Origin of the sequence: Aestuariimicrobium ganziense, from assembly GCF_015352975.1 — a bacterium.
GTDB lineage: Bacteria > Actinomycetota > Actinomycetes > Propionibacteriales > Propionibacteriaceae > Aestuariimicrobium > Aestuariimicrobium ganziense.
This window is the reverse complement of record NZ_JACYIZ010000004.1, coordinates 344,006-400,364: the sequence shown is the minus strand read 5'-3', so window position 1 is coordinate 400,364 and position 56,359 is coordinate 344,006. Positions and strand designations below refer to the sequence as shown.

The following is a 56,359-nucleotide window of genomic DNA, read 5'->3' as shown; positions in this document are numbered from 1 at the left end:
TGGTCGTCACCTCGGGCATGGCCGCCGCCACCCTCGTGGTCAACGCGCTGGTGCCCAACGGCGGACGAGTCGTCGCCCCCCACGACCTGTACGGCGGCTGCTGGCGGCTGTTCACCCGGCTGCACGAGCAGGGCCGGATCGTCGTCGAGTACGTCGACCTGACTGACCTGGCTGCTGCCCGTGAAGCGCTGTCGACGCCGGCCGACCTGGTCTGGATCGAGAGCCCCTCGAACCCGCTGCTGCGATTGACCGACATCGAGGCGGTGACCGGGTTGGCTCGCGAGGCCGGGGCGCTCAGCCTGGTCGACAACACCTTCTGTTCACCGCTGCTGCAGACGCCGCTCGCGCTCGGCGCCGACCTGGTGCTGCACTCGACCACCAAGTTCATCAACGGCCACTCCGACGTGCTCGGCGGCGCGGTGATCTCGTCCACCACCGACCTGGACGAGCAGGTGCGGACTTGGGCCAACACCCTCGGCCTGACGGCCAGCCCGTTCGACTCCTGGCTGGCGCTGCGCGGGCTGCGCACCCTGGACGCGCGGCTGAGGGTGCATGCCGAGAACGCCGCCGCCGTGGTCGACCTGCTGCGCAGCCACCCCGCGGCGAAGACGGTCAACCACCCCGGCTTCGGGTCGGTGCTCAGTTTCGACGTCGGTTCGCTCGACGCGGCGGCTCGACTGGTCGACGGCCTGCGCTGCATCGACCTGGCCGAGTCGCTGGGCGGGGTGGAGTCACTGATCTGCCACCCCGGGTTGATGACCCATGCCTCGATGCCTCCGCACGTGCAGGACGCCGCCGGGATCACCCCCGGGCTGCTGCGGCTGTCGATCGGCATCGAGGGAGCCGACGACCTGGTCGCCGACCTGCGGGCCGGGCTCGACCGGGCCCGAACCCTCCCGGCCTGACAGGGCCGCGTGCCACAATGAGCCGGTGCCCCGGTTCCTGTCCGCCAAGCCCGACCAACGGCTGATCCCCTTGCCGTGGGGCACCCCGCTGGCCGAGTGGCCCACCGAGCACCTGGTGGCACTGCCCCGCGGCATCTCGCGCCACGTCGTCCGGTTCATCAGGGTCGGCCACGAGGTGTACGCGGCCAAGGAGGTCATCGAACACCTGGCGATCCACGAATACCGGTTGCTGCACGACCTGACCCGACTGGACGCCCCCTGCGTGGAGCCGGTCGCTGTGGTAACCGGCCGCACCGCCGCCGACGGCACCGCCCTCGACCCGGTGCTGATCACCAAGCACCTGCAGTTCTCGCTGCCCTACCGTTCGCTGTTCCACTCCGGTGTGCGCCACGACACGGTGATGCGGCTGATCGATGCGCTGGTCGTCCTGCTGGCCAAGCTGCACCTGCTGGGTTTCATGTGGGGCGACGTGTCGCTGTCGAACGTGCTGTTCCTGCGTGACGCGGGCGCGTTCTCGGCCTATCTGGTCGACGCCGAGACCGGTGAACTGCACGACGAACTGACTGCCGGCCAGCGCGAGCACGACATGGTCATCCTGCGCACCAACATCTTCGGCGAGTTCTGTGACCTCGAGGCCGGTGGCCTGCTGGACGAGTCGCTCGACCCGCTCACCCTGGTCGACGCCATCGACACCCGCTACCGCGAACTGTGGGCCGAATTGACCGGGGTCGAGGAGTTCAGCGGCGGCGAACTCGACCGGATCGAGTCACGGGTCCGGCGACTGAATGCCCTGGGCTTCGACGTGGCCGAACTCGAGGTGACCACCACCAGCACCGGTGATCGGGTGCTGATTCAGCCCAAGGTGGTCGACGCCGGCCACCACTCGCGCCGGCTGATGCGGCTGACTGGCCTCGACACCGAGGAGAACCAGGCTCGACGCCTGCTCAACGACCTCGACACCTATCGGGCCTGGACCAACCAGGGCCACGTCAACGAGGCCGTGGTCGCCCACCAGTGGCTCAACGCCAACTTCGAGCCGGTGGTCGCCCAGATCCCGCCCGACCTGCGCGGCAAGCGCGAGTTGGCCCAGTTCTTCCACGAGGTGCTCGACCACCGCTGGTTCCGCTCGCAGCAGGAGAATCGCGACGTGCCGCTGGCCGAGGCAGCCCGCAGCTACGTCGACTCGGTGCTGCGCAACCTGCCGGACGAGGCGATGAGTACCGAGTCGATGGTGCAGGTCAGCCAGGGCAACACTGCCGGGCAGTTGCGCAACCCTTACGACCCTTCGCACGGCTTCATCGACCCCGACGAGGCCGACGACGAGGACGAGATCGACCCGTGGGAGGCTGCCGCCGAGCAGGTCGACCTGCGCACCGCGGGCATGCTCGACATCGCAGCCCTCCGGGCCAGGCAGGCCGACCAGGACTGACCCCCTAGACTGGCGCAGGTGAGCTTCCGCCTGTACGACACCGCCACCCGGCAGGTGCGCGACTTCGTCCCCCTGGTACCCGGACAGGTTTCGATCTACCACTGTGGGCTCACCGTGCAGGCCTCCCCGCACTTGGGCCACATCCGCAAGGAAGTCGTCTTCGACGTGCTGCGACGCTGGCTGACCGCCAGCGGCTACCAGGTGAGCGTGGTCGCCAACGTCACCGACATCGACGACAAGATCCTCAACCGGTCGGTCGAGCTGGGCATGCCCTGGTACGCCCTGGCCTACCGCTTCGAGCGTGAACTGCACGAGGCCTACGCCGCCCTGGGCTGCCTGCCACCCACCTACGAGCCGCGCGCCACCGGGCACGTGCCCGAGATGCTGGAACTGATCGGCGAGCTGATCGAGCGCGGGCACGCCTACCCCGCCGAGGACGGCTCGGGCGACGTCTACTTCGACGTGGTCTCGTGGCCTGACTACGGGCAGTTGTCGCACCAGCGGATCGACGACATGGAGCCCGCCGAGGACGCCGATCCGCGCGGCAAGCGTGACCCCCGCGACTTCGCGCTGTGGAAGGGCCACAAGCCCAGTGAGCCGGCCACCGCCAGTTGGCCCTCGCCATGGGGCCGCGGTCGTCCGGGCTGGCACCTGGAGTGCTCGGCGATGGCCGGCAAGTACTTGGGCGACGAGTTCGACATCCACGGCGGGGGCATCGACCTGCGCTTCCCCCACCACGAGAACGAGCTTGCCCAGTCGGCGGCAGCGGGACGAGGGTTCGCCCGTCACTGGATGCACAACGCGTTCGTCACCGCGGCCGGCGAGAAGATGAGCAAGTCGCTGTCGAACGGTGCCTTGGTCAGCGAGGTCACCAAGACCCACCCGCCGCGGGCGGTGCGGCTCTACCTGGCCGCCCCGCACTACCGCAGCACGATCGAGTGGTCATCCACGTCGTTGGACGAGGCCACCGCCCAGTTGGCCCGGATCGACTCCTTCCTCGACCGCGCCGAGTCTCTGGTCGGGATGTCGGAGACCGGTCAGGTGGTCAGCAGCGACCTGCCGGCTGCGTTCGTCGAGGCCATGGACGACGACCTGTCGACGCCCGCAGCATTCGCCGTGCTGTTCGGGGCGATCCGCGAGGGCAACCAGGCCCTCGACCGCGGTGACGACGAGCAGGTCGTCCGCATGCTGGGCCAGGTCAGGGCGATGCTGTCAGTACTCGGTCTCGACCCGCATGCCGACGAATGGCGTGCCTCGACCGGTTCGTCCACCGACCTGACCGAGGTGGTCGACGGGCTGGTCGCCGAACTGCTCAAGCAGCGAAACGACGCCCGTGCCCGCAAGGACTGGGCGACCGCGGACGCGATCCGTGACTCGCTGGGCCGGCTCGGGCTGGCTGTCGAGGACACCCCACAGGGCCCGCGCTGGACGCTGGCCACCACCACACCGACCCGGAACGGGGACAGCTGATGGCAGGCAACTCCCAGCGTCGCGGCGCCACCACCAAGGGCAAGGGCCGCACCGCCGGCTCCGGCGGGCGGATCCGCCGCTCACTCGAGGGCAAGGGCCCCACCCCCAAGGCCGAGGACCGCGTCTACCACAAGGCCCACCAGGCCAAGAAGGCCGCCGAGCGGCAGCAGGCGCGTCGTCCCAGGACGACCCGTCCGGGCAGCACCAACGAGTGGATCATCGGCCGCAACCCGGTGCTCGAGGCCTTGGAGGCCGGTCTGCCGGTGCGGCACGCCTACCTGGCCGAGGGCGCCGAGCGCGACAACCGGCTGCGCGACATCCTCACCCGGTGTGCCGAGTTGTCGATCCCGTTGATGCAGGTGACCCGGGTTGAACTCGACCGGCTCACCGGCGGCCTGGTGCACCAAGGGGTCGCGCTGCAGATCCCCCCGTTCGAGTACGACGACCCGCAGGACCTGCTCGGTGCTGCGGCCACGTCGCAGACGGCAGGGCTGATCGTGGCCCTCGACCAGATCACCGACCCGCGCAACCTGGGCGCAATCATTCGCTCGGCCGCGGCCTTCGGGGCTGATGGAGTGGTGATTCCGTCACGGCGGAGTGCGTCGATGACCGCAGCGGCGTGGAAGACCTCGGCGGGCGCGGCTGCCCGGCTTCCGGTGGCCCAGGTCGGCAACCTCAACCGCTTCCTCGAGCAGGCGTCGAAGGCCGGGTTCACGATCGCCGGCCTGGCCGGTGAGGGAGAGACCGACATCGCGGGCATCCCAGGGGTCGACGGCCCGCTGGTGCTGGTGGTCGGCTCAGAGGGCGAAGGCCTGGCCAGGTTGGTGCGCGAGCACTGTGACCACCTGGCCCGCATCCCGATCGCCAGCGAGGTCGAGAGCCTCAACGCATCGGTGGCAGCAGCGATCGCCCTCTATGAGGTCAACCGCTGCCGCGGCACCGCCTGACCCACCGGCGTTCCGTGGCAGCGGGTCATCCCCCGCCACGACTCAGCGGGTGATGGTGATGGCGAAGGTCGGCACCTTCGGGGCCTGCGTGAAAGCGGCCGATGCGGTGCCATTGGTGTAGCGCACCACCAAATCTGAAACGACCAAGTTGGCCACGATCGTGGCCGACCTCATGTAGGACGGGACCGACCACGTGACCGTGACTGGCTTGTCGTAGGAGAGCACGTAGTCCTGACCCTTGACCTTGCCGACCGACGTCTTGCCCGTCCGCTTCACACCGCTGTCGGGGGTGAGCACGTACGACTTCGACAGGTCGATGGTGCAGGTGGGGTTGAGAGGTCGCTGGGGCTTCTCGCTGTACTGGTACTGCGGCGTGAGCTGGATCTGCAACCAGAGTTGACGCTCAGGTGCCCAGCCGGCACTGGGCGTCCACGGCACCAGGGTCGTGGAGAACTGGCCGTCAAGCGCGAAGCGTAGCGTGTCGCTCTCGGCGATGAAGCGTCGGTCGTTGGTGCGGAAGGTGCGTGACCACGTACCCGACGTGGGCTTGGCGCTGACCTCTGCCCTGGTCAGGAAACCGTTGAAGGCGTTGGTGCCGGCGTCAGTGGCTCGCTTTCCCTTGCGCAGGTCGTAGAGCGCTGTCTTCCCCGCGTCGACGATGCGCAACTGGACCGGTTCGTTCCTCTTGGCCAGGATCACGACGCCGCGGTCAGGTTGGGTCCACTCCCCGACCGTCTTCGAGTAATCACCGAATGGCTTGTCGAGCCGGGTGCGCTTGGGACCGACGACGATCTCGAGCGTGGAACGGATGTCGCTGCCCCACGGCGGTTGCCCCGCGCGGAGTTGAACGCAGACGAACTCGCTGTCCGCTGGCGCGCGCATGGCAACCTGGTTGCCCTCGAGGTTGGCCACGTCGGTCAGGGTCAACCGGTCGACGCTGGCGAAGCCTGGGATGGTGAAGTCATGGTGAGCGGTGCGGATCGGTTCGCCGGCGTTGCGTCCAGCGGGACGAAGCTGCGGCTGCGTCGGCTGCGTCCAGGCGATGAAGCCGGTGGGTGCGGTCGGCTCCTGTGGGGTCTCGGGCGAGGACGGGGCCTCGCTGCTGGGCGGGGCGGTGTTCGGTCCGGGGGGGGCGCTCGACTGCGGGGGCTGCGTGGTGGGAACGGTGGGGTCGTCGCCTAGTTTGGCCTTGCCCACCAAACCGGCGGCCACCAGCCCAGCTCCGAGCAGGGCACGTCGGGTCGTCTGGTTCATGGCTCCATCGTAGGCAGTCCGGGTGCAGGCTATACATTGTGCCCGTGACGAACCCCGAAGCCACCAACGCCGAACTCGCCTCCGCCTACCGCACGATCCTGTCAGTGGTCGAGCGCACCGAGCCCAGGATCGCCGAGGCCACCAGGGCCGAACTGGCCGACCAGCGCTCGTCGCTGAAGCTGATCGCCTCGGAGAACTACGCCTCGCTGCCGGTGCTCGCCACCATGGGCACCTGGTTCAGCGACAAGTACGCCGAGGGCACCGTCGGGCACCGGTTCTACGCCGGCTGCCAGAACGTCGACACCGTCGAAGCGGTCGCCGCCGAGCACGCCCGTGAACTGTTCGGCGCCGAGTACGCCTACGTGCAGCCGCACTCGGGCATCGACGCCAATCTGGTCGCCTACTGGGCGATCCTCGCCCAGCGGATCGAGTCACCGGCGCTGCAGCAACTGCAGGCCAAGACCGTCAACGACCTCACCGAAGACGACTGGGAGCAACTGCGCCGCACCTTCGGCGAGCAGAAGGTGATGGGCATGTCGCTGGACGCCGGCGGCCACCTCACCCACGGCTTCCGCCACAACATCTCGGGCAAGATGTTCCACCAGCGCTCCTACGGCACCGATCCCGAGACCCAACTGCTCGACTACGACGTCCTGCGTGAGGCGGCGCGCGAGTTCAAGCCGCTGATCCTGATCGCCGGCTACTCGGCCTACCCGCGCCGGATCAACTTCGCCACCATGCGTGAGATCGCCGACGAGGTCGGTGCCACCCTGCTGGTCGACATGGCGCACTTCGCGGGTCTGGTCGCCGGCAAGGTCTTCACCGGGGACGAGGACCCGGTGCCGCACGCCCATGTGGTGACCACGACCACCCACAAGTCGCTGCGCGGGCCGCGCGGCGGCATGGTGCTGGCGACCTCTCAGTACGCGCCGTCGGTCGACCGGGGCTGCCCGATGGTGCTCGGCGGACCGCTGTCGCACATGATGGCGGCCAAGGCGGTGGCCCTGGCCGAGGCCCGTACCGCTGAGTTCCAGGACTACGCGCAGCGCGTGGCCGACAACGCGAAGGCGCTGGCCGAGGGCTTCCTGCGCCGTGGCGCCACCCTGGTCACCGGTGGTACCGACAACCACCTGGTACTGGTCGACGTCAGTGGCTACGGGCTGACCGGGCGTCAGGCCGAGTCGGCACTGCTGGACGCCGGTGTGGTCACCAACCGCAACTCGGTGCCCCGCGACCCCAACGGCGCCTGGTACACCTCCGGCGTGCGTCTGGGCACCCCGGCGCTGACCAGCCGCGGCTTCGGTCCGGACGACTTCGACGCTGTCGCCGGCCTGATCGTCGACGTGCTCTCGAACACGACGCCCACGGTGACGGCCACCGGTGCCCCGGGCAAGGCGAAGTACACCCTGGGTGATGGGGTCGCTGATCGGGTCAAGGCTGCCTCGGCCGAGATGCTGGACGCGCACCCGCTGTACCCCGGGCTCGAGCTCTGAGGTTCCCCGGGCAACAGTTTCGGGGATCGCCGCGACCACCCGGCGTTCCCCGAAACTGAACCAGTCTGCGGTGTGAGGAACCGAACGATCAGCGACCGAACAGGTGACCCTCGACCGAGGTGATGAAGGCGTCCATCGAGACCGGCAGGTGGTGCAGGTGCCAGGTCGACGGGGCGTGGTACCAGGGCAGGTCGGTGCCGTCGGCGTGCTCGTCGTCGTCCTCAGCGACGATCGCGTCCAGCCAGCGCTTCGACCCACCGAGCACCACCGCGTACGGCAGGATCTCGGACAGCTCGCTGTACTCGCGCCCCTTGGGCATCTGGTCGGTGCGGTGGTGCTGCAGTTCGGTGGCCAGCACGTGCAGGCCAGCCAGCAGCTCCGAGCCCTTGGACGAGCGGCGCGGCATCTCCTGCGCCACGAACACCAGTCCGAGCGCCAGCGCGATCAGCGCCAGACCCCACAGGCCCAGGGTGGTGAAGGCGACCAGCAGGCCGGTGACGACCACCGCCAGGGTCAGCGCCACCCAGCCGAACAGCGTCCAGTTGTTACGAGCGTCGTCCGGACGCTTGTCGAACCAGCCCAGTGACACCACGTCGTCGTAGAGCTTGGACTGCACCTCGGGAATGACACCGGAGATCGCGTTCGAGATGTTCGAGACGCGCACCGGCTCGCCGTCGGCAGGGGCCACGGCGTCACGCAGCAGCACCTCGTGGGGGCGAAGCTCACCCTTGCCGCCCTCGAGACGCTCGAAGTCCCAGTCGAGCGGGTGGTGCTCGCTCTCGCGGGGCAGTTCGTGGATGCGCAGGTGGCCACGCACAGCCAGGTCGAGCAGGGTTCCGGTGACGTCGACGGGGTCGACCCGCTCGTCAGCGACGGTGCCGATGTGGCCGGGGCGCACCTGCTCGAGCAGCAGGAACTCCTCCTCGCCCTCACCGACCGGAGAGAACTCCGCGATCCGGGTGGGGTGGTTGATGGCAGCGACATCACGGCCCGCGCGGCGGTGCATCAGCCACAGCACCGCACCGCCCAGCAGCAGCGACCCGAGCGTCAGCAGCAGCGACAGCGGGCTCAGGCTGAACGCCCGGTCGAGGCTCCAGTTGTGGGTGACCGACTCGGTCGAGGAGACCGACGCGGCATCGGTCTGCACGGTCAGGATGACCACCTCACCGGGGCCACGGGGACCATCACTGAAGGTGGGCTGCGGGGCATCGTGGGTGCCGGCCTGGGCCATCGAGCACACCACCGGGGCGACCGGAGGGCCGGCGAGGCACTCGATCTGGGAGACCATCGAGGGCACCTCGAGGGTGCCGCTCACCTCGGTCGCACCGACCGACAGCCCCTGCAGGAAGCGCCAGGCGATCGTGGTACGGGCCTGCTGCCCCGAGGCGACGGTCGTCTCGTGGGTGGCACCCTTGACCTTGTAGCTGATCGTGATCGGCTTGCCCTCTGCCTTGGCGGTGTCGACGGTGACCACCTGGTAGTCGCCGTCGCTCTCGACCGTGGCGCCCAGGTCGGCGCCCTCGGCGTTGGCCTTGATGTCGCTGATCTCGTAGTGGTAGGTGGCGTTGTCTGGAGCGGGTGCTGTGGTGGCCAGACGCTGGGTGACCGTCGCCGGTGTCCCTCCCTCGCCGAAGGTGATCGTCTCGTTGACGGTCAGGACGCCGTCGTTGGCGATGCTGGCCTCGTAGACCACCGTCTCGGCGGTGTCATCAGCCCTGGCCACCGGGGCCCCGACCACGAGTCCGACGCCGACGAGCATGGCCGTCAACAGGGCCAACAGGGTGCGGCGGACCCCGCTGCGAGAGTTTCGGAACACGCCTGACTTCCCCTTCTCAGCACTGGCACCGTGTGTGCCAGCCCTCACTATTCCACAGGCCAGTACCAGCGCCCGCCCTCGTGCGGACGACCCCAGTGCCCGGTACTGTTCAACCGGTGACGCAGCAGCAGTGGGGACAGCCCCAGAACTCGTGGCAGCCCCCTCGCGGGGCCCAGTCGCAGTGGGGCCAGCCAAGTGGGCAGCAGACCCAGTGGGGCGGCCAGCAGCAGGCGCCCTGGGGTGGCCAGCAGACCCAGTGGGGTCAGCAGGGCCAGTGGGGTCAGCAGGGCCAGTGGGGTCAGCAGCAGGCACCGTGGCCTGCGCAACGTCCGCAGCAGCCCTCATGGGGTGCCCCCAGCCAGCAGCAGCCCAGCGCCGCCGGTCCGTGGGGGGCGCCGCAGCCGCCTCGCCCCAAGCAGTCCGGGGGCATGTCGAAGGTCGCGCTGGGAGCGATTGCGGTCGTGGCCGCGCTCGTCCTCATCCTGGCCTTCAACGGGCTTCGAGGCGGCGGTGGTGGTGGTGGCGACATCGCCTACCAGAACGAGGACTACAAGGTTCCCCCGGTCGACACCAGCCCGCCCGACATCGTGGTGCCCACCAAGGAGTCGGAGCTCACCGAGCTGACCCAGAACAATCCGCTCTACCAGCAGTCGGTGCCCAAGCCGGTGCGCTGCGAGATGGGCAACCTCGACCTGACCCAGGCCTCGCAGTCGCAGGTGCAGGAGCACCTCAACGAGCTCACCACCTGCCTGATGCGGGTCTGGGGCAAGCCGATCGAGGACGCCGGCTGGGTTCCGGTGCACTTCAAGTCGAACGTGTACTCCGGTCCGTCGGTGCAGACCCCGTGCGGCAAGATCCCCGATCGCAATGCCGCGTTCTGCTACGCCAACCAGCAGATGTACTACTCGATGACGCTGCCGAGGATCCTGCCGGCCTCGCTGGCCAACCAGCCCTACGTGGTCGAGACCGTGCTCGCCCACGAGTTCGGCCATGGCATCCAGGGCCGGACCGGTCTGGCCGCCTCCACCATCATCGCCTCGGAGATGGAGGGCTCGAGTTCGGCCAAGCACCTGTGGAAGCGACGCCTGGAACTGCAGGCCGACTGCTTCGCCGGCCAGTTCGTCGGATCGATCGCCCAGAGCAAGCAGATGACCCAGACCGATGTCGACAACGTCAAGAGCCTGCTGCGGGCCATCGGCGACGACACCCTCACCGGTAAGCCCGACTACGACGGCGACCACGGCCATGCGGCCTCGCGGGTCTACTGGATGGAGATGGGCCTGGCCTCGACCTCGATCGGTGCCTGCAACTCCTTCGTGTCGCCCCCCGAGCGGGTGCGCTGACCGTGGGCCAGCAGGCAGGGTGGGGACGACCGCCGGCACCCGCCCCCCGCGCCGGCAACCCCGCCCAGCAGGGATGGAACCAGCAGGGATGGAACCAGCCCGAGTGGAGTCAGCAGCAGTGGGGCACCCCACCCGGCGTCGGACCTGAGGCCTACGGGCCGGCTCCGCAGTGGAACACCCAGACCACGCCCGCGCCGCAGCGTCGTCCCAACCTGAGCCTGGTGCTCGCCAGCATCGCCGCCGTCCTGTCGCTCGTTCTGGTCGCCGTGGTGGCCACCAGCCTGCACAACCCCGGCGGCAGCGACGTGGCCTACCACAACGAGGACTACCAGGTTCCCGAACCCAGCACTGTTCCCCCGCCGCTGGTGATCCCCACCTCGATGGACGAGGTGGACACCTACCTGCGCAACAACCGGCTCTACGGCCAGCAGGTGGCCTCGCCGGTGCGCTGCGACGTGCAGCCGGTCGACGTGCTCACCGCCACCGAGGTCGAGATCAAGCGCCAGATGGATGCGCTGACCGCGTGCCTGACCAGGGTCTGGGTCGATCCGCTGACCGCCGCCGACTACACCGTGGTGAGACCGATCACCAACGTCTACCGCGAGAAGGTCAACACCCCCTGCGGCAACAACATCCCCGGCGGCAACGCCTTCTACTGTCCCGCCAACCAGCAGCTGTACTACTCGACGACACTGCCGCGGGTGCTGCCCGCCGAGTTGCGGGGCAAGCCGTTCCTGTTCGAGGTGGTGATGGCCCACGAGTACGCCCACCTGCTGCAGGGACGCACCGGGCTGATCGCCTCGACCCGCATCGCGCAGCAGGACGTCTCGTCCAAGGCCGAGGTGAACCAGCTCAACCGCCGTCTGGAGTTGCAGGCCGACTGCCTGATGGGCCAGTTCATCCGCTCGGTCTCGCAGTCGATGTCGATGTCGCAGAGCGACGTCGAGACGATCATGCAGATCTCGATGGCGATCGGTGACGACACGCTGAGCAAGAAGCCCGAGGTCGACGGCGGTCACGGGCTGGGACGAAGCCGCGCCTACTGGTCGCAGATGGGTCTGGCCAGCGCCTCGGTCGGTGCCTGCAACACCTTCACCGCCGATCCGCCCCTGGTGCGCTGACCACGCTCGACCGCACTGTCAGTCGCGGGTGAGCAGCGCGGTGGCGATCGCCGCGACTCCCTCACCTCGACCGGTGAAACCCAGCCCGTCGGTGGTGGTGGCCGACACGCTCACCGGGGCCCCGAGCGCCTGTGACAGCACTGCCTCGGCCTCGCTGCGGCGCCCGGCCAGTCGCGGTCGGTTGCCGATCACCTGCACGGCGGCATTGGCGACCTGCCACCCGGCGTCACGCACCCGGCGTGCGGTCTCGGTGACGAAGGCCACGCCCGAGGCGCCCGCCCACGCCGGGTCGCTGGTGCCGTAGTTCGAGCCGAGGTCACCCAACCCAGCCGCCGACAGCAGGGCGTCGCACAGGGCGTGTGCCGCCACGTCACCGTCGGAGTGCCCCGACAACCCGGCCGGTTCGTCGGGGAAGGCGAGGCCGGCGACGTGCATCGGGGTGCCCGGGGCGAGGGCATGGACGTCGCTGCCGATGCCGGTGCGGATGATCATGGCTGCGGGCTCCCCGTGGCTCGTCGTTCGCGGTCGTCGAGCACAGCCCCGGCGACCACCAGGTCGATGCTCGTGGTGATCTTGAGGGCATCGGTGGAGCCCTCGACCAAGCTGACCGGGTGCCCCAGGCGCTCGCAGGCGGCTGCATCGTCGGTGACCACGACACCGGCGCAGGCGAGTGCCCGGTGGGCAGTGACCAGCACGTCGGGGTCGAAGCCCTGCGGGGTCTGCACCGCCCGTAGGCCCGACCGGTCGACGATGCGCGACCCGTTCTCGTCCACCGCTCGGATGGTGTCGGCCACGGCGACCACCGGGACGACGGCTGGGGCGCCCCCGCGGACGGCGGCGATCACCCGGGCCACGGCCTCAGGCGGCACCAGCGGACGAGCGGCGTCATGGACCAGCACCACACGGTGCGGTGGTGCCCATTCGCCGGCGACAGCCAGCCCGGCGGCAACCGAGTCCTGGCGTCGCGCTCCCCCGGTGGCCATCGTCCACGGCACCGGGCACCCCAGCAGGGCCACGCCGAAGGCGCGACGCTGGTCGTCCGGGACGACGACGACCAGGTGGGTCACCCCGCCGGCGACCAGGGCTTCGGCAGATCGGCGCAGCAGCGGCACACCCTTGAGCGGCACCATGGCCTTGGGCACCGAGGCCCCCAGGCGAACGCCAGAGCCGGCCGCCACCACGATGGCGACGACCGGCTCTGACATGTGTGTGATCCTAGTGGCCCCTTCAGGGCCCGGGCTCAGGAGGCGAGCACCTCGTCCAACAGCACCTCGGCGCGGTCCTCCTCGACCTTCTCGGCCAGAGCGAGTTCAGAGACGAGGATCTGGCGCGCCTTGGCCAGCATCCGCTTCTCGCCCGCCGACAGGCCACGCTCACGCTCACGGCGCCACAGGTCGCGGACGACCTCGGCCACCTTGAGCACATTGCCGCTGTGCAGCTTCTCGAGGTTGGCCTTGTACCGACGCGACCAGTTGGTCGGCTCTTCGGTGTGCGGTGCACGCAGCACCGAGAACACCTTCTCGAGGCCGTCGGCGTCGACCACGTCGCGCACGCCTACGAGGTCCAAGTTGCAGGCGGGAACCCTCACGACGAGGTCGCTCTGCCCGATGATCCGCAGTACGAGGTACAACCTGTCCTCGCCCTTGATCTGCCTGGTTTCGATGTCTTCGATGACAGCCGCCCCATGATTGGGATAGACCACCGTTTCGCCGACCGCAAAAGTCATGAGTTGCAACCCCTTTCGACCACTCATCATAGCATGGTGCGGGCCTCCGACAAAACCATATTCCCTAGCCAGAGCCCTGTTCCGGGGTGTGATCTACTCTTGACTTCCACAACCATCTGTGCCTGAACGCCTCCAACGTGGGCTGACTTGGACAAACACGATCAGTGACTTCTCCACTATGGTGTGCGCAACGACCCACAGGAAGGGGCTGCGAATGAGCATTCGCCCGTCACGATCCACCCGTTCGGTCAGGCTGGCCGTCGCTGCCGCGCTGTCGGTCGCCGTGTTCGCCGGATGCGGTGCTGCGCCGTCGGGCGACCCCAACACCCCCGCCGCCGGCGTCAACGTCGACCAGGGCCCGGTGCAGCTGCGTGGGTTGGTCATCGTCGCCAACGCCGAGGGTCGTGGCACGCTCAACGGTGTCGTGCTCAGCCGCGAGGACGACACCCTCACCAAGATCTCGGGCGCCGCCCACGACGCCACCATGACGCCGGCCGGCGCGCTCTCGGTCAGCGAGTCGACCATCCAGGTCGGGGCCAACCAGCCGGCGGCGATCAACCGCAGCCGCATCACGGTCTCGTCGCCCGACCTGAAGCCGGGCTTCACCGCACGGTTGGTCTTCACCTTCGAGAAGGCCGGCGACGTGCAGGTCACCGTGCCCGTCCTCGACTCCGAGCACCCCGACTTCCAGACCACCGGGAACTGAGCAGGCTCAGCCCTCGAACTTGTACCCCAGCCCTCGCACGGTGACCACGAGCACCGGGTGGGCCGGGTCCTTCTCGATCTTCGAGCGCAGCCGCTTGACGTGCACGTCGAGGGTCTTGGTGTCTCCGACGTAGTCCGAGCCCCACACCCGGTCGATCAACTGCCCGCGGGTCATCACCCGGCCGGCGTTGCGGATGAGCACCTCGAGCAGTTCGAACTCCTTGAGCGCCAAACGCACCGGATCGCCGTTGACCGACACCTCATGTCGCTCGACGTCGACCCTGACCCCACCGGCCTCGACCACGTCGAGGTTGAGGTCGAGTTCCTGACCGCGCCGCAGCACGGCCCGGATCCGGGCCACCAACTCGCGGTGGCTGAACGGCTTTGTCACGTAGTCGTCGGCCCCCAACTCCAGACCGACCACCTTGTCGACCTCGGAGTCGCGGGCGGTCACCATGATCACCGCGACGTTGCCGCGGCGGCGCAGCTGGCGGCACACCTCGGTGCCGGGCATCCCGGGCATCATCAGGTCGAGCAGCACCAGGTCGGCGCCGCTGCGCTCGAACTCGGCCAGACCGGCAGCACCATCGGCCGCCTCGCTCACCTCGAAGCCCTCGCGCCGCAGCATGAAGGCGGTGGCCTCGCGGTAGGAGTCCTCGTCCTCGATGATCAGGATTCGGGTCATGCCATGGCCTTTCTCGTGGGGGTGGTGTTCGGCTCGGGAAGCGCCTCGGGAACCGGGGCGGGCAGGGTGATGGTGAAGGTCGACCCCTGGCCCGGTCGGCTCCAGACGTTGATCGTGCCACCGTGCACCGACACCACGTGCTTGACGATCGCCAGACCCAGGCCAGTGCCCCCGGAGGCGCGGCTTCGTCCGTAGTCGACCCGGTAGAAGCGTTCGAAGATCCGCTCCTGGTCCTCGGGACGGATGCCGATGCCGTTGTCGGCGACCGCGATCTCGACGAACGGCTCGTCCCCCTGCTGGACGAGCCGGTGGCTGACCGCGACCCGCCCGCCCTCGTCGGAGTAGGCGATGGCGTTCTGGACGAGGTTGGTGACCGCATCGCTGAGCTGGCTCAGTTCCCCCATCACCACCACGTCGTCGTCCCCGGCGGTGACCACGTTGATCCGGCGCTTGCGGGCCTGCTCCTGGCAACGATCGATCGCCTCGGCGACCAACTCCGGCAACTGGATCAGTTCCGGGTCGAGCATCGGGTCATCGGCCTGGAGTCGTGACAGGTTGATGATCTGGGTGACCAACTGGCCCAGCCGGCCGGTCTCGATGTTGATGCGTTCGGCGAAGTGCTGCACCGTCTCGGGATCGTCGGTGGCATCGAGCACCGCCTCGGCCATCAGGCTGATGGCGCCGATCGGGGTCTTGAGTTCATGGCTCACATTGGTGACGAAGTCGCGCCGGGTCTCGTCGGCGCGCAGCATCACCGAACGGTCCTCGGCCAGGGCAACCATGGTGCCCTCGCCCAGCGGCGCCACCCGCAGGGTCAGCCGCAGGGGTGTGGTGCCGACCCCCCGGCGGATGTCGAGGTCGCGGATGACGGCCCGGTCGTCACGGCGGGCGCTGCGGACGAGGTCGAGCACCTCGGCGTGGGCGATCCGGTCACCCCGACTCAGCCCCCAGCTGCGAGCCTGCGGGTTCGAGCGCAACACGTGGTCGTGCGGACCGACAATCATGCCGCCGGAGCGCAGCACGCCCAACAACGCGGCCGCGTGTTCGTGCACCTGCGGCTCCTGCTCGGCCTGGCTGACCGCCGCACGATGGCGACGGCTGGCGACGACGGCGATGGTGACCACGACACCCACGACGATGCCGAGCACGGCAGCCAGCCAAGGATCCACAAGGTTGATCATAGGAGTCGGGCATGAGTCGGCTGGGCGACGGTTGGGCCAACGGCCGCCTTCGCGCCGCCTGTTCAGTCACTGTTCACCACCCGTTCAGGCGCCAGAAGCCGTCCCCCACCACGTCGCGGCTAGAGTCCTGCGGGAACGACAGCGGCTAGGCTTGGCGTTGGCCCAGTTCACGACTGTGACGAATCGAGGAAGTGGATGCTGCGCAACACGTACCGTGAAGAGCTCGAGACGCTGACCCATGATCTGGTCGCAATGACCCGCGCCGTGCAGACGGCCTGCGTCGACGCCACCCGGTCGCTGGTCAACGCCGACCTCGCGGTGGCCGAGCGAGTGATCGGCGACGACATCAAGATCGACGAGATGGGCGTCTCGCTCGAGCAGCGGGCCTTCACCCTGTTGGCCCGCCAGTCGCCGGTGGCCGGTGAGCTGCGCCAGGTGGTCGCCGTACTGCGGATGACCATGGAACTGGGCCGGATGGGTGACCTGTCGGCCCACGTCGCCAAGATCGCCCGGATGCGCTACCCCGAGAAGGCCGTGCCGGCCGCCCTCGAGTCGAACTTCGCCGAAATGGCCCGCGTCGCCGACCAGATGATCGGCATGGCCGCCCAGACCCTCGAGAACGCCGACGCCAAGGCAGCCCTGGAGCTGGCCACCGACGACGAGCGCATGGACGAACTGCGCCGTGACCAGTTCCGCGCCCTGCTGAGCAAGGACTGGAGCCACGGGGTCGAGGCCGCCGTCGACTGCGCCCTGCTCGGCCGCTACTACGAGCGGATCGCCGACCACGCGGTCGCCATCGGTCGCCGGACGATCTACATCGTCACCGGTGAGGCCCCCGAGGGTGAGGACTGGCCCACCACGTACTGAGTTGTTGCGGGGGATGACCCCCTGCACCCCCACGCGGGGGGAGGCCCCCTGCACCCCCCCGCGGGACCTCGACACGCGGCTCTTCCCTCGCCGCTACTCGATCAACAAAGCGAACGCCCGGCCCCTCGACTGAGGAGCCGGGCGATCGGCGTCTGGGCTGGTGAACCTACTTCTTGCCCTGGTTCTTGACGGCCTCGATCGAGGCGGCAGCGGCCTCGGGATCGAGGTAGCGGCCACCGGGGGTGACCGGCTCGAAGTTCTCGTCCAGCTCGTAGTACAGCGGGATGCCGGTGGGGATGTTCAGCCCGGCGATGTCGTCGTCGGAGATCCCGTCGAGGTGCTTGACCAGCGCGCGCAGCGAGTTGCCGTGGGCGGTGACCAGGACGATCTTGTCCTCGGCCAGGTCGGGCTTGATGTCGGACTCCCAGTAGGGCAGCATCCGGGCCACGACGTCCTTGAGGCACTCGGTGAGCGGACGCTCGTCCTCGCTGAGCTCGGCGTAGCGGGGGTCGTCCCACTGCGAGAACTCGTTGTCCTTGTCGATGGGGGGCGGCGGCACGTCGTAGGAACGACGCCACGTCATGAACTGCTCCTCGCCGAACTGGTCGCGGATCTCGGTCTTGTTGAGCCCCTGCAGCTTGCCGTAGTGACGCTCGTTGAGCCGCCAGCTGCGCTTCACCGGAATCCAGTGCCGGTCGCAACCATCCAGCGCCAGGTAGGCGGTGTGAATGGCGCGACGCAGCAGCGAGGTGTGCAGCACGTCGGGCAGCAGACCCTCTGACTTCATGAGCTCGGCGCCGCGCTTGGCCTCACCGACACCCTTCTCGTTGATGTCGACGTCCACCCAGCCGGTGAAGAGGTTCTTGGCGTTCCACTCGCTCTCGCCGTGGCGAAGCAGGATCAGCTTGTAGGTCATGGTGGGAGTCTATCGACGCCTGCCCCGTTGGCCCGGGGCCCAGTGCACAAACCCGGTCTGCACGCGGGCGGTTCCAACGGCGGTACGGTGCTTCGATGAACGCCGTCACCCTCGTCAGCGGCATCGAAGACCTGGTTCGTCCCTTCGACAACCGACCGCGAGCCCTCAAGGTGCTCAAGACCGAGTCGGCCCACGTCGTCGCCTTCGCCTTCCTGGCCGGTCAGCACCTCAAGGAACACCACGCCTTCCATCCGGTGATCATCCAAGTCGTCACCGGTCACTGCCGATTCAGCTGGGCCGACCAGAAGGCCGACCTGCGCCCCGGCGATCTGGTGCACCTGCCCGCGATGGAACGCCACGCGGTCGACGCCGTCGAGGACTCCCTGCTGACCGTCACCATGCTGGTCACCGCTCCCGGCGGGGAGGGCGCCACCGAGGTCGGCCAGATCCCTGACGCGATCGAGTGACCATGGCCACCCCTGCGGTCGCCGCCGAGGTGACCAGGATCCTTCGTCGGCACGGGCTGGGCACCAGCCACCCGATCGAGTCACTGGACGGCTTCGCCAACGTGGTCGCCGTCTGCGGATCGGTGGTGGTGAGGCTCAACACCGGACGACTGGCCGGCGCGTTCGCCCACGAGGCCGAGGTGCTCACTCACCTGCCCGACGACGTGCCGCACGCCCGGGTGATCGCGGTCGGGCAACGAGCCTCCGGCGGGGAGTACCTGGTGCTGGAGCGCCTCGACGGCCAGCCCCTGCAGACGGTCTGGAGCACCTTGGGCCGCGCCGAGCGCGACCGTGTCGGACGGGAACTGGGCACCACGATCAGCCACCTGCACGCACTCGAACGGCAACCATGGATGCACAACTCGTGGCCGACGGCGGCCGTGGCCGAGGGCCGCTGGGCCGACGCCTACCACGCCCCTGAGCAGTACGCACCCACCCTGCTGGCCAGCGCCAGGGGGCGCGTGGTCGACACCGATGGGCTGCTCGACGGGGTCGCGTGCTTCCTGGCTGACCACCCGCTGGAACCAGCCGGGAGCGAGGTCTTCGTCCACACCGACCTGCACCTGCGCAACGTGCTGCACGGCCGTGACGGGCGGTTGCACCTGGTCGACTTCGAGGGAGCCCGCTGGGGGCACCAGACGATGGAGTGGGACATGCTGCAGCGCTCATTGCGCGAGTTCGACCACCGCGGACTGGTGCCCGGGCTGCTGGCGACCTGGCCCGCGCTCGCCGCGGTGCGCTCGTCGATCAACCGAGTGGTCACCGCCGAGGCGATGTGGCACCTGATTCAGCTGCACCACTGGCAGCCCGGCCAGACCTGGACGCAGAGCCCGGTACGAGGGCTGCAGCGGGTGCTCGACGGCAGCTTCGTCGCTGAGGTGATGGACCTGGTCGACACCCCCGCCCGGTGATGGGCCAGAATCGGGGCATGCCCACTGCCCTCGTCACCGGCGCGTCCTCTGGGATCGGCGCCGCCACCGCCCGCATGCTCGCTGGTCAGGGGTGGGAGGTGATCTGCGTCGCCCGCCGCACCGAGCGGATCGAGGCCCTTGCCGCTGAGATCGGCGGTCGGGCGATCACCTGCGACGTCTCCGACGCCGACTCCGTGGCCGCGTTGGCCGACCAGGTCGGCGACCGGCTCGACCTGCTGGTCAACAACGCTGGCGGCGCCCACGGCCAGCAGCCGATCGCCGAGGCCGACTTCGATGACTGGACCACGATGTACACCTCGAACGTTCTGGGCGCCGGCCGGGTGACCAAGGCGCTGCTGCCGGCCCTGGTCGCTGCAGCGGGCACGATCGTGTTCGTCACCTCGACCGCCGCCGACGCCGCCTACGAGGGAGGGGCGGGCTACAACGCGGCCAAGGCCGGCGAGATGATGCTGGCCCGTGCGCTGCGGCTGGAACTGTTCGACCAGCCGGTGAGGATCTGCGAGATCGCCCCCGGCATGGTGCGTACCGACGAGTTCTCGCTGACCCGCTTCGACGGCGATCAGGCCCGCGCCGACAAGGTCTACGACGGGGTGGACGAGCCGCTGGTCGCCGACGACGTCGCCGACGCCATCGTCTGGGTGGCCACGCGTCCTGGTCACGTCAACATCGACCGGATCACGATTCGTCCACGGGCGCAGGCCGCCCAGCACAAGGTGCACCGGACGAACTGAGCCCAGACTCAGCCGTCAGCCCGCAGGGCCGCCGCTGCCATCGAGAAGCGGCGGTCGCCGGTCATCTGGGCCAGCACCTCCAACTGGTCGATCACCACGGTGTGGTAGTGGACGCTCGCCCGCCAACGGGCTGACTGGCAGTGCGGGTTCTCGGCGCAGTAGAACGAGCGCGCTCCGGGATCGCGGTACTCGGGGTAGGCATCGAGCATGGTCGTGGCACCGGCGTCCATCGTGATGCGAGCACGGGGGTCGCCGCTGGCCTTGTAGTAGTCGTACATGCCGAAGATCGCGAACACCTGCCCGTTGATCACCAACGGCGCCGCGACGTCACCGGCGTACTCCTCGAACCAGATCCGCCCATTGCCGTCCTCGATGGTCACCCAGGGCCGGCCCTGAATGCGGGGCACGGTGAAGGAGTTGAAGGTGCGCCGGGCGGCCTCGAGCCAGACCGGGTTGCGGTCGATCTGATACAGCCGTGAGAACACCGACAGCATGTGCCCCTGCCCCATGCCCGAGTACCACGGCGCGGGGATGTACTTCTGGGGCACCCCGCCGATCAGGACCGGAAAGTCATAGGCATAGAAGTCGGCCTCGCCCACCGTGTGCCGATTGGGGCTCTGCAGGAAGTACATCGCGTTGTTGCGCGCGATGTTGAGCTGTCGGCACCCCTCGGCAGTGGTGGGTTGTTTGGCGTAGCGGCTGATCGATCCCAGGGTCTGACCGGCCAACGAGACCGGGTGGAAGACGTTCACCCCGTCCCAGGCGCGGGTGTGGATGCCGTAGCTGGGGTCGGTGTCGTTGACGCAGTCGGTGCGCATGGGCACGGTGCCGGGCCCGACGTAGGGCATGCTGTCGACCTCGTGGAAGGTGTAGCCCGAGAACAGCTTGTAGGTGCCGCGCGAGGCGCAGGCGCGCGCTTGGTTGAGCACGGTGGCCGACACCGAGGCCGTGGAACCCAGCGCAATCACGTTGACCGGCACCGAGCGCCGCAGGTAGGTGCACACCGCCCGAGGCAGGGTGGTGGGCTGGACGAGAAGCACCGGCCCATCGTTGAGCGAGCCGGCGGCGGCGGCATCGCTGAAGACGTCTCCGCGGGCCAGGTAGACCGTCACCGGGCTCAGCCCGAAGGTGTGCTCGGCGATCGCCACCGAAGCGGTGTAGCGGTCGAACGAGCCGATCCGATCGGTGACCGGCACGTTGAGGTCGACCCAACCCAGTTGGTGACGCTGGGTGACCCCGAGGTCGCTGAGCAGCCGCGCGGTCGCGGGCTCCAGACCTCGCCGCGGATTGACCCACAGGATCGGGCCGTCCGAGACGCCGCCCGCCGACACGGCATCCGGTGAGCCCTGGCCACCGGCGCCGAACCCATGGGCCAAGTAGGCGTGCTGGGCACCTTGAGGGAAGGCGTACCTGGCCACCGCCACCGAGGTCGAGATGCGGTCGGGCCCCGCCAGCCGGGTGTAGGGACGACCGCGCGAGGCGGCCTTGGCGGTGGCGTCGCTCACCGAACCGGCGCTGCCGATGACCACGACCTTGGGGTTGCCCAGCCGGGTGATCTCGGCGTTGATGACGGCGGGCAGCGCATTGGTCTGGGTGAGCAGGATCGGCCCATCGCGCAAGGTTCCCGCGACCAGAGCATCGGTGAGCACATCGCTGCGCGCCAGGTAGACCACCGACGCACCCCTGGGAAACCCGCGCTTGGCGATGGCGACCGCCACCTCGTACCTGTTGGCGCCCCCGAGCCGCTGGGCCGTCGCCGAGTAGGTCGGCCCGACTCGCGAGCTGGTGTCCCAGAGCTCGGTCAGGTCATCGACCGTGGCGCTCTGCGGCTTCTGCTGGCCCCGGCGGCGATCAGCCTCGGGCGGCAACGGGTTGGTGGCCGCTGCCGGCAGGTCGGCGAACTCGCCGGTGGGCTCCGAGGGCGACCGCCCGTCATCCCCGATCGGGTCGCCAGCCACCGACAATGGCAGCAGGGACCCCACCAGCGCAAACACTGCGACCACGGCGGTCCGCCTGATCACAGGTCGTCCGATCACGGATCGTCTGAGCACGGACAGTCCCCTTCCCCGCTCGCCGTTGGCCTGAGCGTATCGACTAGACGCACGGCTGGTCACGTGTCCCACCCCGTGAGGGGTGCGTGTCAGTCGACGCGGATCAGCGGCTGGCCACCCTGCACGGCCTGGCCGGGCTCGACGAGCACCTCGCTCACCGTGCCGGCACTCGGCGCAGTGATCTCGGTCTCCATCTTCATGGCCTCGAGCACCAGCAGCACGGCGCCCGCCTCGATCGTGTCACCCTCACTGACGAGGATCCGGGCCACCGACCCGGCCAGCGGTGCGGTCACCGCGTTGGCCGAGGCGGCCGGCATGGACGCTCGCGTGGGGATCTGGTTCTGTCCGGTCCCGACCCCGCCGATGACGATTGGGCTGAGCGTCTGGCGCTCGTCCTCCTCGACCTCGACGTCGACGATGTAGTCGTTCCCGTTGATGGTCACCTTGAGCTTCATGGGTTGTTGATCCTCCTCGCGACGTCAGCGCCGCGCAACGGAACGGTCATGGACTCGGCCACGGTTCTCTGTGGCCCACCGGCGTCCGCCGGACAGCGAGATGGCGCGCACTTTGGCCTTGTGGCCCAGGAAGGCCGCCACGGCGGCGCTGATCGCCATCACGATGTCGTCGGGAATCACCTGCTGGGCCTTGAGTTCGGCCACCTGCGACTCGAGCTCGCCGAGGCGCTGCTGCATCTGGACGACCAGTTGCTGCAGGTCTTCGGTGCTCATCGGAGTTTCGGTCATCTCAGCACCCCGATCAGACCGGCCCGAGGCCATGCTTCTTGGCCGGACGCAACTCACGCTTGTTGGTCAGCTGGGCGAGCGCGCTGGCGATCTGGAAGCGGGTCTCGGCCGGATCGATGATGTCGTCGACCAGACCGTGGGCAGCCGCCATGTAGGGCGAGGAGAAGGTGGTGCGGTACTCCTCGACCAGTTCCTCACGACGGGCCTTGGGATCCTCGGCCTCGGCGATCTCGCGCTTGAACACCACCGCGGCGGCACCCTCGGCACCCATCACCGCGATCTCGGCGGTCGGCCAGGCGAACACCCGGTCGGCGCCCAGGTCCTTGGAGCACATGGCCAGGTACGAGCCGCCGTAGGCCTTGCGCATGACCACGGTGATCTTCGGCACCGACGCCGCCGAGTAGGCGTAGAGCATCTTGGCGCCGTGGCGGATGATGCCGCCGGCCTCCTGGGCGACACCGGGCAGGAAGCCGGGCACGTCGACCAAGTTGATCACCGGGATGTTGAAGGCGTTGCAGAACCGGATGAACTTGCTGCCCTTGTCGGAGGAGTTGATGTCGAGCACGCCCGACATCACCGACGGCTGGTTGGCGATGAGGCCGACCGTCTGGCCGACGATGCGTCCGAAACCGACCACCAGGTTGGCGGCGAAGCCGGCCTGCACCTCGAGGAAGTCCTCGTGGTCGACGATCAGCCGGATGACCTCACGGACGTCGTAGCCCTTGCGGTCGTCGGCGGGGATGATCGAACGCAGCGCCGGGTCGGGGTCGACGCTGTCGTCTGGATCGACGATCGGCGCCTCTTCGGAGTTGTTCTGCGGCAGGAAGCTGAGCAGCTTCTTGGCGATCAGGATGGCCTGGTCGTCATCGTCGGCGACGAACGAGACCACACCCGAGGCCATCTGCGCGTCGGCGCCACCGAGGGCGTCGGCGGTGACCTCTTCGCCGGTGACCTGCTTGATCACGCCGGGCCCGGTGATGAACATGTGGGCCTTGCGGGTCTGGATGATGAAGTCGGTCAGCGCCGGGGAGTAGGCCGCGCCACCGGCGCAGGGGCCGGCGATGATCGAGATCTGCGGCACCGCACCCGACAGCAGCACGTTGGCGTAGAACACCTGGCCGTAGCCCGACAGCGAGTCGATGCCCTCCTGCACACGGGCACCGCCGGAGTCGTTGATGAAGATGAACGGCGCACCGTTCTTCAGCGACTCGCGCAGGGCCTCGGCGACCTTCTTGGAGTGGGTCTCACCGGCCGAGCCACCAGCGACGGTGAAGTCCTGGCTGGCGATGTTGACCGGGCGGCCGAGCACGGCACCGGAACCGGTGACCACGCCGTCGGCGGGCATGTCGGCCTTGTCCATGCCGAACTCGGTGGTGCGGTTGCGGCGGAAGGCGCCGACCTCCTGGAAGGTGCCGGGATCGAGCACGGCGTCGATCCGCTCGCGGGCGGTCAGCTTGCCCTGCGACTTCTGCTTGTCGAGACGGGCCTGCCCGCCACCGAGCTCAACCGCTTTGCGGCGCTCGTTGAGCTGCTTGAGCAGCTCGTCCATCGACTTCTTGGTTGCAGCCATGGGTTTCCTTGTCAGCTCTCGTGGGAGTGGATGGCGGGGTCAGGCCGGCTCGACCTGCACAGTGTGGGTGCGTCCGGCCATGGTGACGTTGTACTTGATCGGGCCGCGCACAGCCTTCGACGATCCGTCGGCAGCAGCCTTCTCCTTCTCGATCTGCTCGGCGGTCTTGCCCACATTCTTGGGGCCCTCGGCGCGGCTGGCCAGGAACTTGCCCGCGACACCGGGGAACATGGCGTTGGTGAGCACGTCCTCGTCGGTGCCGTTGTAGCCGGCGAGCTTGGTGGCCTCCTCGACCAGGTGGTCCCACTCGGGGGCGAGCAGGTCTGCCGGGCGCTCGGTGATCGGATCCTTCTTGGCCTGGCCCTTGGCGATCTCGATCACCTCGGGGTTGCGCTCGCCCATGCACTCGCCGTAGTAGCCGAGCATCAGGTCGGCGAACTCGCCGGTCATCACCTTGTAGCGGCCCATCAACACGTTGAACACGGCCTGGGTGCCCACGATCTGGCTCGAGGGGGTGACCAGCGGCGGGTAACCGGCGTCCTTCTTCACCACCGGCACCTCCTCCATGACCTCACGGATCCGGTCGCCGGCGCCCTGGGCCTTGAGCTGGCTCTCCATGTTCGAGAGCATGCCGCCGGGGATCTGGGACGAGAAGATGTCGGTGTCGACCAGGGTGGCCGACTCGAACTCGGCGTACTTGGGACGAACCGTCGCGAAGTGGTCGCGGATCTTGAGCAGCCGGTCCATGTCGAGGCCGGTGGTGTACTCGGTGCCCTCGAGCATCTCGACCAGCGACTCGGTCGGGTTGTGGCCCGGGCCCAGACTCATCGAGCTGATCGCGGTGTCGACCACGTCGGCGCCGGCCTCGATCGCGCGCATCAGGCTGACCAGGGTCACCCCAGTGGTGGAGTGGCAGTGCACGTTGATCTGCACGTCGCCGTAGGTGTCCTTGATGCCCTTGACGATGTCGTAAGCGGGCTGGGGCTTGAGCAGGGCCGCCATGTCCTTCAGGGCGATCGACTCAGCACCCATGTCGAGCAGCTGGCCGGCGAGCTTCACGTAGCCCTCGGTGGTGTGCAGCGGCGAGATCGTGTAGCAGATCGTGCCCTGGGCGTGCTTGCCGGTGGCCTTGACCGCCTGCATCGCCCGCTCCATGTTGCGCGGGTCGTTGAGGGCGTCGAACACCCGGAAGACGTCCATGCCGTTCTCGGCGGACTTCTCGACGAACTTCTCCACGACGGTGTCCTCGTAGTGGCGGTAGCCGAGCAGGTTCTGGCCGCGCAGCAGCATCTGGAGCCGGCTGTTGGGCATCAGCTCACGGAAGGTGCGCAGGCGTTCCCACGGGTCCTCGTTCAGGAAGCGGATGCAGGAGTCGAAGGTCGCGCCACCCCAGCACTCGACCGACCAGAAGCCGGCGGCGTCGATGTCGGCACAGGCGTCAACCATGTCCTCCATCGCCATGCGGGTGGCCATCAGACTCTGGTGGGCGTCGCGCAGCACCAGCTCAGTCACACCAATCTTTCGCGTCATGGTGTCCACCCTGTCACGACGCGGTTCCCGACCCCACACCGGGGGTGGTTTCAGAGAGGCGCTCTGCGCACCTCGAGGCTGGGTCGCGTGGCGCCGGCGCCTTCGGCGCGGCGGCGCAGCTGGTCGGGTCCAGTCGTCGGCGAGGTCTTCACCGAAGATGGAGTGACCGGCATCTTCCTCCAGTTGGCGCAACCCTGGGTCACCACTTCCAGCACAGGCGGTTCAATGGAGTCATGAGCCTGCCCCCGACGCGTCCGGCACTGCACGTGATGAGCAAGAACTGGATCAACGATCCCAACGGCCTGTGCTGGTACCGGGGGCGCTGGCACATGTTCTTCCAGCACAACCCCAGCGGCGGTTCCTGGGGCAACATGTCGTGGGGGCACGTCAGTTCGTCCGACCTGGTGAACTGGGACGAGCACCCGGTCGCCCTGATGCATGAGGCCGACCACGGCTGCTTCTCGGGGTCGGCGGTCGTGGACGAGCACGACACCGCAGGCTTTGGGGCTGGTGCACTGGTCGCGGCCTACACCATGGACCACCAGCCCGGCAGTCCCTGGCACGGCCGCCAGACCCAGTCGATCGCCTGGAGCAGCGACGGCATCACCTTCACCAAGCTTGGCCACCCAGTGCTCGACCGCGAGTCGCAGAACTTCCGCGACCCGAAGGTTTCCTGGGACCACGAACGCGACCGGTGGGCGATGGTGGCGGTCGAGGCCCACGAGAACGCGGTCGTCCACCACCACTCGGCCAACCTGGTCGACTGGACCTACTCGGGCGAGTTCCGGTTCCCGGAGTTGGCCACCCCGACCTGGGAGTGCCCCGACCTGTTCCCCATGACGGTCGGCGGTCGGACCCGCTGGGTGCTGGTGCTCTCGGTCAACCCCGGCGCCATCCAAGGGGGCTCAGGCACCCGCTGGTTCCTGGGCGACTTCGACGGCGAGGTCTTCCGCGCCGCCGACGACGACCCGGGGCTGTGGCTCGACTGGGGCAGCGACAACTACGCCGGGGTCAGTTTCGGCGACGTGCCCGACGGACGACGGATCCTGGTCGGGTGGTTGAACAACTGGGACTACGCCCACGACCTGGCCGAGGCCGGCTTCCCCGGCATGCTCACCGTGCCCCGGCAGCTCAGCCTGGTCGTCGCCGACGGCGCGGTCGCGCTCGTCCAGCAGCCGGTGGACGAGGTGCTTGCCTCGCTGGGCGAGATGCAGGCGGTCGAGGTGGATGGCCAGGTGTGGCAGGCCCCGGCGGTGGGTTGGGTGGAACTCGACCTGGTCGCGCCCCAGGCGCTGACCATCGGCTCGCACGTGCTGACCTGGGCCGACGACCGGCTCGTCCTCGACCGGGCCCCGATGGCGGGGGTGGCACCGGCCAAGCAGGTCAGCGCGCCGCTGCGTCCCGGGTTGGATCGGCTGTCGCTGGGGCTGTTGGTCGACCACGGCTGCCTCGAGGTCTACGCCGACGGCGGCCGCACGGTACTGACCTCGTTGGCCCTGGACGACACCGGCCCGCGCGCGCTGACCTGGACCGGTCAGGTCGAGCGGCTGCGAGCCAGTTCGGCCGACTGAGGCGGTGCCACAGCCTCGACCTCGTGGACGAGGCGTCGTCCGGCCGCGACGATGACGCCCTCGCGCGCCTTGACAGCGGCCACCAGCACGAAGCTCAGGGTGACCAGCAGCGCCCACGAGCCGAACTTGTTGACGTGCACCATCGTCCAAGCCCCGGCCTGGTAGGGGTACTGCCAAGCCCCGAACAGCGTGGCCAGGTTCTCGGCCACCCACAGGAACCCGCCGATCAACACGAACGCCACCGCCAGCGGCATGCTCGAGCCCCTCTCGCCAACCCGAAAGCGCACCCAGGTGCCCCCACTGGCCACGACGATGCCGATGGCCAGGAACACCCGCAGGTCGAGGGCGAAGGCGTTGGTGAAGAAGTTGAGGTAGACACCGGCTGCCAGCAACACCTGCGGCAGCCACCGGAAGCCGTCGATCCGCAGGTCGAAGCGGCGGAAGGCCTGGCAGATGTAGCTGCCCACCGCTGCGTACATGAATCCAGAGAACAGCGGCACACCCATCACCGTGAACAGTCCCGGATCGGGGTACGACCACGATCCGACGTGGGTCTTCCACATCTCGAGCGCCAGCCCCAACAGGTGGAAGCAGCAGATCACCAGCAACTCTCGTCCGGTCTCGAGCCTGGTGGCCACGAACACCACCTGGACGACGAGCACGTAGGCCAGCAGCACGTCGTAACGGGCCACCGGCACCTCGACGACGCGCCAGATCAGCACGGTGGCGGCCAACCCGACGAAGATCGCCGCGGCGAAGGCGCAGCACTGCACCTGCGTCCATCCGAACCGCCACAACCACCGGATCACCTGTGCCAGTCGCTGGGTGCTTGCGCGTCCGGTTGCCATGGCGTCCATGCTGGTCGGCGTCGGGAGCTCGGGGCATCGGACCGTGGTCACCGTCGGCTCAGACCTGCGGATGCGCCCTCGCGGTGCGACAGACTGTCGCCCATGGCACGTGAACTCGCCTCGGGCGACTGCAAGGGCACCTGTTCGTGGGGTGCGGTGGACGACGAGATCGACGGCAGGCCGGTGTTCGCCTGTGCGTCCTGCGGCAGTGAATGGACGACCGACCAGACCTGGACGCCGCGCAACGCCGATGGCGAACTCGCCCCGGACGTGGCAGAGGCTCGAGCTGCCCATCCGGTCAGCTCGAGCCCCTGGTGACGCACCGCGTGGGTGAACGAGGGCGTCAGTTGTCGCGATCCACGGTCGCGTAGCCGACGATCACCTTGCCCGGGTTCCTCGACCCGCCGGCGACCAGCACCGAGTTCTTGGTGCTCGTCGACTGGGTGACCAGGGAGGGCGTGGTGGGTTCGCCGCAGGAACCGACGGCCACGACGGCGCGCTGCCCACCGGCGTAGAAGGCGACCAGTCCACGATCGAAGCCGATCCGCGGGATCTTCGTCCCGGTCGAGCCGCTCACCCAACCGAACTCAGAGGGACCGCACGATGCGGTGCGCGCCACGGACAGGGCCAGGGCAGAGACCCCTGCTCCGGTTCCGAGGACGAGGGCGCGGCGCGACAGCTGGTTGCTCATGGTTGACTCCATCGTCAGTGAGATGCGTGGGCTGTGCGTGTTCGACGCTAGATCAGACCGCGGTGCCCGAACGTGGGTTTGCGCCAGATCGGCCCTCTGTCACACCCCTAGGATCGGGGGTGACAACTGCGGCGAGAGGATCGGCTATGAGTGTTCTGGTGACCGGCGGTGCGGGCTACATCGGCGCCCACGTGGTGCGGCTGCTGCAGCAGGAGGGCACCGACGTCGTCGTGGTGGACGACCTGTCGTCCTCGATCGCCTCGCGCGTCGGTGAGAGCCCCTTGGTCGAACTCGACATCTCGGCCCCGGACGCCGAGAGGGTGCTGGCCGAGGTGATGCGTGAGCACCAGGTCGACGCCGTCATCCACTTCGCCGCCAAGAAGCAGGTCGGTGAGTCGGTGCAGCGTCCGCTGTACTACTACCGGCAGAACCTGGGTGGGCTGGTCAACGTGCTCGACGCCATGGAGGCGGCGGGGGTGCGCAAGATCATCTACTCGTCCTCGGCGGCGGTCTACGGCGAGCCCGAGGAGGCGGTTGTGCTGGAGGACTCGCGCACCTCACCGATCAATCCCTACGGTCGCTCGAAGCTGGTCGGTGAGTGGATCATGGAGGACTGCGAGCGGGCCTGGGGGCTGAAGTGGGTGGCCCTGCGCTACTTCAACGTGGCGGGCGCCGGCTGGGACGACCTGGGCGATCCGGCCATCATGAACCTCATCCCGATGGTGCTCGACCGGCTCGAGCGCGGGGAGCAGCCTCGGGTGTTCGGTGACGACTACCCCACCCCCGACGGCACCTGCATACGCGACTACGTGCACGTGCGTGACCTCGCCGAGGCCCACATCGCGGCGATGCGTGCGCTCGACGGTGAACTGTCGCACCACTCCTACAACGTGGGCACCGGACAGGGCGCCTCGGTCAAGCAGGTCGTCGACGCTGTCGGTGCCGTCTCGGGGCTCGACACCACCCCGGTGGTCGAGCCTCGCCGGGCCGGCGACCCGCCGAAGCTGGTGGCCTCACCCGACCGGATCGCCGACGACATGGGGTTCCGTTCGAGCACCGGCTTGGACGAGATCGTCGAGTCGGCCTGGAGCGCGTGGCAGGCGGGCCCCCGGCACATCGACGTCTGAGCTCGTCGGTCAAGACCTGCTCAGGCCTGCAGCCGACGCCGGACTGCCGGGATCAGCGCATCGCGCATCCTGCGGTGGTGGGCGCGGATCGTGGGCAGGCCGGGGGGATCTGGCAGGTCGGCGACGCTGACGAAGAAGCCGAGCTCGCCCGCCCAGAGGTTGGTGACGTCGTCGCGGGTGGCGCCGAGACCGGTGGCGTAGGCGTCCACGGCCGCATCGAGGTCGAAGTCGACCCCCTGGCCCACGGCGGTCAGCCCGAGCATCGCCCCGTCGACCCAGGCGGCCCCGCGGCAGGCCCACGGCCAGTCGACCAACCAGACCTGGCCCGACGCGTCGAGCACCATGTTGTCGGCGCGGGCATCGAGCTGGCACAGCGCGGTGCCCCGGATCGCCTGACGTGCGGCCGCGGACCGTTCGACCATCTCGTCGAGGTGCTCGGCCAGCCAGGGGTCGAGCACCGGCCCCCCACCGGCGGCGATGTCGTCGGCCAGGTGCGCCCAGCAGCCCAGGTCGCCCTGGCCCAGCGTGGAGTCGATGTCGGGCAGTTCCTCACTCGCCACCGGAACGCCCTCGGCCACCTGGCTGATCGAGGTCAGGGCGGAACCGAACTCGTCCTCACGCCATGGCGTGTACGGGTGACGCCCCTCGAGGTCGTCGAAGAGCAGTAGTACCCAGCCGTCGTCCCACTCGGCACTGTGCAGCATCGTCGGCACCGGCAACCCGTCGGGGATCGTGCGGTTGACCGCGATCTCGTCGCGGTACAGCTTCGCCGAGCCGGTGTTCATCGCCTCACTGACCGCCTTGCAGAAGATCCGTCGTCCGTCGTCGAACAGCAGCCGGTCTGCGGTTCCGGGCGAGAAGCCGCCGAACTGGCTCGACCACTCGACGACCGTGGCGCCCATCACCTGCTCGACCTCGTCGCGCACGTGGGGCGGCAGGTCGGGCCAGGTGATGCGAGGGGTGAACATGGGCCCAGTCTGCTGTCAGGACGACCGCCCCCGCCAACGGTTTCCCTTGTGGTTGGGTCGCGGCAAGCGTACAGTTGAAGTCTCAACTATCTGAGGAGTTCCCCATGAGCGAGCGCCAACCCGTGCTGTTCCTGAGCCACGGGGCGCCACCGTTGGCCGACGACGCCACCTGGACCGGCCAACTGCACGACTGGTCGTCGCGACTCGACAGGCCGACCAACGTGCTGATGGTGTCTGCCCACTGGGAGAACCAGCCGGTCACCGTCTCGTCCACGAAGCCCGGCACGCCGCTGGTGTACGACTTCTGGGGATTCCCGCAGAAGTACTACGACGTGACCTACGACGCCCCGGTCGCACCCGAGTTGGCCGACCGCCTGGCCGGGCTGGTCGACGGCCCGGTGCACCAGGACCCTGATCGCGGGCTCGACCACGGCGCCTACGTGCCGATGGTCGAACTGTTCCCCGAGGCCGACGTGCCGGTGGTGCAGATGTCGCTGCCCACGCTCGACCCGCAGGGCCTCTACGAACTCGGACGCCGGCTGGCGCCCCTGCGCGACGAGGGCACGCTGATCATCGGGTCGGGATTCACCACCCACAACCTGCGGTGGTTCAACCCCCGCGCCGGGGCCGACGCACCGGCACCGACCCCGTCGGTCGAGTTCGACCAGTGGGCAGCCGAGGCCCTCGAGCGGCGCGACGTCGACGCGATCCTGGACTTCGAGCGGGTCGCTCCCGCCGCGGCCGAGGCCCACCCGCGCACCGAGCACTGGGCACCCCTGTACGTGGCGCTCGGCGCAGCCGAGGCGAGCGGCCACGCCAACGAGGTGGCGGTCGACGGGTTCTGGTACGGGCTGTCGAAGCGGTCCTGGCAGTTCAGCTGAAGCCTGGCCGACCCGTCCATGGCGAACGGGCCGCCCCACTGGGGACGGCCCGTTCGTCGTTGTCAGCTCACTTGGCGAGCGTGGTACCTGCCGAGCGCAGGTTCTCGCAGGCCTCGACCACGCGCTTGGCCATGCCGGCCTCGGCCAGCTTGCCCCAGGCGCGGGGGTCGTACATCTTCTTGTTGCCGACCTCGCCGTCGATCTTGAGCACGCCGTCGTAGTTGCGCAGCATGTGCTCGGCGACCGGGCGGGTGTAGGCGTACTGGGTGTCGGTGTCGACGTTCATCTTGATGACGCCGTAGTCGACCGCCGCGGCGATCTCTTCGGGGCTCGAGCCGGAGCCGCCGTGGAAGACCAAGTCGAACGGGCTCTCCTTGCCGTACTTGGCGCCGACGGCGTCCTGGATCTCCTTGAGCACCTCGGGACGCAGCTTCACCGCACCCGGCTTGTACACCCCGTGCACGTTGCCGAAGGTCAGCGCGGTGATGTAGCGGCCCTTCTCACCCAGGCCCAGGGCCTCGATGGTGGCCATGCCGTCCTCGACGGTGGTGTAGAGCTTCTCGTTGATCTCGTTGGCGACACCGTCCTCCTCGCCGCCGACCACGCCGACCTCGATCTCGAGGATCATCTTGGCCTTCGAGGTGCGCGCGAGCAGTTCCTCGGCGATCTGCAGGTTCTCGTCCAGCGGCACGGCCGAGCCGTCCCACATGTGCGAGTTGAACAGCGGGTCCTCGCCGCGGGCCACACGCTCTTCGCTGATCGCGAGCAGCGGGCGCACGAAGCCGTCCAGCTTGTCCTTGGGGCAGTGGTCGGTGTGCAGGGCGATGTTCACCGGGTAGTTCTTGGCGACCTCACGGGCGTAGGCAGCCAGGGCGGTCGCGCCGCTCACCATGTTCTTGATGGTCGAGCCGGAGCCGTACTCGGCACCGCCGGTCGAGACCTGGATGATGCCGTCCGAGCCAGCCTCGGCGAAGCCCTGGATGGCAGCGGTGACGGTGGACGACGAGGTGATGTTGATCGCGGGGTAGGCGAACTTGCCTGCCTTCGCGCGATCGATCATCTCGGCGTAGACCTCAGGAGTGGCAATGGGCATGTCGTCGACGCCCCTTTCTACGTGTGTGCGGAGCCGAACGAGTCCAGTCTCTCAAACCCGGCTCGGTCGCGCCCGGCGGGTCGCCAGATTGCGGGTCCCGATCAACTGCCGGACCCGGGGTTTCAGAAGGCGTTGAGGCTGTCGAGGTTGCTCAGGTTCAACCCGCGGCGGCCCCCGGAGTAGGCACGCAGGGCTGAATCGATGGTTCCGGGAAGTGTGTCGAGGAACGACAACGGCACCTGGTAGCGCCCACCGGCGTGGTCGAGGACGAGCAGGGGGCCCGCTCCCCTGAGGCTGCCCTCGGCCTTGAGTTCGCTGATCTGCCCCCAGCCGACGACCTGACCGCTGTCGGCCAGGTGGATGCCGGCATGGTCGATCCGGAACGCCTCCCCGCTGCCCACCCTGGCCAGGTCGGCCCGGGCGCTGCGCAGCGAGACCAGCCGCCAGACCAGGAAGGCCGCCCAGATCACCAGACCGGGAATCAGGCTGACCAGGATCGAGCGTGCCGTCCAGCCCTGGTCGCTGACGAACTGCAGGACGACGACGATGCCCAGGAACAACGCCAGGCTGAAGAAGGTGCGCTTCAGCATCGCCTGGCTACGGGCGACACGGCCCGCGCTGCTGACGGTGCTGTGGCCCACCACGAACGCCTCCGGTGTCTGCATGGGCCTCATCGTAGGGCTCAGGGCTGGCTCGGCACGTGCTGCAGGGCCCAGTGGTACATCGCGATCGCCGCCGCCGCGCCCGCGTTGATCGACCGTGTCGAGCCGTACTGGGTGATCGCCACCACCTGCGCGCAGCCGGCCACCACGGTCTCGGTCAGGCCTGGCCCCTCCGACCCGAAGACCAGGCAGCAGGCCTCGGGCAGCGTGGCCGATTCCATCGGCACCGATCCGGGCAGGTTGTCGACGCCGACCGGGATGACGCCGTGCTCGTCGAGCCACCCGAACAGAGCAGCCTCGTCGGCATGGTGGTGCACCGAGAGGTAGCGGTCGGTGACCATCGCCCCGCGACGGTTCCAGCGTCGTCGTCCGACCACGTGCACGCCGGCGACGTTGAACGCGTTGGCGGTGCGCACGATCGAGCCTATGTTGAAGTCGTGCTCCCAGTTCTGAATGGCGACGTGCAGGCTGTGGCGCCGCTCGTCCAAGGCCTCGACGATCGCCTCGAGGCGCCAGTAGCGGAACTCGTCGGTGACATTGCGACGGTCACCCTCGGCGAGAAGCTCGGGGTCGAGGCGAGGGTCGTCCGGCCAGGGGTTCGGGTGCGGGCCGAGACCGATGCTGGGTGCGGTCGGGTCGTCGGGCATGGCCGACAACCTATCGGCAGGTCACGTGAAGGGCGCGGACGCGTACGATGAGCACCGCCCACGACGTCGAGAGAGGCACCCATGAGCGCCGAGCAGCACCCCACCATGCCCCCCGAGGACCACATTCGTCCCGAGGCACCCAGCGATTTCATCGGGGCTCGCGACAGTGTCGGCTCGTGGTTGGTCAGGTTGCTCAAGGGCATCGCCATCGGCATCGGCTTCATCCTGCCGGGCCTGTCCGGCGGCGTGCTCGCGGTGATCTTCAAGGTCTACGACCCGATGATCCGGTTCCTGGCCGACATGCGGAAGCGGTTCTGGGCCAATGTGCGCTACTTCATCCCGATCGGCATCGGCGCAATGATCGGCATCGTGCTGTTCTCGGTGGTGGTGGCCGCCGCCTTCGGCAAGTACGCAGCAGCCTTCGTCTGCCTGTTCATCGGCTTCGTGATCGGGACCTTCCCCTCGCTGTGGCGCCAGGCCGGCAAGCAGGGACGACGGGGTGTGCACTGGGTGGTCCTGGCCGTCTCGGCGGCCGTGATCTTCGCGATCATGCTGGTCGGCGGCTCGATCGCGCTCAACGTCACCCCGAGCATCCCGGTGTGGTTCGGCTCAGGAGCCCTGATCGGCCTGGGTGTGATCGTGCCGGGCATGAGCCCGTCGAACTTCCTGATCTACTTCGGGCTCTACGACAAGATGGCCGAGGGCATCAAGAACTTCGACCCGGCGGTGTTCATCCCGCTGTTCATCGGTCTGGTCGCCTGCGTGGTGCTGTTCGCCAAGGCCGCCAACTGGGCCTTCGACAAGCACTACGCCGGCATGTACCACTTCATCCTCGGCATGGTGGTCGGCTCGTCGCTGGCCATCTTCCCGACCGTGGTGTTCACCGACGAGGCCCGCGAGACCAGCGGCCTGGGACTGGGTGCCTTCCTCGCCTTCTGCACGGTGATGCTGGTGGTCGGCATCGTCGCCTCGTTGGCGTTCAGCCGGGTCGAGGACAAGTACGCCGACCAGCGTGAGGCGATCGACAAGGGCTGAGCGTCGTTGGGGCGGGCGAGGCACACTGGGAGGCATGAGAAGGACGCTGGTGGTGGTCGCGGCCCTGTCGCTGCTGTGTGCCTGCAGCAGTGCTGATCCCGACGAGGTCGTCGCCGAGAGCCCCTCGACCAGTGGGGCGCCCACCAGCGGTGCGCCGAGTTCGCGTCCGCCGTTCCAGACCGCCCCGACCGGGCCGGTGCGCACCAGCCCACAGCCGTCGACCTCGATCCAGCAGCCGCCCGCCGACCTGCTGCGCGCCATCGAGGACGACCTGCGACGCCGGGGTCTCGACCCCGCCGGCCTGGTGGTGGTCGAGTCGGCGCCGGTGTCCTGGCCCAACGGCGCACTCGGTTGTCCCGAGCCCGGACGCATGTACACCCAGGCCATCGAGCAGGGCTGGCGCGTGATCGTCCAACTCGACGGCCGGAGCCATGACTACCGCTCGGGCAACAGCGGCCGCCCGGTGCTGTGCACCCGCGGTGGCGGGGCCGTCCCGTCGAACCCGCACAGCTGAGCGACAGCTCGTCCGAGCCACGCCGGCATGCCACAGGGGGCGCCCCGGTCGCCCGGAACGCCCCCTGCAGATCGAGTGGGTGCTACTTGTTGGACGGGATCAGGATGGCCTGCTCAGCGCCGGCCTTGTTGTCCATCACCACGATCATCGATCCCAGCGGACGCTGCTTGGCCGCCTCGGCCTTGTCGAGCGTGATTCGCAGCGAGGCCTTGCCCCCGGCGGGGATGTCGACCCAGTCACCATTGGCGACCGCCGGCTTCCACGGGTTGTACTGGGCGACGCCGCTGACGGTGTCGTACCATTCGCCGCTGTTGAGCGAGTAGGACTCCGCGGTGTAGGCGAACTGCCCGGTGATGCCCAGGTCAGAGGCGTAGACCGGGATCAGCAAGGTGCTGACATCGGTGGCGCCAGAGGCCAGGAACCCGGCGAAGTAGGTCCTGCGGGTGTCGAGATCGTTGAAGAACACCCCGGTGCGACCATCGGCGTCGCCGGTGGCAACCAGTCCGTAGTCGACGGTGAACAGGACCTTGTCGACCTTGCCGTCACCGTTGCTGTCGATCGGGATGTCGTACTCCATCGACGACGGGTTCGACATCCTGTTCCACGAGCTCACCGCGAAGACCAGCAACTGGTCGTCACCGTCAGCGAACGACTGCACACCGACGGCCCGCAGGTCGTAGGGGGCATAGCTGTTCGCCGGGGCGTCCTTCGGGTCGCTCAGTCCCCACTGGTAGGTGTCGGCCGAGGTGGCGACCCTGCCCTTGCTCGACAGGGTCACGGTCACACCACCATCGCGCGGGTTGAGTCGACCGTTGGTCGAGGCCGTCACCTTGGCGTCGGGCCTGGGGACCATCAGGTAGGGGACCCGCAGCTGCGACGAGCCGGCGGTGAACACCACGTTGCCGCTGACCTCGTAGAACTTGTACTGGCCACCACCAGCGGCCAGTGCCGAGGGAATGTCAGCTGCGTTGACGGTCATGGTGACCTTGACCGTCGCCTGACCACCTGCGGGCACCGTGACACTCGCCGGCGAGACCGTGATCTGCGCCTTCTTCGACTGCGGCGTGGCCACCGCCTGCGCGGTGTAGGTGACAGCCTTGTCGGCCTTGTTGACCAGGGTGACCGCCTTGGTGCTGGTGTAGGTGGTCACGAACGACTGGAAGCCGAAGCTCAGCTCTGGCTCCTGGTAGTTCTTGCCGTCAACGGTGAAGGTGTCACCGGTGGCCAGCGCGGTCGCCGAGACCACACCCGCAGGATTCACCAGACCGACACCCGACAGGGTGAGCCGGTAACCAGCCACCTTGTTCGGCAGTGCGGTGCTGACCAGCGCGGACGAGATGTCGGTCGCCGACCAGGTCGGGTGTGCCTGGATGGCGAGCGCAGCCACGCCGGCCACGTGCGGGGTGGCCATCGAGGTGCCCGAGTTGAGCGCCTTCTTGTAGCCAGTGCCCACACCCGCCGAGGCGATCGAGACGCCAGGGGCGATCAGGTTGGGTCGCACGGCCGAGTCGGCAGTGCGGGGTCCACCCGAGGTGAACGACGACGCGGCCGAGAAGCCCGGGTTGGGCAGCGGCTTCGCCACCATGGTCAGGGTCGTGCCGTCAGCCGCCACCAGCGCAGGACCGTCGGACTGGCGCACCCCGAGGAACGGGATGGTGACGGTGTAGGCCTCACCGGTGTCGGGGTTCTCGGTGATCTCACCCTCGTAGGGCGGGTAACTCGGCTCGGAGTTGATCATGATCACCGCGCCGGCGCCGGCCTGCTGGCCGAAGATCGCCTTGGCGACACGGGCGCAGGCGCCACGCTCGACCACCGCGATGTCGGTCGAGGTCAGGGTGCCGTAGGAGGCTGCCGAGCAGCCCAGGGCCTCGTTCCCCGGGGTCGCCGGGTTGTCCTTGATGACGCGGATGGTGAACGGAGTGCTGGGCAGGGCGGCCCCGTTGGCATTGATCGCCGGGATCGGCTTGTCGTTGACCGTCAGTTCGGCGCCCGGGAAGCTCTCGGTGGAGTCGTTGGCGGCCACGGCCACCACGCCACGGCCAGTCGCCGGGGAGCCCACCATGTAGGGGTTGTTGCCGTCGTTGCCGGCAGCGGCGACGACGACCACACCGGAAGCAACCGCGTTGGTCGAGGCGATCGCGGTGGCGTCCTCAGTGGTGCCATAGGTCGAGCCCAGCGACATGTTGATGACGTCCATGCCATTAGCGACGGCCCAGTCGATGGCCTCGGTGGTCTTGTCGGTCGAGCCGGCGCAGCCGAAGACACGCAGGGCGTAGATGTCGGCCTCGGGAGCCACGCCGGGGCCGACCTCGAACTCACGCTGCGGCGTGGTCGCGTCGAACGGACCGGTGTAGGGGGTGCCGTCGGGGTTCACGCCACCGCCAGCGGCGCTGCCGGCGACGTGGGTGCCGTGGCCGTAGCAGTCGAGCGGGTTGGGGTCGGGCTTGGCCACCGAGTTGTCATCGCTGGCGTTGTAGGCGTCGCCGACGAAGTCGTAGCCACCCTTGACACGGGGGGCCTTGGGGCCGAACCATGCCGGGTCGGCCGCCTGATCGCTGGTGGCGTCGGCAGTCTTGAACGCCTCGACGGTGCCCGGGCCGCCGAAGTCGGAGTGGGTGTAGTCGACACCGGTGTCGATGATGGCGATCTTGACGCCCTTGCCGGTGTAGCCGGTGTCCTGCCAGACCTGGGGAACACCCAGGTAGGGAACGCTGGTGGCGTTGTTGAGCTCATACTTGATGACCGGGCGCAGCGCGCTCACGCCGGGCAGCTTGGCGATCTCGTCCAGCTTGTCGCTCGAGACCTGCACCTGCATCCCATTGTAGGCGGACTGCATCTGCGAGAGCACCTTGCCGCCGTTGCCCTTGATGCGGCCGGCGATGGCGTCCTGCTTGCCCTTGAGGTTCTTCTTGACCCGGTTCTTCTCGGTCGTGGTCAGGTCGCGTCCGGCCTTGGCCTGGACGACGGCCACGGGGTCACCAGCCATCTCGACCATGACCTTCACGGTCCTGGCCTGGCGAGCTCCCAGCGGTTGGTACTCGGACTGCAGCTTGATGGCGTCCGAGATCGGTCGGTGCCGGTCGGTGCCGGCAGGGTCCGCCGCTGCTGTCAGCGGCAGGACGAGGGTGGCGACTGCGCCCATGACCACAGCAGCGCGCCTCATCGACGTTCGTGACAAGTTGGTCTCCCTGTTCGTGCGAAGTCGGCGTTGGCTTCGCGGCTGCAGTGGACGCTAGGCCAGCCCCTTCGGGCGCGTCAATCATTTCCACCCCCGGGGTTGAGGGTTTTTCACCAAACCGCAACAACAGGCCAGACACAGACGTCCCCCGACCTGGCACGGTCCGGGGACGTCTGGAAGCTCGGGTTGCTCAGCCCTGCTGCGGGGGCTGGTAACCGCCCTGCTGCGGGGGCTGCTGCTGCCACTGCTGGCCGGGCTGGCCCTGACTCGGGGGCTGGTTCCACTGGGGCTGGGCCTGCGGCTGCTGGTTCCACTGGCCCTGTTGGGTCCACTGCTGGTTGCCCTGCTGCGACTGCGGGTTGGGCAGTTCGGTCGACGGCGACGCAGCCAGCTGGCCACCGGCCGACTGGGGGCTGCCGGCCTGGTCACCGCGGTAGGAGATCTCGCCGAAGTTCACATCGGGAGCGCGACGCACCTGCGGATCGTTGACCTCGAAGTAGGTGGCCTTCTCGAACTTGAACATGTTCGCGACGATGTTGCTCGGCACCTGCTCGACCGTGGTGGTGTAGGCGCGCACGTTGGCGTTGTAGAAGCGCCGGCCGGCCGCGATCCGGTCTTCGGTGTCGGTGAGCTCCTGCTGCAGGTGCAGGAAGTTCTGGTTCGACTTCAGCTCGGGGTAGGCCTCGACGCTGACGATCAGGTTGCGCACCGCACCCGAGAGCTGGCTCTCGACCTCGGCTCGCTGCTCGCTGGGCATGCCGCCACCGGACTGACCGGCCAGGGCCTGCGCCTGGTTTCGCAGCCGGGTGACCTCTTCGAGGGTGTTGCGCTCGTGGGCGGCGTAGGCGCGCACCGTCTCGACCAGGTTGGGGATCAACTCGTAGCGCCGGTTGAGCTCGACGTCGATCTGTCGCCACGACTCCTGGATGAGGTTGCGCATGCGCACGAAGCTGTTGTACGGCGCGATGAACAGCAGGGCGCCGATGGCCACGATCGCGATGAGGCCGATGATGATCCATTCCATGGCGTTCACCCTAGCGCCCGAGCGGGCCCGGGCCGGGCGAGCGTGTTCCACTAGGCTCGCCGACATGGACGACCGCACGCTCGCTGCCGACATCAACGCCGCCTGCCGCCTCACCGGCACCTTCACGCTCCGGTCCGGGCAGGTGGCCGACACCTACTTCGACAAGTACCTGTTCGAGGCGCAGCCGGCGCTGCTCGAGCGGGTGGCCGCGGCGATGGTGCCGCTGTTGTCCGACGACACCGAACTGCTTGGCGGCCTGGAGCTCGGCGGTGTGCCGATCGCCACCATGGTGAGCGCGAAGACCGGGCTGCCGGCGCTGTTCGTCCGCAAGGAGGCCAAGACCTACGGCACCTGCAAGCTGGCCGAGGGACCCGAGGTCGCTGGGCGTCGGGTGACGCTGATCGAGGACGTGATCACCACTGGCGGTGCGGTGCGCGACGCCACCCGCGCGTTGCGCGAGGCCGGCGCCATCGTCGAGACCGTGGTCTGCGCCATCGACCGCTCCCCCGAGGGGACGAACCCCTTGGACGATGTCGGCCTCGAGGTGCGCTCAGTACTCACCCGCGCCGACCTGGACGCCGCAGCGGCAATCGAGTAGACACGCCCTCCCCTCTCACTGAGGCACACCCTGCTGTGTGAAGCACAGGAAATTGCCTGTGCCCCACACAACAACCTGTGCCTCAGCGCTGGTCGCTCGGCTCCCGCCCTACTCAGCGATCGGTGCGGCTGGCCAGAGTGGCGATCGCGACGGAGCGCTCGCCGGTGGCCACCAGGTCCTGCGCGGTGGTGAGCGTCAGCAGCGGCTGGTGCGGCGGCGCCCCGGGATGGCCGGGAACTGGGTCGAGCACCCAGCCTGCGTCCTTGTCGACGGTCAGCTGCGAGGCGGGGACGACCACCTCGTAGCGCAGGGTCGCCCGAGCGGTCTCGACCACCACCTCGTCGCCCTCGACCAGGTCGAGCAGTCCGCGAAACGGTGACCCGTGGGTGACTCGCAGCCCCGCCATCGCGGTGTTGCCGACGTCGCCGGGCCACGCCGTCGTGCGGTACCAACCCACGCCGCGCTGCAGGGCGTCCTCGTCGGTGCCCACCACCACCGGCCATGCCAGTCCGAGCTTCGGGATGCTGATCACGCCGATCGGAGCACCCGGCGTGCTGGCGCCGACCGTGCTCGGCACAGCGGCCCAGTTCGCGCGCATGCTGGCCACCTCCTGACCGGCGCGGGTCCGGGCGCGTGCGTCGGTGCCCCAGACCTGCCAGCCCAGGAAGCCTCCGGCGGCGAGCACGACGACCAGCATCCCGACCAGGGTCCACGCCACTGGTCCGGGGCGTCGTCGTGCCTTGTCTCGTCTCGCCATCGCCGCCATTGTGCCGCAGCCAGACCCTCGTCCAGCACTGCACCACCATCGACACCACAGTGACGGCATTGTGGTGTTGATATGACACCATGACGACGCCATGATGGTGTCATGGAACTCGGACCCCACATCGAAGCCCTGCATCGCGACCTGGGCAACGCCGCCTCGCTCGGCGACGACGCCGCTCGCGACGCCGCCTCACGGCTGCTGGTCGCCCTCGACCCAGCCCTGCGGATGGCCATGCTCGACCTGCTCTCGCAGGCCGCAGCCCAGCTCTCGTCCGAACTGGACGACACCGTCGTCGAGGTGCGGATGGCCGGTCGCGAACCCCAGTTCGTGGTCACCCGCCACCAAGCCGCCCCCGCCCTTGACACCGAACCCACCGAGGTGCTCGGCGACGACCAGGCCACCACCCGACTCACCCTGCGCCTGCCCGACGGGCTCAAGGCCCGCGCCGAGGACGCCGCCACCCGCAGCGGCCAGTCGCTCAACACCTGGATCGTCGAGGCGGTCCGCGGCGCGTTCGGCTCCCAGTCGCGCCACCACCACAACCGATCCACCGGCCGCCGGCTCACCGGCTGGGCCTGACCCAGGAGACCACCACCATGACTGACACCACCTCCATCGTGCGGACCACCGCCGTCGACGCCCCGGTGCGCGTGCGCATCCGCAACGCCCGCGGTGACGTCGCCGTCCAGGCCGTCGAAGGACTCACCGAGGCACGAGCCGAACTGCGCTCGCGCGGCCCGGTCGACCTCGACCCGTTCGCCCCCGAGTTCCGCGACGGTGAACTCCACATCGACGTGCCGGCCCTGCTGGACGCCGAGGGCGCACCGGGGTTCAGCTTCTCGATCGGGCGCCACTCCTTCAGCTTCGGCTCGAACCAGCCCGAGGTGCTCGTGGTCGTCCACGTGCCCACCAACTCGCCGGTGCACGCCGAGACCAAGTCGGGCGACATCTCACTCGACGGCCGCTTCGCCGAGGTCGAGTTGTCGACCGGCCAGGGTGACATCAGCGTCACCGAGGCGGCCCGCGCCAAGTGCTCCACCGGCAGTGGCGACGTGTCGCTGCGGCGGATCGACGGCGACGCCGACCTGAACACCGGCTCGGGCGACATCAGCGTCGCCGACAACACCGGACGAATGAAGGCCACCACCGGTTCGGGCGACATCGACGTGCACGCCGTGCACGGTGAGGGCAAGCTCTCGACCGGCTCGGGCGACGTGTCGGTCGACCTGGTCGAGGGCACGGTCCGGCTCAGCAGCGGATCAGGTGACTTCTCGGTGCGCGAACTCGGGTCGGGCTCGGTCGAGGCCAAGACCGCCTCGGGTGACATCTCGATCGGCGTGCGCGGCGGCATCCCTGTGTGGACCGACTGCTCGTCCATGACCGGTGACGTCGACTCGAGCCTGCGCGGTGCGGGCGAGCCGAGCGAGGGTCAGCCGCACATCGAGATCCGGGCGACCACGGTCTCGGGCGACATCTCGCTGACCGAGGTCTGATCGGCCAAGCCAGACCGATCAGCGAAACGCGGTCAATCCACTGGGCGGGGCGGGCGAGGAGTCGCTCGCCCCGTCGTGGAAGGGCTGGGCTCCCCCGACCAGCGAGGTCAGGTGCTCACCCGACACCACCCGGTAGGGGAAGGGCGCGCCGGCAGCTGCCCGGTTCAGGTGCTGGATCGGTAGTCCGGTGGCCGACGCCCCGATCACCACGTTGCCGAAGCGTCGTCCCTTCAAGGTCGACGACTCGGTGCTCAGCGCCACGTGCCTGAAGTAGATCCGAAGGCCCGAGACCAGCCGCCTCGTCCACGCGAAGGGATGCATGTCGGTGACGTTGAGCAGCACTTGGGCATCCGGGCGTGCGATCCGGCGCAGGTCGGCGAAGAACTCCACGGTGACCAGGTCGGCCGGCACCCTCGCCCCAACGAAGGCGTCGACGATGACGATGTCGGCGTAGTCGTCAGGCATCGCCCGCACCCCGGCCCGGCCGTCGACCCCGCGCACCTTGATGCCACTGTTGCGCGGCAGGCCGATGGTCTCGCGCACCTCGGCGGTCAAGGTCTCGTCCGGTTCGCAGACGATCTGCGGCGAGGTCGGACGAGTGTGCGCCACGTAACGGGCCAGGCTCAGCCCTGCTCCCCCGATGTGGACGACCCGAAGCCGCTCGCCTCGTGGGGCATGGGCGTCGATGTGGTGCGCGATCCGCTGCATGTAGTCGAAGGCCAGGTGCTCGGGATCGTCCGGATCGACCCAGCTCTGGTCGGCCCCACCGACCCTGACGAACCACGCCCCCGGATGGTCGGGGTCGGGGACGACGCGGGGCTCGCTCACCCGGTCAGCCTACGGGTCGGGCGTGGGTTCAGATCAGACGGCCTCGAGTGGCAACTGTCGACCCATGACCACCTACCCTCGGCTGCTTGATCGCCAAGGCCGAGCAGGCACACACTTCAAGACATGAGCCTGCGCATCACTCGTCGCGCTCTGGTTGTGCTCGGCGCAACCCTGGCGCCAGCCTCGCTTGGCGCCTGCGCGGCCAACCGCACCCCGCTGGATGGCAAGTGGACTGTCACCGACGCAGCTGGCCCCGAGGCCGCCATTCCCACCAATGGCAGCAAGGCCACCATGGAGTTCAAGGGCAACAAGATGACGGGGTACGACAGTGTCGGTCCCTTCCAGGCGACGATCAGCATCGCCGGAGACAGAATCACCTTCGGTGAGTTGACCCACGGGGCCATCGGAAGTGTCGGCGAGATCGGCAAAGCCAAGATGTTCATCTTCGCGGTGATCAGCAGCAAACCTCGCTACCGGATCGACGGGTACACCCTGACTCTGACAGGTTCCGGAGGACGCATCCTGACCCTGAAGAGGTGACAGCGCCGGCCCGCCCCCATCCTGGTGAGGCCGGGGGCCACCCCGTGGGGCGGGATCCGGCCGCAGCTGGCGATCACCAGGCTGTCGGTGGCGTCGTCGCGGTCGAAGACCACGGTCTGGCCCTCGGCGATCTCACCGGCGAGCAGCTTGCGCGCCAACGCGTCCTCGATGGTCGACTGCACCAGCCGGCGCAGCGGACGAGCACCGTAGACCGGGTCGAAACCGGTCAGCGCCAACCACTCCTTGCCGGCCGGGGTCACCTCGAGGGTGATCCGGCGCTCGGCCAGACGACGGTTGAGCTTGGCCAGCGTGGTGTCGACGATGCGGGTCAGGTCGTCGGTGGTCAGCGGATCGAACATCACGATGTCGTCGAGCCGGTTGAGGAACTCGGGCCGGAACGAGCTGCGCACCACGTTCATCACCGCGTCGTGCTTGGCCTTGGCGTCGAGGTTCTGGTCGGCCAGGAACTGTGATCCCAGGTTCGAGGTGAGGATCAGGATCGTGTTGCGGAAGTCGACCGTGCGTCCCTGACCATCGGTGAGACGGCCGTCGTCCAGCACCTGCAGCAGGATGTTGAACAGGTCGGGGTGGGCCTTCTCGACCTCGTCGAGCAGCACCACCGAGTACGGTCGACGACGCACCGCCTCGGTGAGCTGTCCACCCTCCTCGTAACCGACGTAGCCGGGAGGGGCACCGACCAGGCGCGAGACCGAGTGCTTCTCGGAGTACTCGCTCATGTCGATACGGACCAGCGCGGTCTCGTCGTCGAACAGGAACTCAGCCAGCGACTTGGCCAACTCGGTCTTGCCGACACCGGTCGGGCCCAAGAACAGGAACGATCCGGTCGGACGGTTCGGGTCGGAGATGCCGGCCCGGGAGCGACGCACCGCGTCACTGACCGTGCGCACCGCCCCGTCCTGGCCGATCAGTCGCTGGTGGACGTGGTCCTCCATGCCGAGCAGCTTCTCGGACTCGCCCTGCAGCATCTTGCCGACTGGGATGCCGGTCCAGGCGCTGACCACCTCGGCGACGTCGGCGGAGTCGACCTCTTCGGAGACCATGGCGCTCTGGGCGCGCTGTTCCTCGGCCACCGTGGCCTCGTCCAGTTGCTTCTCGAGTGCCGGGATCTGCCCGTAGGAGATCTCCGACGCCTTGGCGAGGTCACCCTCGCGCAGGTGGCGGTCGGCCTCGGTGCGCAGCTTGTCGATCTGCTCCTTGAGGTCACCGACCGCGTTCAGACCCGACTTCTCGGCCTCCCAGCGAGCCTCGAGTCCGCGCAGTTGCTCGCGGGCGTCGGCCAGTTCGGCCTGCAGCCGCTCGAGTCGCTCCTTGGACGCAGCGTCGTCCTCCTTCTCGAGCGCGAACTGCTGCATGCTCATCCGGTCGACCGTGCGACGAAGCTGGTCGATCTCCTCCGGGGACGAGTCGATCTCCATCCGGAGCCGCGACGCGGCCTCGTCGATCAGGTCGATGGCCTTGTCAGGCAGCTGTCGCGAGGTGATGTAGCGGTTCGACAGGCTGGCCGCGGCGACCAGCGCGCCATCGGTGATCCGCACCTTGTGGTGGGCCTCGTAGCGCTCGCGCAAGCCGCGCAGGATGGCGATGGTGTCCTCGACGCTGGGCTCGCCGACGTAGACCTGCTGGAAGCGGCGTTCGAGGGCGGGGTCCTTCTCGATCCGCTCGCGGTACTCGTCCAGGGTGGTGGCACCGATCATCCGCAGCTCGCCGCGGGCCAGCATCGGCTTGAGCATGTTGCCGGCGTCCATGGAGGAGTCACCCGACGCACCGGCGCCGACAACGGTGTGCAGCTCGTCGATGAAGGTGATCACCTGGCCCTCGGCGTCACGGATCTCGTTGAGCACGGCCTTGAGCCGCTCCTCGAACTCGCCGCGGTACTTGGCACCGGCGACCATCGAGGGCAGGTCGAGCGAGACGACGCGTCGTCCCTTGAGCGAGTCAGGCACGTCGCCGGCGACCACACGCTGGGCCAAGCCCTCGACGACGGCGGTCTTGCCGACGCCGGGCTCGCCGATCAGCACGGGGTTGTTCTTGGTGCGCCGGGCGAGCACCTGGACGACCCTACGGATCTCGGAGTCTCGTCCGATGACCGGGTCGAGCTTGCCCTCACGGGCACGTTCGGTGAGGTCGACCGAGTACTTGTCGAGCGCGGACTCCCCGCCCTCGGACTCGGCACTGGTGATCCGCTTGTCACCACGAGCGGCCTGGAAGGCCTCGAGCAGCTTCTCAGGGGTGACGCCCACTTGCCCCAACACCTTCTTGGCGTCGGACGGTACGTGCGCGAGCGCGATCAGCAGGTGTTCGGTGGCGACGAAGGCGTCGCCGAGCTGGTCGGCGCGGGTCTCGGCCTCGGCCAGCACGCGGGCAAGAGCGCCCGACAGGTTCGGCTGCGAGACCGACGACCCCTGGGCCGACGGCAGCTTGGTGATGGCGCCCTGCGCCGCGGCGTCGACGACGGCCGGGTCTGCGCCGACGGCACTGAGCAGCGGCCCGACAGTGTTGTCGGGCACCATCAGCAGCGCGTGCAGCAGGTGGCTGGGTTCGGCCGAGGGGTTGCCGTGGGTGAGAGCGTTCCGCAGCGCCGCGGAGACGGCGTCGCGCGACATCGTGGTGAGCTTCTCGGTGTTCATGTACCTCATGCTTTCATGGCTGGGGTGGAAGTTGAGTCCACCTCACTCAACTTTGATCCGGGGTCCAGTATTCCGCAAGAGTGGGCGCATGGGGCAACGCGAAGTGCGCATCGAGGACGACCGGGTGGTGCGCCCTCGTCAGCCCTGGACGGCGACTGTCCACGCCGTGCTGGGCGAGGTCGGCCACCAGCTGTTCGCCTGAACGCACGTGCCATTTCGCCGCCGGTTCGTGAAGAAATCGCGGGATGTCGAGCAGTTCGGGCCACAAATCGCCACGCCTCACGCACGCGGTGAGATGTCCAGCCCGCTGGTGGCCCGAAATCGCCAGATGTCAGGGCCGTTCCCGCCACAAGTCGCGGGCGCCCGCTCGGCGAACGTCAGGCGAGGGGCACCACAGCCGCCTTCGGCAGAGCGCACTCCCGCTCACCCTTGAGCCGGGCGTGCAACGCCCAAGCCAGAGCCGCCACCGCGGCGATCGCCAGCACCGGTTGCACCGGGGCGAACCACTGCATCGCACCGGCGTAGCCGAGCAGCAGCAGGGCGAGCTTGTTGCAGACCGGGCAGCCGACGGCGAAGAAGGTGAGCAGCCCACCGAGCATGCCGCGTCGTCCGCCCTTCTGGCTGGCGCCAGCAGAGCCGGTCACCGCAGCGCGCGGGGGCTCTCGCACGTAGCTGGCCATCACCAGACCGCTGAGCACCGCGGCCACCACCAGCGTCGGCCAGGCCCACCAGGTCAGCCCGATCTCGCGTCCGAAAACCGGGTTGGGAATCAGCACCGTCGGCACACCGATGAACAGGATCGTCACCAGCACTCCGGCCAGCGCCGACCACCAACGCCGACGTGACCAGCCGGCCAACGTCATCAGGTGTCCGCGCAACATACCCCTGAGGGTATCCACTAGGGCAAGGGCGAGCCACCCGGGCGGGTGGGCAGGCACGCCAGCGCGGCATACTGGCGCTCGTGCGACGCCCTCCAACTCCGCTGCGCCCGACTCCCCTTCGACTGGTGCACGGCGAGGCCGGACCCACCATCCACGGCCAGGCCGGCAGCATCCGTCCCGAACCACGGCCCTGGAGCCGTTACGTGGCGATCGGCGACTCGTTCACCGAGGGCATGAGCGATCCCGATCCCCAGACCCCGAACGCGTTCATCGGGTGGGCCGACCGTCTGGCAGCCCTCCTGTCGTCGCACAGCGAGGAGTTCACCTACGCCAACCTCGCGGTGCGGGGCCGCAAGTTGGACGACGTCGCAGGCGCCCAGACCGAGGCAGCACTCGCCCTCGAGCCCGACCTGGTCAGCATCGTCGGCGGCGGCAACGACATCCTGCGTCCCCGCGCAGACGTGGACGCACTGGCCCAGCAACTCGACCAAGCCGTCGCCACGATCAGGGCGACCGGGGCCGACGTGCTGATGGCGACCCCGACCGACCCGGCCGGCGCCCTGATCATCGGCCGCACCCGCGGCCGGGTGGCCACCTACATCAGCCACATCTGGTCGATCGCCCAGCGCCATGGCTGCTACGTGCTCAACCAGTGGGCCTGCGACTACCTCAAGGACTGGAGGATGTGGGCCGACGACCGCATCCACATGACCCCCGAGGGTCACCGGCGGGTCGCGCTGACCGCCTACGTCACCCTGGGCCACACCGAGCAGGAGGCCGACTGGCGCGCTCCCCTGCCGCCCCAAGCACCAGCAGGCGCCATCACCACACTGCGCGGACACGCCACCTGGGCACGGGTGCACGGCGCCCCGTGGGTGCAGCGCCGGCTGCAGGGTCGGTCATCGGGCGACCTGGTCGACCCGAAGCGTCCGCGGCTCGCACCGGTCGTGGTGGAGCCGATCGGCGACGAAGGCCCTCTCAGCGGCGACGAGCCCGGGACGCCGCCTCGTGCCCACGGGTGAGCGCCGGGCGGCGTCCGCGGGTGAGGTAGCAGATCGGCACGATCCCCAGCGAGTTCGCCACCGACAACGACAGCGCCCACAGCGACTTGCGGCCGTTCACCTGCTCGGCGGGACGCCTGGCCAGGTCGACCAGGGCGACGATCCTCAACACGACGTCGGCGGCACCCAGCGCGAGCAGGATCCGGCGGATGCGGGGGTGGAGGTCAGACCAGCGGTTCATGACCCCATCCTCCCCCGCCGACCAAACAGTCGGGCGGAACCACGACAGACGCACAGCCGCCCTGCGGGGGTGCGCCAGACCCTGCCGAGGCTTGGCCAGCACGCATAGGTTGGAGGCGTGGCAGACCAGACCAGCACTCGTCCCGCCGACACTCCCCGTCCGCCGGACACCACCGTCGGTGAACTGCGCGCCAGCGGGCACACCGCCAAGCCCCTTCGCACCGAGGTGCGCGACAACCTGCTCGCCGCCCTCGCCGAGGGACGAGACCCGTGGCCGGGCCTGCACGGGTTCGCCCAGACCGTCGTCCCGCAACTCGAACGCGCGCTGATCGCCGGTCACGATGTCGTCCTGCTCGGTGAACGCGGGCAGGGCAAGACCCGCCTGCTGCGCACCTTGGTCGGCCTGCTCGACGAGTGGACGCCGGTGATTGCCGGCAGCGAACTCGGTGAGCATCCCTTCGAGCCGATCACCGAGACCTCACGCCGCCGGGCGTCCGCACTGGGCGACGACCTGCCCGTCACCTGGCGCCACCGCGACGAGCGCTACGCCGAGAAACTCGCCACCCCCGACACGTCCGTGGCCGACCTGATCGGCGACGTCGACCCGATGAAGGTCGCAGAGGGACGAAGCCTCGGCGACCCCGAGACCATCCACTTCGGCCTCATCCCCCGTAGCCACCGCGGCATCGTGGCGATCAACGAGTTGCCCGACCTGGCCGAGCGCATCCAGGTGTCGATGCTGAACGTGATGGAGGAGCGCGACATCCAGATCCGCGGCTACGTGCTGCGGCTGCCGCTCGACGTGCTGGTGGTGGCCAGCGCCAACCCCGAGGACTACACCAACCGCGGCCGGATCATCACCCCACTCAAGGACCGCTTCGGCGCCGAGATCCGCACCCACTATCCCACCGAACTCGGCGACGAGGTCGCCGTCATCCGCCAGGAGGCCAACCTGGTCGCCGAGGTGCCCGAGGTGCTGGTCGAGGTGCTCGCCCGCTTCACCCGGAGCCTTCGTGAGTCGTCGGCGATCGACCAGCGAAGCGGGGTCTCGGCCCGGTTCGCGATCGCCGGGGCCGAGACCGTGGCCGCTGCCGCGCTGCACCGCGCCACCACCCAGGGTGAGGACGAGGCCGTGGCCCGGGTCGTCGACCTCGACGCCGCCCTCGACGTACTGGGCGGCAAGGTCGAGTTCGAGAGCGGCGAGGAGGGTCGCGAGAGCGACATCCTCACCCACCTGCTGCGCACCGCGGTCGCCGAGACCGTGCGCGCCCACTTCCGCGGCATTGACCTGGCACCGCTGGTCGACGCGCTCACCGCCGGGCACACCGTGCTCACCGGTCCCCAGGTGTCGGCACTGGACTTCCTGTCCGGCCTGCCGCCGCTGCGTTCGTCCGCCGTGCGCGGCCACGGTCCAGACGACGACCCCGCCACCTACGACGAGGTTTGCGACCGGCTCGATGCCACCACCGACGGGCAGCGGGCCAGCGCGATCGAACTCGCCCTGGAGGGGCTCTACCTGGCGCGGCGGGTGAGCAAGGACACCGACGGCGGCCAGACCCTGTACGGGTGACCCGGGACTGGTTGGTCGACTAGAGGGAGGAACGAGCGACGTGTCGAGACCGAGCAACGCCCGCTACGGCCGCTACCGCGACGGGCCCGACCCGCTCGCGCCACCGGTCGACCTCGCCGAAGCGCTGGACGCGATCAGCGAGGACGTGATGACCGGCTACAGCCCCGAGCGTGCGCTGCAGGAGTTCCTGCGCCGCGGCGGACGGCAGCAGCGCGGGCTGGACGACTTGGCTGGTGACGTGGCCCGCCGCCGGCGCCAACTCACCCGCCGCCACCGCCTCGACGGCACCCTGCAGGAGGTCAAGGAACTGCTCGACCGGGCCGTGCTCGCCGAACGCAAGCGGTTGGCCCGTGATCTGGACGACGAGGCCCGGTTCTCCGAGATGCAACTTCAGACCCTGCCCCGCTCGACCGCGTCCGCGGTCAGCCAACTGAGCTCCTACGACTGGCGCGATGCCGAGGCGCGTGAGAACTTCGAGCAGATCCGCGACCTGCTTGGACGCGAAGCCCTCGACCAGCGCTTCTCCGGCATGAAGCAAGCGCTCGAGGGGGCCACCGACGCCGACCGCGAGGCGGTCAAGCAGATGCTCGACGACCTCAATGACCTGCTCGAGGCCCACGCCCGCGGCGACGACACGACCCAGCAGTTCGAGCAGTTCATGGACACCTACGGCCAGTACTTCCCCGAGAACCCCCGCAACGTGGACGAACTGCTCGACGCCCTGGCCCAGCGTGCGGCTGCGGCACAACGGATGTTCAACTCGATGAGCGCCGACCAGCGCCGCGAACTGATGGAGCTGTCGCAGCAGGCCTTCGGCTCTCCCGCACTGGCTGAGTCGATGGGCAGGCTCGACGCCAACCTGCGCGCGATGCGCCCCGGTGAGGACTGGAGCGGCTCGTCCCAGTTCAGCGGTGAGCAGGGGCTCGGCCTGGGCGATGGCACGGGAGTGTTGCAGGAACTCGCCGACCTCGACGACCTGGCCGAACAGCTCGGGCAGTCCTACCCCGGCGCACGTCTGGACGATCTCGACCTCGACAAGCTCGCCGCCCACCTCGGCGACGAGGCCGCTGTCGATGCCCGCACTCTGACCCAGCTCGAGAAGGCGCTGCGCGACAGTGGCTACCTGCGCCGATCCACCGACGGGTCGCTACGGCTGTCACCCAAGGCGATGCGGCGACTGGGCAAGGCACTGCTCAAGGACGCCGCCACCCGGCTCTCGTCCCGGCAGGGCCACCGCGACGCCCGCCTGGCCGGGGTGGCGGGCGAGCCCAGCGGAGCCAGCCGGGCCTGGACCTTCGGCGACACCGAACCCTGGGACGTCACCCGCACCCTGACCAACGCCCTGCAGCGCGGGGCCGGTGAGACCCGGCGACCCGGCGAGCCAGTGCGGATCGACATCCGTGATGTCGAGGTGACCGAGACCGAGGCTCGCACCCGGGCTGCGGTCGTGCTGCTGGTCGACACCTCGTTCTCGATGGCGACCGAGGGCCGTTGGGTGCCAATGAAGCGCACCGCACTGGCCCTGCACCACCTGGTCTCGACCCGGTTCCGGGGCGACTCGCTGCAACTGGTCGGGTTCGGCCGGCACGCCCGCGCCATGGACATCGAGCAGTTGACCGCCCTCGAGCCGCACTACGAGCAGGGCACCAACCTGCACCACGCGCTGTTGCTGGCCGGGCGCCACTTGCGCCGCCACCCCAGCTCACAACCGGTGCTGCTGGTGGTCACCGACGGTGAACCGACCGCCCACCTGATGGGTGATGGCGAGGCCTTCTTCGACTACCCGCCACACCCGCTGTCGCTCTCGCTGACGGTGACCGAACTCGACGCGGTGACCAGACTCGGCGCCCAGACCACCTTCTTCCAACTCGGGGACGACCCCGGGCTGGCCAGGTTCGTCGAGCAGATGGCCAGACGAGCCGGCGGCAGCGTCGTCCACCCCGACCTGGACGACCTCGGTGCTGCCGTGGTCGGTTCGTACCTCGGGTCGAGGTGGGGCTGGGAGCGCGACGACGACCTGTGGTGACGGGGGTGGCCGGCGCGACGTTCGCCAATGATGAGAAACCCCTCATCAAGCTCTCATCATTCCTCCCATCCCGTCGGGTCACGCTGGTGGTGTGAATGGCAGGACGACAGTGTTCATTGCGACAACGGGAGGGCTGGCCCTCCTGGTGCTCGCCGTGCTGTTCGCCATGCTCGGCCCACTGGGCGGGGGACCCAGCTTCGGTGGCCCGGTTCACATCGCGACGCCCGGACCCTCTCCGACTACGTCGGCATCACCCACCCCCACCCCCACCCCCACTCCGAAGCCGACTCCGGCGACCCCGCGGGCGACGCCCTCAGCGCCCCCTCCCAACACCGCCATTCCGGGGCCCCGGCCGACCAGGGTGCAGCCGCGTCCGAAGCCGCCGGTGCAGCCACCGGTCAACGACGACGACGAGTGGGACGACGACGAAGAGGACGACGATGACTGATCGTTCTTGGCTCGAACGCGTCGATGAGGCCACGTTGTCGATCCGCCCGGTCGATGACAGCGACTCCGTGCCGACCGCGGTCAGCCCACCCACCCCCGCATCGCCTCCTGACGAGGCAGGATGGATCTCCATGGGGGACGAGAAGTCGTTGGCGGGGGCTCCGGTGGTGGCTGCAGGCCCCGATCCGTCCGCCAAGCAGGCCGCCCCCCGCCGGTCGAGGTGGGCCCGGCTCAGCCTCTCGACCCAGGTGCTGTCTGCACTCCTGGCGATCGCGAGCCTCGGCTACGTGCTCACCGGTCTGGTCAACATCGCGATCCAGCGCAATGCTGCCGACGAGCGCATCGAGGCCTCGCTGGCCCAGGAGGTCGCCGAGCTTCGCACCCTCGCCGAGGGCACCGACCCGGTGACCGGGCAGCCGTTCTCGTCGGTCGGGGCGCTGCTCGAACTCGCCATGGAACGCAACATCCCCAACCTGCGCGAGGGCTTCGTGGCCACGCTCAACGGCCAGGTGCTGCCGGCCCCCCAGGGCTCGGGAGACCTGCACCTGGAGCGGGTCGAGCCACTGCTGCAGCGGATGGCCCAGGTCAGGGCCAATTCCCCGGTCACCCGCGGCAGCCTGGTGCACGAGGGGCGTGAACTGCAGTACGTGATCGTCGGGGTCACCGTCGGCGACAGCCCCGACCTGGGCGTGTTCGCCGCCGCCGTCGACGTCTCGGCCGAGTACGCGCTGAACGACCGGGCCGTACGCGCCCACAGCGCGGCCTCACTGGCGGCGTTGCTGTTGATCGCCTCACTCGGCGCTCTGGCCTTCAACCGGGTGCTTCGTCCGCTGCAACGACTGGGCGACACCGCCGAGACCATCACCGGCACCGACCTGAGCACCCGGGTCGACACCCGCGGACCCTCCGACCTGAAGAAGCTGGCCGAATCTGTGAACCGGATGCTCGACCGGCTGCAGGCCGCCTTCGCCGGCCAGAAGGCGATGCTGGACGACGTCGGTCACGAACTCCGCACCCCGCTCACCGTGATCCGTGGCCACCTCGAGTTGATGAACCCCGCCGACGAGGCCGATGTCGACGAGACCCGCACCCTGGTCACCGACGAACTCGACCGGATGTCGCGCCTGATCGACGACCTCGTGCTGATCGTCAAGTCCGAGGCCCCCGACTTCCTTCGTCCCACCCCCACCGATGTCGATGCGACCGTCGAGTCGGCGCTGACCCGGGCGCGATCGTTGGCTGATCGTGACTGGCGCCTCGACACCAGTTCTGGGCTGGTCGTCGAGGTGGACGAGCAGCGGCTCACCCAGGCGCTGCTGCAGTTGGCGTCCAACGCGGTGCGCTTCACCGACCCCGGTGACCTGATCGAGTTCGGCACCCGCCGTTCGACCGACGACGTGCAGGTCTGGGTGCGCGACGCCGGCGAGGGCATCCCGGCCAAGGAACTGGCCAACGTGTTCAACCGGTTCGAGCGCGGCACCAGCCTGCGCAACCGTGGTGAGGCCGGTCAAGGCTCAGGCCTGGGGCTGTCGATCGTGTCGGCCATCGCCCGCGCCCACGGCGGCCAGGTGACGGTCAGTTCGCAGCCAGGCGTCGGTTCGCAGTTCACGATCACGCTCCCCCGCAACGCCCCGACCATCCCGCTGGAGTTCGAATGAGCCGCATCCTGATCGCCGAGGACGAGTCACGCATCGCCTCGTTCATCCACAAGGGCCTCAAGAACGCCGGCTACTCCCCCGTCGTCGTGGACGACGGCTTCGCCGCCCTGCAGTTGGCCACCCACGGCGAGTTCGACCTGATGATCCTCGACGTCGGCCTGCCCGAGATGGACGGCTTCGAGGTGCTGCGCAGGCTGCGTGGCCAGGGCGGGACGATCCCGGTGATCATGCTCACCGCCCGCAGTTCGGCCGTCGACACGATCGCCGGGCTCGAGGGAGGTGCCGACGACTACATGGGCAAGCCGTTCAGCTTCGAGGAACTGCTGGCCAGGGTGAAGCTGCGGCTGCGCCCGGCCACCCAGGCGACCGCCGCACCCGAGGAGGCAACCAGCCGGCTGCAGGTCGGCGACGTCACCCTCGACCTGCACAGTCGTGAGGTCAGCGTCGACGGTGAGACCCACGACCTGTCGGCCCGGGAGTTCACCATGCTCGAGACCTTCCTGCGCAACCCGCGCCGGGTGCTCAGCCGCGAGCAACTGCTCAGCCGAGTGTGGGGGTACGACTTCGACCCCAACTCCAACGTGGTCGACGTCTACGTCGGCTACCTGCGCAAGAAGGTCGGCGCAGCACGCATCGCCACCGTGCGCGGAATGGGTTATCGGCTCGAGGCCTGAGCCTCGTCCCACCCTTTCGCGCAGCCCATTCTCCGGACGCCCTTGGCGGGCGTGGCTACCGTCGGAACCGTGGGCAAGCGCATCAGCATCATCTACAACCCGACCAAGATCGACGACCTCGACCTGCGGGTCGGCATCGCCTCGCGACTGGCCGGTGAGCACGGCTACGAGACGCCTGACTGGATTCCCAGCACTGAGGACGATCCCGGTTTCGGTCAGGGCAAGCAGGCTCTGGAGTCAGGGGCCGACCTGATCTGTGCGATGGGTGGCGACGGCACCGTGCGCCTGGTCGCCCAGGCCTTGCGTGGCAGCGGCGTGCCGTTCGGGGTGATCGCCGAGGGCACCGGCAACCTCCTGGCCCGCAACCTCGACCTGCCGCTCAATGACTTCGAGGACGCCCTCGAGATCGCGATGACCGGCGACGACCGACCGATCGACCTGGGGCTGGTGTGGTTCGACGACCAGGATGAGCGGGTCTTCCTGGTGATCGCCGGGGTCGGCACTGACGCCGACACCATGGCCAACACCCACGACAACCTCAAGAAGATGATGGGCTGGCTGGCCTACGTCGAGTCGGGCAGCCGGGCCATGCTGTCGCGGGGCTTCCGTGCACGGGTCGACAACGGTGACCTGCCCGGGCCCGACGGACGAGCGCACCACGCCCGCTCGTACATGGTCTGCAACTGCGGCATCCTCACCGGCGGCGTGGTGCTCGTCCCCGAGGCCGAGCCGGACGACGGCCAACTCGACACCCTGGTGCTGGCACCCAAGGGGCCGTTCGGCTGGGGCGGGGTGCTGCTCGACATCGCCACCCACCACCGCCGCGGCA

At 68.8% G+C, this 56,359-nt stretch carries 54 protein-coding genes and 1 pseudogene (2 of these 55 cut by a window edge); 29 read left to right on the top strand and 26 right to left on the bottom strand.

What is annotated here, in order from left to right; genetic code table 11:
* The 4 genes in view from IE660_RS10000 to rlmB are tightly spaced (at most 25 nt apart) and all read left to right on the top strand, a layout consistent with a single transcriptional unit that may run on beyond the window.
* Positions 1–905, top strand: the 3' portion of a protein-coding gene (locus IE660_RS10000) for a trans-sulfuration enzyme family protein (RefSeq protein ID WP_203568209.1). 268 nt of this gene lie to the left of the window's left edge; 905 of the gene's 1,173 nt are visible here — the last part of the coding sequence; its start codon lies off the left edge, out of view; its stop codon occupies positions 903–905.
* Between the two features lie 25 nt (positions 906–930).
* Positions 931–2,334, top strand: coding sequence for a DUF4032 domain-containing protein (locus IE660_RS09995; protein ID WP_203568208.1), 1,404 nt, complete (start codon positions 931–933; stop codon positions 2,332–2,334).
* 18 nt (positions 2,335–2,352) lie between these two features.
* The gene (gene cysS / locus IE660_RS09990; RefSeq protein WP_203568207.1) at positions 2,353–3,804 is read left to right on the top strand and encodes a cysteine--tRNA ligase; all 1,452 of its coding nucleotides are present in this window, start codon (positions 2,353–2,355) and stop codon (positions 3,802–3,804) included.
* Positions 3,804–4,751 carry a 23S rRNA (guanosine(2251)-2'-O)-methyltransferase RlmB gene (rlmB, locus tag IE660_RS09985; protein WP_203568206.1) on the top strand — a complete coding sequence of 316 codons (948 nt, stop codon included), beginning with the start codon at positions 3,804–3,806 and terminating at the stop codon, positions 4,749–4,751. Before cysS ends, rlmB begins: the two co-directional genes overlap by 1 nt.
* Before the next feature lie 42 nt (positions 4,752–4,793).
* Here rlmB and IE660_RS09980 read toward each other — a convergent pair whose 3' ends face one another.
* On the bottom strand, positions 4,794–6,005 hold the full coding sequence (locus IE660_RS09980; protein ID WP_203568252.1) for a hypothetical protein: 1,212 nt from the start codon (positions 6,003–6,005) through the stop codon (positions 4,794–4,796).
* Positions 6,006–6,049: 44 nt separating this feature from the next.
* On the opposite strand from IE660_RS09980, the gene IE660_RS09975 reads away from it, so the two are divergent.
* Positions 6,050–7,498 carry a glycine hydroxymethyltransferase gene (locus tag IE660_RS09975; RefSeq protein ID WP_407929012.1) on the top strand — a complete coding sequence of 483 codons (1,449 nt, stop codon included), beginning with the start codon at positions 6,050–6,052 and terminating at the stop codon, positions 7,496–7,498.
* An 88-nt stretch (positions 7,499–7,586) separates the two neighbouring features.
* Here the strand turns inward: IE660_RS09975 and IE660_RS09970 are convergent, their stop codons facing one another.
* Positions 7,587–9,314: a DUF2207 family protein gene (locus IE660_RS09970; protein ID WP_203568205.1), complete on the bottom strand. Its 1,728-nt coding sequence runs from the start codon at positions 9,312–9,314 to the stop codon at positions 7,587–7,589.
* A gap of 116 nt (positions 9,315–9,430) precedes the next feature.
* Here IE660_RS09970 and IE660_RS16415 point away from each other — a divergent pair, with 116 nt between their 5' ends.
* Together IE660_RS16415 and IE660_RS15875 are read left to right on the top strand one after the other, a co-directional pair.
* Positions 9,431–10,657 carry a neutral zinc metallopeptidase gene (locus tag IE660_RS16415; RefSeq protein WP_203568204.1) on the top strand — a complete coding sequence of 409 codons (1,227 nt, stop codon included), beginning with the start codon at positions 9,431–9,433 and terminating at the stop codon, positions 10,655–10,657.
* A gap of 2 nt (positions 10,658–10,659) precedes the next feature.
* Positions 10,660–11,778 carry a neutral zinc metallopeptidase gene (locus tag IE660_RS15875; RefSeq protein WP_203568203.1) on the top strand — a complete coding sequence of 373 codons (1,119 nt, stop codon included), beginning with the start codon at positions 10,660–10,662 and terminating at the stop codon, positions 11,776–11,778.
* A gap of 18 nt (positions 11,779–11,796) precedes the next feature.
* Here the strand turns inward: IE660_RS15875 and ispF are convergent, their stop codons facing one another.
* The 3 genes from ispF to IE660_RS09945 are packed head-to-tail and all read right to left on the bottom strand — an operon-like array spanning position 11,797 to position 13,504.
* Positions 11,797–12,270 (bottom strand): 2-C-methyl-D-erythritol 2,4-cyclodiphosphate synthase, encoded by a 474-nt coding sequence (ispF, locus tag IE660_RS09955; RefSeq protein WP_203568202.1) that lies wholly within the window; start codon positions 12,268–12,270, stop codon positions 11,797–11,799.
* On the bottom strand, positions 12,267–12,983 hold the full coding sequence (ispD, locus tag IE660_RS09950) for a 2-C-methyl-D-erythritol 4-phosphate cytidylyltransferase (protein WP_203568201.1): 717 nt from the start codon (positions 12,981–12,983) through the stop codon (positions 12,267–12,269). Before ispD ends, ispF begins: the two co-directional genes overlap by 4 nt.
* Before the next feature lie 35 nt (positions 12,984–13,018).
* Entirely contained in the window at positions 13,019–13,504 is a 486-nt protein-coding gene (locus tag IE660_RS09945) for a CarD family transcriptional regulator (protein ID WP_203568248.1), read from the bottom strand.
* A gap of 214 nt (positions 13,505–13,718) precedes the next feature.
* On the opposite strand from IE660_RS09945, the gene IE660_RS09940 reads away from it, so the two are divergent.
* Entirely contained in the window at positions 13,719–14,210 is a 492-nt protein-coding gene (locus IE660_RS09940; protein ID WP_203568200.1) for a hypothetical protein, read from the top strand.
* Positions 14,211–14,216: 6 nt separating this feature from the next.
* Here the strand turns inward: IE660_RS09940 and IE660_RS09935 are convergent, their stop codons facing one another.
* Both IE660_RS09935 and IE660_RS09930 read right to left on the bottom strand, forming a co-directional pair.
* Positions 14,217–14,894 carry a response regulator transcription factor gene (locus tag IE660_RS09935; RefSeq protein WP_203568199.1) on the bottom strand — a complete coding sequence of 226 codons (678 nt, stop codon included), beginning with the start codon at positions 14,892–14,894 and terminating at the stop codon, positions 14,217–14,219.
* A complete protein-coding gene (locus IE660_RS09930) occupies positions 14,891–16,072 on the bottom strand; it encodes a sensor histidine kinase (RefSeq protein WP_407929013.1) in 1,182 nt (393 codons plus the stop codon). Before IE660_RS09930 ends, IE660_RS09935 begins: the two co-directional genes overlap by 4 nt.
* A 201-nt stretch (positions 16,073–16,273) precedes the next feature.
* Here IE660_RS09930 and phoU point away from each other — a divergent pair, with 201 nt between their 5' ends.
* A complete protein-coding gene (phoU, locus tag IE660_RS09925) occupies positions 16,274–16,942 on the top strand; it encodes a phosphate signaling complex protein PhoU (RefSeq protein WP_203568247.1) in 669 nt (222 codons plus the stop codon).
* A 166-nt stretch (positions 16,943–17,108) separates the two neighbouring features.
* Here the strand turns inward: phoU and IE660_RS09920 are convergent, their stop codons facing one another.
* Positions 17,109–17,858 (bottom strand): phosphoglyceromutase, encoded by a 750-nt coding sequence (locus IE660_RS09920; protein WP_203568197.1) that lies wholly within the window; start codon positions 17,856–17,858, stop codon positions 17,109–17,111.
* 95 nt (positions 17,859–17,953) lie between these two features.
* Between IE660_RS09920 and IE660_RS09915 the strand changes: the two genes are divergently transcribed.
* The 3 genes from IE660_RS09915 to IE660_RS09905 are packed head-to-tail and all read left to right on the top strand — an operon-like array spanning position 17,954 to position 20,027.
* Positions 17,954–18,325 (top strand): cupin domain-containing protein, encoded by a 372-nt coding sequence (locus IE660_RS09915; protein WP_203568196.1) that lies wholly within the window; start codon positions 17,954–17,956, stop codon positions 18,323–18,325.
* A gap of 2 nt (positions 18,326–18,327) precedes the next feature.
* Positions 18,328–19,275 (top strand): phosphotransferase family protein, encoded by a 948-nt coding sequence (locus tag IE660_RS09910; protein ID WP_203568195.1) that lies wholly within the window; start codon positions 18,328–18,330, stop codon positions 19,273–19,275.
* A 17-nt stretch (positions 19,276–19,292) separates the two neighbouring features.
* Positions 19,293–20,027, top strand: a complete 735-nt coding sequence (locus IE660_RS09905; protein WP_203568194.1) for an SDR family oxidoreductase — start codon at positions 19,293–19,295, stop codon at positions 20,025–20,027.
* An 8-nt stretch (positions 20,028–20,035) separates the two neighbouring features.
* Here the strand turns inward: IE660_RS09905 and IE660_RS09900 are convergent, their stop codons facing one another.
* The 5 genes from IE660_RS09900 to IE660_RS09880 form a co-directional block, all read right to left on the bottom strand.
* Positions 20,036–22,078, bottom strand: coding sequence for a cell wall-binding repeat-containing protein (locus IE660_RS09900; protein WP_203568193.1), 2,043 nt, complete (start codon positions 22,076–22,078; stop codon positions 20,036–20,038).
* An 89-nt stretch (positions 22,079–22,167) separates the two neighbouring features.
* On the bottom strand, positions 22,168–22,533 hold the full coding sequence (locus IE660_RS09895; RefSeq protein WP_203568192.1) for a biotin/lipoyl-containing protein: 366 nt from the start codon (positions 22,531–22,533) through the stop codon (positions 22,168–22,170).
* A gap of 24 nt (positions 22,534–22,557) precedes the next feature.
* Entirely contained in the window at positions 22,558–22,821 is a 264-nt protein-coding gene (locus IE660_RS09890) for a hypothetical protein (protein WP_203568191.1), read from the bottom strand.
* Between the two features lie 13 nt (positions 22,822–22,834).
* Positions 22,835–24,391, bottom strand: coding sequence for an acyl-CoA carboxylase subunit beta (locus tag IE660_RS09885; protein ID WP_207731030.1), 1,557 nt, complete (start codon positions 24,389–24,391; stop codon positions 22,835–22,837).
* A 39-nt stretch (positions 24,392–24,430) separates the two neighbouring features.
* The gene (locus IE660_RS09880) at positions 24,431–25,921 is read right to left on the bottom strand and encodes a methylmalonyl-CoA carboxytransferase subunit 5S (protein ID WP_203568190.1); all 1,491 of its coding nucleotides are present in this window, start codon (positions 25,919–25,921) and stop codon (positions 24,431–24,433) included.
* Between the two features lie 233 nt (positions 25,922–26,154).
* Between IE660_RS09880 and IE660_RS09875 the strand changes: the two genes are divergently transcribed.
* Positions 26,155–27,492, top strand: a complete 1,338-nt coding sequence (locus IE660_RS09875; RefSeq protein WP_203568189.1) for a glycoside hydrolase family 32 protein — start codon at positions 26,155–26,157, stop codon at positions 27,490–27,492.
* Here the strand turns inward: IE660_RS09875 and IE660_RS09870 are convergent.
* Complete coding sequence (locus tag IE660_RS09870; protein ID WP_235997307.1) at positions 27,456–28,340, bottom strand: DUF817 domain-containing protein; 885 nt, start codon at positions 28,338–28,340, stop codon at positions 27,456–27,458. The genes IE660_RS09875 and IE660_RS09870 overlap by 37 nt on opposite strands.
* 102 nt (positions 28,341–28,442) lie before the next feature.
* Here IE660_RS09870 and IE660_RS09865 point away from each other — a divergent pair, with 102 nt between their 5' ends.
* Positions 28,443–28,658, top strand: a complete 216-nt coding sequence (locus IE660_RS09865; protein ID WP_203568187.1) for a hypothetical protein — start codon at positions 28,443–28,445, stop codon at positions 28,656–28,658.
* 25 nt (positions 28,659–28,683) lie between these two features.
* Here the strand turns inward: IE660_RS09865 and IE660_RS09860 are convergent, their stop codons facing one another.
* Entirely contained in the window at positions 28,684–29,031 is a 348-nt protein-coding gene (locus tag IE660_RS09860; protein WP_203568186.1) for a hypothetical protein, read from the bottom strand.
* A gap of 146 nt (positions 29,032–29,177) precedes the next feature.
* Between IE660_RS09860 and galE the strand changes: the two genes are divergently transcribed.
* Positions 29,178–30,158, top strand: coding sequence for a UDP-glucose 4-epimerase GalE (gene galE, locus IE660_RS09855; RefSeq protein ID WP_203568185.1), 981 nt, complete (start codon positions 29,178–29,180; stop codon positions 30,156–30,158).
* Positions 30,159–30,178: 20 nt separating this feature from the next.
* Here galE and IE660_RS09850 read toward each other — a convergent pair whose 3' ends face one another.
* On the bottom strand, positions 30,179–31,126 hold the full coding sequence (locus IE660_RS09850; RefSeq protein WP_203568184.1) for a hypothetical protein: 948 nt from the start codon (positions 31,124–31,126) through the stop codon (positions 30,179–30,181).
* A gap of 104 nt (positions 31,127–31,230) precedes the next feature.
* Between IE660_RS09850 and IE660_RS09845 the strand changes: the two genes are divergently transcribed.
* Positions 31,231–32,007 carry a dioxygenase family protein gene (locus IE660_RS09845; RefSeq protein WP_203568183.1) on the top strand — a complete coding sequence of 259 codons (777 nt, stop codon included), beginning with the start codon at positions 31,231–31,233 and terminating at the stop codon, positions 32,005–32,007.
* Between the two features lie 67 nt (positions 32,008–32,074).
* Here IE660_RS09845 and fbaA read toward each other — a convergent pair whose 3' ends face one another.
* From fbaA to IE660_RS09830, 3 genes are all read right to left on the bottom strand, one after another.
* Positions 32,075–33,100 (bottom strand): class II fructose-bisphosphate aldolase, encoded by a 1,026-nt coding sequence (fbaA, locus tag IE660_RS09840; RefSeq protein WP_203568182.1) that lies wholly within the window; start codon positions 33,098–33,100, stop codon positions 32,075–32,077.
* A 122-nt stretch (positions 33,101–33,222) separates the two neighbouring features.
* On the bottom strand, positions 33,223–33,765 hold the full coding sequence (locus IE660_RS09835) for a hypothetical protein (protein ID WP_203568181.1): 543 nt from the start codon (positions 33,763–33,765) through the stop codon (positions 33,223–33,225).
* A 17-nt stretch (positions 33,766–33,782) separates the two neighbouring features.
* A complete protein-coding gene (locus IE660_RS09830) occupies positions 33,783–34,409 on the bottom strand; it encodes a TrmH family RNA methyltransferase (RefSeq protein ID WP_203568180.1) in 627 nt (208 codons plus the stop codon).
* Positions 34,410–34,490: 81 nt separating this feature from the next.
* On the opposite strand from IE660_RS09830, the gene IE660_RS09825 reads away from it, so the two are divergent.
* Both IE660_RS09825 and IE660_RS09820 read left to right on the top strand, forming a co-directional pair.
* Positions 34,491–35,444 carry a DUF368 domain-containing protein gene (locus IE660_RS09825; RefSeq protein WP_235997305.1) on the top strand — a complete coding sequence of 318 codons (954 nt, stop codon included), beginning with the start codon at positions 34,491–34,493 and terminating at the stop codon, positions 35,442–35,444.
* 34 nt (positions 35,445–35,478) lie between these two features.
* Entirely contained in the window at positions 35,479–35,958 is a 480-nt protein-coding gene (locus IE660_RS09820; protein WP_203568179.1) for a hypothetical protein, read from the top strand.
* An 82-nt stretch (positions 35,959–36,040) separates the two neighbouring features.
* Here the strand turns inward: IE660_RS09820 and IE660_RS09815 are convergent, their stop codons facing one another.
* Both IE660_RS09815 and IE660_RS09810 read right to left on the bottom strand, forming a co-directional pair.
* Complete coding sequence (locus IE660_RS09815) at positions 36,041–39,121, bottom strand: S8 family peptidase (protein ID WP_203568178.1); 3,081 nt, start codon at positions 39,119–39,121, stop codon at positions 36,041–36,043.
* 205 nt (positions 39,122–39,326) lie between these two features.
* Complete coding sequence (locus tag IE660_RS09810) at positions 39,327–40,160, bottom strand: LemA family protein (RefSeq protein WP_203568177.1); 834 nt, start codon at positions 40,158–40,160, stop codon at positions 39,327–39,329.
* A 64-nt stretch (positions 40,161–40,224) separates the two neighbouring features.
* Here IE660_RS09810 and pyrE point away from each other — a divergent pair, with 64 nt between their 5' ends.
* Positions 40,225–40,758: an orotate phosphoribosyltransferase gene (gene pyrE / locus IE660_RS09805; RefSeq protein ID WP_203568176.1), complete on the top strand. Its 534-nt coding sequence runs from the start codon at positions 40,225–40,227 to the stop codon at positions 40,756–40,758.
* A gap of 112 nt (positions 40,759–40,870) precedes the next feature.
* Here the strand turns inward: pyrE and IE660_RS09800 are convergent, their stop codons facing one another.
* Positions 40,871–41,515: a sortase gene (locus IE660_RS09800; protein WP_203568175.1), complete on the bottom strand. Its 645-nt coding sequence runs from the start codon at positions 41,513–41,515 to the stop codon at positions 40,871–40,873.
* Between the two features lie 111 nt (positions 41,516–41,626).
* Here IE660_RS09800 and IE660_RS09795 point away from each other — a divergent pair, with 111 nt between their 5' ends.
* Both IE660_RS09795 and IE660_RS09790 read left to right on the top strand, forming a co-directional pair.
* On the top strand, positions 41,627–42,103 hold the full coding sequence (locus IE660_RS09795) for a toxin-antitoxin system HicB family antitoxin (RefSeq protein ID WP_203568174.1): 477 nt from the start codon (positions 41,627–41,629) through the stop codon (positions 42,101–42,103).
* Positions 42,104–42,120: 17 nt separating this feature from the next.
* Positions 42,121–43,017, top strand: a complete 897-nt coding sequence (locus IE660_RS09790; protein WP_203568173.1) for a DUF4097 family beta strand repeat-containing protein — start codon at positions 42,121–42,123, stop codon at positions 43,015–43,017.
* Positions 43,018–43,035: 18 nt separating this feature from the next.
* Here IE660_RS09790 and IE660_RS09785 read toward each other — a convergent pair whose 3' ends face one another.
* On the bottom strand, positions 43,036–43,845 hold the full coding sequence (locus tag IE660_RS09785; protein WP_203568172.1) for a spermidine synthase: 810 nt from the start codon (positions 43,843–43,845) through the stop codon (positions 43,036–43,038).
* Positions 43,846–43,968: 123 nt separating this feature from the next.
* On the opposite strand from IE660_RS09785, the gene IE660_RS09780 reads away from it, so the two are divergent.
* The gene (locus IE660_RS09780; RefSeq protein ID WP_203568171.1) at positions 43,969–44,385 is read left to right on the top strand and encodes an META domain-containing protein; all 417 of its coding nucleotides are present in this window, start codon (positions 43,969–43,971) and stop codon (positions 44,383–44,385) included.
* A 71-nt stretch (positions 44,386–44,456) separates the two neighbouring features.
* Here IE660_RS09780 and clpB read toward each other — a convergent pair.
* Positions 44,457–47,033, bottom strand: a pseudogene (gene clpB / locus IE660_RS09775) (ATP-dependent chaperone ClpB); the annotation flags it as partial.
* A gap of 377 nt (positions 47,034–47,410) precedes the next feature.
* Entirely contained in the window at positions 47,411–47,914 is a 504-nt protein-coding gene (locus tag IE660_RS09770; protein ID WP_203568169.1) for a hypothetical protein, read from the bottom strand.
* 80 nt (positions 47,915–47,994) lie between these two features.
* On the opposite strand from IE660_RS09770, the gene IE660_RS09765 reads away from it, so the two are divergent.
* Positions 47,995–48,936 carry an SGNH/GDSL hydrolase family protein gene (locus IE660_RS09765; protein ID WP_203568168.1) on the top strand — a complete coding sequence of 314 codons (942 nt, stop codon included), beginning with the start codon at positions 47,995–47,997 and terminating at the stop codon, positions 48,934–48,936.
* On the opposite strand, the gene IE660_RS09760 is transcribed toward IE660_RS09765, so the two are convergent.
* Complete coding sequence (locus IE660_RS09760; protein WP_203568167.1) at positions 48,893–49,156, bottom strand: DUF5652 family protein; 264 nt, start codon at positions 49,154–49,156, stop codon at positions 48,893–48,895. The two genes, IE660_RS09765 and IE660_RS09760, sit on opposite strands and share 44 nt — an antisense overlap.
* 117 nt (positions 49,157–49,273) lie before the next feature.
* Here IE660_RS09760 and IE660_RS09755 point away from each other — a divergent pair, with 117 nt between their 5' ends.
* The 6 genes from IE660_RS09755 to IE660_RS09730 form a co-directional block, all read left to right on the top strand.
* Complete coding sequence (locus tag IE660_RS09755; protein WP_203568166.1) at positions 49,274–50,725, top strand: magnesium chelatase; 1,452 nt, start codon at positions 49,274–49,276, stop codon at positions 50,723–50,725.
* A 40-nt stretch (positions 50,726–50,765) separates the two neighbouring features.
* Complete coding sequence (locus tag IE660_RS09750) at positions 50,766–52,751, top strand: vWA domain-containing protein (protein ID WP_203568165.1); 1,986 nt, start codon at positions 50,766–50,768, stop codon at positions 52,749–52,751.
* 109 nt (positions 52,752–52,860) lie between these two features.
* On the top strand, positions 52,861–53,199 hold the full coding sequence (locus tag IE660_RS09745) for a hypothetical protein (protein WP_203568164.1): 339 nt from the start codon (positions 52,861–52,863) through the stop codon (positions 53,197–53,199).
* Positions 53,192–54,856, top strand: coding sequence for a sensor histidine kinase (locus tag IE660_RS09740; RefSeq protein WP_203568163.1), 1,665 nt, complete (start codon positions 53,192–53,194; stop codon positions 54,854–54,856). The genes IE660_RS09745 and IE660_RS09740 overlap by 8 nt, the downstream gene beginning before the upstream one ends.
* Positions 54,853–55,530, top strand: coding sequence for a response regulator transcription factor (locus tag IE660_RS09735; RefSeq protein ID WP_203568162.1), 678 nt, complete (start codon positions 54,853–54,855; stop codon positions 55,528–55,530). Before IE660_RS09740 ends, IE660_RS09735 begins: the two co-directional genes overlap by 4 nt.
* Before the next feature lie 69 nt (positions 55,531–55,599).
* On the top strand, positions 55,600–56,359 hold the 5' portion of the coding sequence (locus IE660_RS09730; protein WP_203568161.1) for a diacylglycerol/lipid kinase family protein. 158 nt of this gene lie beyond the right edge of the window; only the first 760 of its 918 coding nucleotides appear in the window; its start codon is at positions 55,600–55,602; its stop codon lies beyond the right edge, outside the window.

Coding starts and splice junctions, on each gene's coding strand:
- pyrE (WP_203568176.1), top strand. CDS start 40,225: ATGGACGACCGCACGCTCGCTGCCGACATCAACGCCGCCTGCCGCCTC.
- ispF (WP_203568202.1), bottom strand. CDS start 12,270: ATGATCATCCGCACCGGCATCGGCAGCGACGTCCATGCCCTCGCCCCG.
- IE660_RS09885 (WP_207731030.1), bottom strand. CDS start 24,391: ATGGCTGCAACCAAGAAGTCGATGGACGAGCTGCTCAAGCAGCTCAAC.
- IE660_RS09780 (WP_203568171.1), top strand. CDS start 43,969: ATGAGCCTGCGCATCACTCGTCGCGCTCTGGTTGTGCTCGGCGCAACC.
- IE660_RS09895 (WP_203568192.1), bottom strand. CDS start 22,533: ATGAAGCTCAAGGTGACCATCAACGGGAACGACTACATCGTCGACGTC.
- galE (WP_203568185.1), top strand. CDS start 29,178: ATGAGTGTTCTGGTGACCGGCGGTGCGGGCTACATCGGCGCCCACGTG.
- IE660_RS09915 (WP_203568196.1), top strand. CDS start 17,954: ATGAACGCCGTCACCCTCGTCAGCGGCATCGAAGACCTGGTTCGTCCC.
- IE660_RS09980 (WP_203568252.1), bottom strand. CDS start 6,005: ATGAACCAGACGACCCGACGTGCCCTGCTCGGAGCTGGGCTGGTGGCC.
- IE660_RS09800 (WP_203568175.1), bottom strand. CDS start 41,515: ATGGCGAGACGAGACAAGGCACGACGACGCCCCGGACCAGTGGCGTGG.
- IE660_RS09770 (WP_203568169.1), bottom strand. CDS start 47,914: ATGTTGCGCGGACACCTGATGACGTTGGCCGGCTGGTCACGTCGGCGT.
- IE660_RS09910 (WP_203568195.1), top strand. CDS start 18,328: ATGGCCACCCCTGCGGTCGCCGCCGAGGTGACCAGGATCCTTCGTCGG.
- IE660_RS09735 (WP_203568162.1), top strand. CDS start 54,853: ATGAGCCGCATCCTGATCGCCGAGGACGAGTCACGCATCGCCTCGTTC.
- IE660_RS09830 (WP_203568180.1), bottom strand. CDS start 34,409: ATGCCCGACGACCCGACCGCACCCAGCATCGGTCTCGGCCCGCACCCG.
- IE660_RS09815 (WP_203568178.1), bottom strand. CDS start 39,121: ATGAGGCGCGCTGCTGTGGTCATGGGCGCAGTCGCCACCCTCGTCCTG.
- IE660_RS09905 (WP_203568194.1), top strand. CDS start 19,293: ATGCCCACTGCCCTCGTCACCGGCGCGTCCTCTGGGATCGGCGCCGCC.
- IE660_RS09760 (WP_203568167.1), bottom strand. CDS start 49,156: ATGAACCGCTGGTCTGACCTCCACCCCCGCATCCGCCGGATCCTGCTC.
- IE660_RS09945 (WP_203568248.1), bottom strand. CDS start 13,504: ATGACTTTTGCGGTCGGCGAAACGGTGGTCTATCCCAATCATGGGGCG.
- ispD (WP_203568201.1), bottom strand. CDS start 12,983: ATGTCAGAGCCGGTCGTCGCCATCGTGGTGGCGGCCGGCTCTGGCGTT.
- IE660_RS09880 (WP_203568190.1), bottom strand. CDS start 25,921: ATGACGCGAAAGATTGGTGTGACTGAGCTGGTGCTGCGCGACGCCCAC.
- IE660_RS09795 (WP_203568174.1), top strand. CDS start 41,627: ATGGAACTCGGACCCCACATCGAAGCCCTGCATCGCGACCTGGGCAAC.
- IE660_RS09870 (WP_235997307.1), bottom strand. CDS start 28,340: ATGGCAACCGGACGCGCAAGCACCCAGCGACTGGCACAGGTGATCCGG.
- IE660_RS09860 (WP_203568186.1), bottom strand. CDS start 29,031: ATGAGCAACCAGCTGTCGCGCCGCGCCCTCGTCCTCGGAACCGGAGCA.
- IE660_RS09835 (WP_203568181.1), bottom strand. CDS start 33,765: ATGCAGACACCGGAGGCGTTCGTGGTGGGCCACAGCACCGTCAGCAGC.
- IE660_RS09740 (WP_203568163.1), top strand. CDS start 53,192: ATGACTGATCGTTCTTGGCTCGAACGCGTCGATGAGGCCACGTTGTCG.
- fbaA (WP_203568182.1), bottom strand. CDS start 33,100: ATGCCCATTGCCACTCCTGAGGTCTACGCCGAGATGATCGATCGCGCG.
- IE660_RS09935 (WP_203568199.1), bottom strand. CDS start 14,894: ATGACCCGAATCCTGATCATCGAGGACGAGGACTCCTACCGCGAGGCC.
- IE660_RS09810 (WP_203568177.1), bottom strand. CDS start 40,160: ATGGAATGGATCATCATCGGCCTCATCGCGATCGTGGCCATCGGCGCC.
- IE660_RS09845 (WP_203568183.1), top strand. CDS start 31,231: ATGAGCGAGCGCCAACCCGTGCTGTTCCTGAGCCACGGGGCGCCACCG.
- IE660_RS09890 (WP_203568191.1), bottom strand. CDS start 22,821: ATGACCGAAACTCCGATGAGCACCGAAGACCTGCAGCAACTGGTCGTC.
- IE660_RS09875 (WP_203568189.1), top strand. CDS start 26,155: ATGAGCCTGCCCCCGACGCGTCCGGCACTGCACGTGATGAGCAAGAAC.
- IE660_RS09820 (WP_203568179.1), top strand. CDS start 35,479: ATGAGAAGGACGCTGGTGGTGGTCGCGGCCCTGTCGCTGCTGTGTGCC.
- IE660_RS09850 (WP_203568184.1), bottom strand. CDS start 31,126: ATGTTCACCCCTCGCATCACCTGGCCCGACCTGCCGCCCCACGTGCGC.
- IE660_RS09940 (WP_203568200.1), top strand. CDS start 13,719: ATGAGCATTCGCCCGTCACGATCCACCCGTTCGGTCAGGCTGGCCGTC.
- rlmB (WP_203568206.1), top strand. CDS start 3,804: ATGGCAGGCAACTCCCAGCGTCGCGGCGCCACCACCAAGGGCAAGGGC.
- IE660_RS09825 (WP_235997305.1), top strand. CDS start 34,491: ATGAGCGCCGAGCAGCACCCCACCATGCCCCCCGAGGACCACATTCGT.
- IE660_RS09790 (WP_203568173.1), top strand. CDS start 42,121: ATGACTGACACCACCTCCATCGTGCGGACCACCGCCGTCGACGCCCCG.
- IE660_RS09920 (WP_203568197.1), bottom strand. CDS start 17,858: ATGACCTACAAGCTGATCCTGCTTCGCCACGGCGAGAGCGAGTGGAAC.
- IE660_RS09865 (WP_203568187.1), top strand. CDS start 28,443: ATGGCACGTGAACTCGCCTCGGGCGACTGCAAGGGCACCTGTTCGTGG.